Origin of the sequence: Curtobacterium sp. MMLR14_002 (assembly GCF_001864975.1) — a bacterium.
Taxonomy (GTDB): domain Bacteria; phylum Actinomycetota; class Actinomycetes; order Actinomycetales; family Microbacteriaceae; genus Curtobacterium; species Curtobacterium flaccumfaciens.
Map to the genome: position 1 here is coordinate 1 of NZ_MJGT01000127.1, position 57671 is coordinate 57671.

The 57671-nt window shown below is 71.4% G+C and carries 47 protein-coding genes, 2 tRNA genes and 1 pseudogene (1 of these 50 running past the window's edge); 23 read left to right on the top strand and 27 right to left on the bottom strand.

The window, feature by feature from the left end; genetic code table 11:
- Nucleotides 1–30 precede the first annotated feature (30 nt).
- Nucleotides 31–1512 carry a mannitol dehydrogenase family protein gene (locus tag BIU91_RS17420; RefSeq protein WP_071406462.1) on the bottom strand — a complete coding sequence of 494 codons (1482 nt, stop codon included), beginning with the start codon at nucleotides 1510–1512 and terminating at the stop codon, nucleotides 31–33.
- Between the two features lie 161 nt (nucleotides 1513–1673).
- Between BIU91_RS17420 and BIU91_RS17425 the strand changes: the two genes are divergently transcribed.
- The 5 genes from BIU91_RS17425 (at nucleotide 1674) to BIU91_RS17445 (ending at nucleotide 7051) form a co-directional block, all read left to right on the top strand.
- Complete coding sequence (locus BIU91_RS17425) at nucleotides 1674–2312, top strand: TetR/AcrR family transcriptional regulator (RefSeq protein WP_027466131.1); 639 nt, start codon at nucleotides 1674–1676, stop codon at nucleotides 2310–2312.
- An 86-nt stretch (nucleotides 2313–2398) separates the two neighbouring features.
- Entirely contained in the window at nucleotides 2399–5050 is a 2652-nt protein-coding gene (locus tag BIU91_RS17430) for an MMPL family transporter (RefSeq protein ID WP_071406463.1), read from the top strand.
- A gap of 134 nt (nucleotides 5051–5184) precedes the next feature.
- Nucleotides 5185–5628, top strand: a complete 444-nt coding sequence (locus tag BIU91_RS17435; protein ID WP_071406464.1) for a MarR family transcriptional regulator — start codon at nucleotides 5185–5187, stop codon at nucleotides 5626–5628.
- Nucleotides 5629–5679: 51 nt separating this feature from the next.
- Nucleotides 5680–5892, top strand: coding sequence for a hypothetical protein (locus tag BIU91_RS17440; RefSeq protein WP_027466129.1), 213 nt, complete (start codon nucleotides 5680–5682; stop codon nucleotides 5890–5892).
- Between the two features lie 37 nt (nucleotides 5893–5929).
- Entirely contained in the window at nucleotides 5930–7051 is a 1122-nt protein-coding gene (locus tag BIU91_RS17445) for an alkene reductase (RefSeq protein ID WP_084741445.1), read from the top strand.
- A gap of 94 nt (nucleotides 7052–7145) precedes the next feature.
- On the opposite strand, the gene BIU91_RS17450 is transcribed toward BIU91_RS17445, so the two are convergent.
- Nucleotides 7146–8228, bottom strand: a complete 1083-nt coding sequence (locus tag BIU91_RS17450) for a hypothetical protein (RefSeq protein WP_071406467.1) — start codon at nucleotides 8226–8228, stop codon at nucleotides 7146–7148.
- An 81-nt stretch (nucleotides 8229–8309) separates the two neighbouring features.
- Between BIU91_RS17450 and BIU91_RS17455 the strand changes: the two genes are divergently transcribed.
- The 5 genes from BIU91_RS17455 to BIU91_RS17475 all read left to right on the top strand — a co-directional run bounded on the left by BIU91_RS17455 (nucleotide 8310) and on the right by BIU91_RS17475 (nucleotide 13926).
- Complete coding sequence (locus BIU91_RS17455; RefSeq protein ID WP_071406468.1) at nucleotides 8310–10424, top strand: acyltransferase family protein; 2115 nt, start codon at nucleotides 8310–8312, stop codon at nucleotides 10422–10424.
- A gap of 172 nt (nucleotides 10425–10596) precedes the next feature.
- Nucleotides 10597–12276 carry a glycoside hydrolase domain-containing protein gene (locus BIU91_RS17460; RefSeq protein ID WP_071406469.1) on the top strand — a complete coding sequence of 560 codons (1680 nt, stop codon included), beginning with the start codon at nucleotides 10597–10599 and terminating at the stop codon, nucleotides 12274–12276.
- 29 nt (nucleotides 12277–12305) lie between these two features.
- Complete coding sequence (locus tag BIU91_RS17465; protein WP_071406470.1) at nucleotides 12306–12527, top strand: hypothetical protein; 222 nt, start codon at nucleotides 12306–12308, stop codon at nucleotides 12525–12527.
- Nucleotides 12524–13204, top strand: coding sequence for a gamma subclass chorismate mutase AroQ (aroQ, locus tag BIU91_RS17470; RefSeq protein ID WP_071406471.1), 681 nt, complete (start codon nucleotides 12524–12526; stop codon nucleotides 13202–13204). The genes BIU91_RS17465 and aroQ overlap by 4 nt, the downstream gene beginning before the upstream one ends.
- A gap of 92 nt (nucleotides 13205–13296) precedes the next feature.
- Nucleotides 13297–13926 (top strand): TetR/AcrR family transcriptional regulator, encoded by a 630-nt coding sequence (locus BIU91_RS17475; RefSeq protein ID WP_071406472.1) that lies wholly within the window; start codon nucleotides 13297–13299, stop codon nucleotides 13924–13926.
- A gap of 168 nt (nucleotides 13927–14094) precedes the next feature.
- On the opposite strand, the pseudogene BIU91_RS19555 reads toward BIU91_RS17475, so the two are convergent.
- From BIU91_RS19555 to BIU91_RS17495, 4 genes and pseudogenes are all read right to left on the bottom strand, one after another.
- Nucleotides 14095–14916, bottom strand: a pseudogene (locus BIU91_RS19555) (AraC family transcriptional regulator); the annotation flags it as partial.
- 103 nt (nucleotides 14917–15019) lie between these two features.
- A tRNA-Arg gene (locus BIU91_RS17485) sits at nucleotides 15020–15092 on the bottom strand.
- 110 nt (nucleotides 15093–15202) lie between these two features.
- Nucleotides 15203–15988, bottom strand: coding sequence for a dienelactone hydrolase family protein (locus BIU91_RS17490; RefSeq protein ID WP_071406474.1), 786 nt, complete (start codon nucleotides 15986–15988; stop codon nucleotides 15203–15205).
- A gap of 29 nt (nucleotides 15989–16017) precedes the next feature.
- A complete protein-coding gene (locus BIU91_RS17495) occupies nucleotides 16018–17439 on the bottom strand; it encodes a glucose-6-phosphate dehydrogenase (protein WP_071406475.1) in 1422 nt (473 codons plus the stop codon).
- A 76-nt stretch (nucleotides 17440–17515) separates the two neighbouring features.
- Between BIU91_RS17495 and BIU91_RS17500 the strand changes: the two genes are divergently transcribed.
- The 4 genes from BIU91_RS17500 to BIU91_RS17515 all read left to right on the top strand — a co-directional run bounded on the left by BIU91_RS17500 (nucleotide 17516) and on the right by BIU91_RS17515 (nucleotide 24012).
- Nucleotides 17516–18673, top strand: coding sequence for a Gfo/Idh/MocA family oxidoreductase (locus BIU91_RS17500; protein ID WP_071406476.1), 1158 nt, complete (start codon nucleotides 17516–17518; stop codon nucleotides 18671–18673).
- A complete protein-coding gene (locus BIU91_RS17505; protein ID WP_071406477.1) occupies nucleotides 18670–19596 on the top strand; it encodes a sugar phosphate isomerase/epimerase in 927 nt (308 codons plus the stop codon). The genes BIU91_RS17500 and BIU91_RS17505 overlap by 4 nt, the downstream gene beginning before the upstream one ends.
- Before the next feature lie 121 nt (nucleotides 19597–19717).
- A complete protein-coding gene (locus BIU91_RS17510; protein ID WP_071406478.1) occupies nucleotides 19718–21532 on the top strand; it encodes a thiamine pyrophosphate-requiring protein in 1815 nt (604 codons plus the stop codon).
- A 101-nt stretch (nucleotides 21533–21633) separates the two neighbouring features.
- Nucleotides 21634–24012: a bifunctional UDP-sugar hydrolase/5'-nucleotidase gene (locus BIU91_RS17515; RefSeq protein ID WP_071406479.1), complete on the top strand. Its 2379-nt coding sequence runs from the start codon at nucleotides 21634–21636 to the stop codon at nucleotides 24010–24012.
- Between the two features lie 334 nt (nucleotides 24013–24346).
- On the opposite strand, the gene efeB is transcribed toward BIU91_RS17515, so the two are convergent.
- From efeB to efeU, 3 genes are read right to left on the bottom strand one after another with little or no spacing between them, the layout of a single operon-like run.
- On the bottom strand, nucleotides 24347–25651 hold the full coding sequence (gene efeB / locus BIU91_RS17520; protein WP_071406480.1) for an iron uptake transporter deferrochelatase/peroxidase subunit: 1305 nt from the start codon (nucleotides 25649–25651) through the stop codon (nucleotides 24347–24349).
- A complete protein-coding gene (gene efeO / locus BIU91_RS17525; RefSeq protein ID WP_071406481.1) occupies nucleotides 25648–26871 on the bottom strand; it encodes an iron uptake system protein EfeO in 1224 nt (407 codons plus the stop codon). Before efeO ends, efeB begins: the two co-directional genes overlap by 4 nt.
- On the bottom strand, nucleotides 26858–28462 hold the full coding sequence (gene efeU, locus BIU91_RS17530) for an iron uptake transporter permease EfeU (RefSeq protein ID WP_071406482.1): 1605 nt from the start codon (nucleotides 28460–28462) through the stop codon (nucleotides 26858–26860). The genes efeO and efeU overlap by 14 nt, the downstream gene beginning before the upstream one ends.
- A 69-nt stretch (nucleotides 28463–28531) precedes the next feature.
- Here efeU and BIU91_RS17535 point away from each other — a divergent pair, with 69 nt between their 5' ends.
- Nucleotides 28532–29293, top strand: a complete 762-nt coding sequence (locus BIU91_RS17535) for a trimeric intracellular cation channel family protein (protein WP_071406483.1) — start codon at nucleotides 28532–28534, stop codon at nucleotides 29291–29293.
- 247 nt (nucleotides 29294–29540) lie between these two features.
- A complete protein-coding gene (locus BIU91_RS17540; RefSeq protein ID WP_071406484.1) occupies nucleotides 29541–30143 on the top strand; it encodes a TetR/AcrR family transcriptional regulator in 603 nt (200 codons plus the stop codon).
- 138 nt (nucleotides 30144–30281) lie between these two features.
- Here BIU91_RS17540 and BIU91_RS17545 read toward each other — a convergent pair whose 3' ends face one another.
- From BIU91_RS17545 to BIU91_RS17565, 5 genes are all read right to left on the bottom strand, one after another.
- The gene (locus BIU91_RS17545) at nucleotides 30282–32633 is read right to left on the bottom strand and encodes a DUF3488 and transglutaminase-like domain-containing protein (RefSeq protein WP_139196563.1); all 2352 of its coding nucleotides are present in this window, start codon (nucleotides 32631–32633) and stop codon (nucleotides 30282–30284) included.
- Between the two features lie 5 nt (nucleotides 32634–32638).
- Complete coding sequence (locus BIU91_RS17550; RefSeq protein ID WP_146237770.1) at nucleotides 32639–33880, bottom strand: DUF58 domain-containing protein; 1242 nt, start codon at nucleotides 33878–33880, stop codon at nucleotides 32639–32641.
- 89 nt (nucleotides 33881–33969) lie between these two features.
- A complete protein-coding gene (locus BIU91_RS17555; RefSeq protein ID WP_071406487.1) occupies nucleotides 33970–34974 on the bottom strand; it encodes an AAA family ATPase in 1005 nt (334 codons plus the stop codon).
- A gap of 202 nt (nucleotides 34975–35176) precedes the next feature.
- Complete coding sequence (locus BIU91_RS17560) at nucleotides 35177–36181, bottom strand: sugar phosphate isomerase/epimerase (protein ID WP_071406488.1); 1005 nt, start codon at nucleotides 36179–36181, stop codon at nucleotides 35177–35179.
- Entirely contained in the window at nucleotides 36178–37395 is a 1218-nt protein-coding gene (locus BIU91_RS17565) for a Gfo/Idh/MocA family oxidoreductase (RefSeq protein ID WP_071406489.1), read from the bottom strand. Before BIU91_RS17565 ends, BIU91_RS17560 begins: the two co-directional genes overlap by 4 nt.
- 116 nt (nucleotides 37396–37511) lie before the next feature.
- Here BIU91_RS17565 and BIU91_RS17570 point away from each other — a divergent pair, with 116 nt between their 5' ends.
- Nucleotides 37512–38516 carry a LacI family DNA-binding transcriptional regulator gene (locus tag BIU91_RS17570; protein ID WP_084741451.1) on the top strand — a complete coding sequence of 335 codons (1005 nt, stop codon included), beginning with the start codon at nucleotides 37512–37514 and terminating at the stop codon, nucleotides 38514–38516.
- A gap of 78 nt (nucleotides 38517–38594) precedes the next feature.
- Here the strand turns inward: BIU91_RS17570 and BIU91_RS17575 are convergent, their stop codons facing one another.
- Nucleotides 38595–39044, bottom strand: coding sequence for a MarR family transcriptional regulator (locus tag BIU91_RS17575; RefSeq protein ID WP_071406491.1), 450 nt, complete (start codon nucleotides 39042–39044; stop codon nucleotides 38595–38597).
- Between the two features lie 127 nt (nucleotides 39045–39171).
- On the opposite strand from BIU91_RS17575, the gene BIU91_RS17580 reads away from it, so the two are divergent.
- The gene (locus BIU91_RS17580) at nucleotides 39172–40362 is read left to right on the top strand and encodes an MFS transporter (RefSeq protein WP_071406492.1); all 1191 of its coding nucleotides are present in this window, start codon (nucleotides 39172–39174) and stop codon (nucleotides 40360–40362) included.
- A gap of 65 nt (nucleotides 40363–40427) precedes the next feature.
- Here the strand turns inward: BIU91_RS17580 and BIU91_RS17585 are convergent.
- The 4 genes from BIU91_RS17585 to BIU91_RS17600 all read right to left on the bottom strand — a co-directional run bounded on the left by BIU91_RS17585 (nucleotide 40428) and on the right by BIU91_RS17600 (nucleotide 44843).
- Nucleotides 40428–40517, bottom strand: a tRNA-Ser gene (locus BIU91_RS17585).
- 517 nt (nucleotides 40518–41034) lie between these two features.
- Complete coding sequence (locus BIU91_RS17590) at nucleotides 41035–42366, bottom strand: LCP family protein (RefSeq protein ID WP_071406552.1); 1332 nt, start codon at nucleotides 42364–42366, stop codon at nucleotides 41035–41037.
- Between the two features lie 172 nt (nucleotides 42367–42538).
- Nucleotides 42539–43219 carry a GntR family transcriptional regulator gene (locus BIU91_RS17595; protein ID WP_071406493.1) on the bottom strand — a complete coding sequence of 227 codons (681 nt, stop codon included), beginning with the start codon at nucleotides 43217–43219 and terminating at the stop codon, nucleotides 42539–42541.
- A 169-nt stretch (nucleotides 43220–43388) separates the two neighbouring features.
- A complete protein-coding gene (locus BIU91_RS17600) occupies nucleotides 43389–44843 on the bottom strand; it encodes an MFS transporter (RefSeq protein ID WP_366556906.1) in 1455 nt (484 codons plus the stop codon).
- Between the two features lie 224 nt (nucleotides 44844–45067).
- Between BIU91_RS17600 and BIU91_RS17605 the strand changes: the two genes are divergently transcribed.
- Together BIU91_RS17605 and BIU91_RS17610 are read left to right on the top strand one after the other, a co-directional pair.
- A complete protein-coding gene (locus BIU91_RS17605; RefSeq protein ID WP_027466108.1) occupies nucleotides 45068–46453 on the top strand; it encodes an AAA family ATPase in 1386 nt (461 codons plus the stop codon).
- Nucleotides 46446–48464, top strand: coding sequence for a VWA domain-containing protein (locus BIU91_RS17610; protein ID WP_071406495.1), 2019 nt, complete (start codon nucleotides 46446–46448; stop codon nucleotides 48462–48464). Before BIU91_RS17605 ends, BIU91_RS17610 begins: the two co-directional genes overlap by 8 nt.
- 70 nt (nucleotides 48465–48534) lie before the next feature.
- Here BIU91_RS17610 and BIU91_RS17615 read toward each other — a convergent pair whose 3' ends face one another.
- Genes BIU91_RS17615 through BIU91_RS17625 form a run of 3 tightly spaced genes read right to left on the bottom strand, consistent with a single transcriptional unit; the run spans nucleotide 48535 to nucleotide 50630 of the window.
- The gene (locus tag BIU91_RS17615; RefSeq protein ID WP_071406496.1) at nucleotides 48535–49293 is read right to left on the bottom strand and encodes an SCO1664 family protein; all 759 of its coding nucleotides are present in this window, start codon (nucleotides 49291–49293) and stop codon (nucleotides 48535–48537) included.
- Nucleotides 49290–49817, bottom strand: a complete 528-nt coding sequence (locus BIU91_RS17620) for a DUF3090 domain-containing protein (RefSeq protein ID WP_071406497.1) — start codon at nucleotides 49815–49817, stop codon at nucleotides 49290–49292. The genes BIU91_RS17615 and BIU91_RS17620 overlap by 4 nt, the downstream gene beginning before the upstream one ends.
- 33 nt (nucleotides 49818–49850) lie before the next feature.
- Nucleotides 49851–50630, bottom strand: coding sequence for an MSMEG_4193 family putative phosphomutase (locus tag BIU91_RS17625; RefSeq protein ID WP_071406498.1), 780 nt, complete (start codon nucleotides 50628–50630; stop codon nucleotides 49851–49853).
- Between the two features lie 68 nt (nucleotides 50631–50698).
- Between BIU91_RS17625 and BIU91_RS17630 the strand changes: the two genes are divergently transcribed.
- The 3 genes from BIU91_RS17630 to BIU91_RS17640 all read left to right on the top strand — a co-directional run bounded on the left by BIU91_RS17630 (nucleotide 50699) and on the right by BIU91_RS17640 (nucleotide 53586).
- The gene (locus BIU91_RS17630) at nucleotides 50699–51916 is read left to right on the top strand and encodes an MFS transporter (RefSeq protein ID WP_071406499.1); all 1218 of its coding nucleotides are present in this window, start codon (nucleotides 50699–50701) and stop codon (nucleotides 51914–51916) included.
- Nucleotides 51917–51926: 10 nt separating this feature from the next.
- Entirely contained in the window at nucleotides 51927–53081 is a 1155-nt protein-coding gene (locus tag BIU91_RS17635) for an AI-2E family transporter (protein ID WP_071406500.1), read from the top strand.
- A 76-nt stretch (nucleotides 53082–53157) separates the two neighbouring features.
- Nucleotides 53158–53586 (top strand): BLUF domain-containing protein, encoded by a 429-nt coding sequence (locus BIU91_RS17640; RefSeq protein ID WP_017888306.1) that lies wholly within the window; start codon nucleotides 53158–53160, stop codon nucleotides 53584–53586.
- A 25-nt stretch (nucleotides 53587–53611) separates the two neighbouring features.
- On the opposite strand, the gene BIU91_RS17645 is transcribed toward BIU91_RS17640, so the two are convergent.
- The 5 genes from BIU91_RS17645 to BIU91_RS17665 all read right to left on the bottom strand — a co-directional run.
- Nucleotides 53612–54220, bottom strand: coding sequence for a ScbR family autoregulator-binding transcription factor (locus BIU91_RS17645; protein WP_071406501.1), 609 nt, complete (start codon nucleotides 54218–54220; stop codon nucleotides 53612–53614).
- A gap of 108 nt (nucleotides 54221–54328) precedes the next feature.
- Complete coding sequence (locus BIU91_RS17650) at nucleotides 54329–54799, bottom strand: BLUF domain-containing protein (RefSeq protein WP_084741456.1); 471 nt, start codon at nucleotides 54797–54799, stop codon at nucleotides 54329–54331.
- A gap of 131 nt (nucleotides 54800–54930) precedes the next feature.
- Entirely contained in the window at nucleotides 54931–56304 is a 1374-nt protein-coding gene (locus BIU91_RS17655; RefSeq protein WP_071406555.1) for a sugar ABC transporter substrate-binding protein, read from the bottom strand.
- Between the two features lie 26 nt (nucleotides 56305–56330).
- Nucleotides 56331–57224, bottom strand: a complete 894-nt coding sequence (locus BIU91_RS17660; protein ID WP_071406554.1) for a carbohydrate ABC transporter permease — start codon at nucleotides 57222–57224, stop codon at nucleotides 56331–56333.
- Between the two features lie 59 nt (nucleotides 57225–57283).
- Nucleotides 57284–57671, bottom strand: partial view of a sugar ABC transporter permease gene (locus BIU91_RS17665; protein WP_253183798.1) — the end only. It continues 587 nt past the right edge of the window; only the last 388 of its 975 coding nucleotides appear in the window; the start codon falls outside the window, past its right edge; the stop codon is at nucleotides 57284–57286.

Here is a 57671-nt window from a genome sequence, read left to right on the forward strand (position 1 = left end):
CGGGCCTCCCGTCCGTCGGTCGGTCGCGTCTCAGGACCGTGACAGGCGCTCCACGGTGGCGTGCGCGCCGTCCGCGATGAGCCCGTCCAGGGCGTCGCGGTACGCGGCGACGAACCGTTCGTCGTCGACCAGGTCGCCGAAGACCTGGCGGTTCGCGATGAAGGCGAGGCGGTCGTCGCGCTGGGTCAGGGCGATGCGGTGCAGGGGCTCGGCGAGCCGGTCGACGATCTCGATGGGTTCACCGGACTCGTCGGTGCCCTCGTCGTAGCGGGCCCACGACGCGACGATGCCGGCGGACAGCGTGACGGGCCGACCGGCCGCCAGGTTCTCGCGTACGACGGGGAGCAGCCACTTCGGGATCCGGTCGCTCGACTCGGCGCAGAGCCGGGCGAGGGTGTCGCGCACCTCGGGGTTCTGGAAGCGCTCGATCAGGGTCGACTTGTAGTCCTCCAGGTCGATGCCGGGCACCGGGTGCAGCGTCGGCGTGCCCTCGTCGTCCATGTAGCGGCGCAGGAAGGTCGCGATCGCCGGGTCCTGCGTGGCCTCGTGCGCGTAGCGGTACCCGGACAGGTAGCCGAAGTAGCAGAGCCCCTGGTGGCTGGCGTTGAGGAGCCGGAGCTTCATGAGTTCGTACGGCTCGACGTCGTCGACGAGCTGGACGTCGGCGTCCTCGTAGGGCGGACGGCCGGCGGGGTGGTCGTCCTCGAGCACCCACTGGAAGAACGGTTCGGCGACGACGGGCCAGGCGTCGTCGATGCCGAGCTCGTCGCGGACCCAGGCGCGGTCCTCGTCGGCGGTGACCGGGGTGATGCGGTCGACCATCGAGTTCGGGAAGGCCACGTGCTCGTCCATCCAGTCGGCGAAGGCCGGGTCCTGCAGCCGGGCGTAGGCGGTGAACATCGACCGGGCGACGTGCCCGTTGCCCTGGATGTTGTCGCAGGACATCACGGTGAACGGTTCGAGGCCGCGGTCCCGTCGGCGCCGCAGTGCCTCGACCACCAGGCCGAACACCGTGCGGGGCGGGCCGTCGCCGCGCAGGTCGGCCGCGACGCCGGGCTCGTCGGCGACGAACTCGCCGGTGACGTGGTCGAAGTTGTAGCCGCCCTCGGTGATGGTCAGGCTGACGATCCTGGTGTCCGGGTGCGCCATCTTCTCGACGACCGCGTCCGGATCGTCGACGGCGAGCAGGTACTCGACGATGCTGCCGACGACGCGTGACTCACGGGTGCCGTCCGGGTGCTTGAGGACGAGCGTGTACAGGCCGCCCTGCTCGGCCATCGCGGTCGCCATCCGACGGTCCTGCTCGAGCACGCCGACGCCGCAGATGCCGTACTCGCGGGCTTCGCCGCGCTGCAGGAGCCGGTCGATCACCATCGCCTGGTGCGCGCGGTGGAACCCGCCGACGCCGAAGTGGACGATGCCGGCGGTGATGCCGTCGCGGTCGTAGGTGGGCACGGCGACACCGCTCGCGGCGATCTCGTCGAGGGTCTCCGGGGACAGGCGGACGGGCATCGGTACTCCTTCGTACGGCAGCGGTTCGTCCGGCCAGTCTGGCACCCGGCACCTCCGACTGAACAGCGGTGCAGCACAGACGTTCTGCACCGGGGGACGAACCTGGGGATGCACTCAACCTCGTTGCACCGAGTGCATCGATGCACCTAGTGTTCCATCTCGTGACCATCGCGACCGACCGCCGTGCTGCCCTCAAGGCGAAGCACCGTGCGGCGATCCTGCAGGCCGCTCGCGACCTGATCGACGAGCGTGGCGGCCGCGACTTCAGCGTGGACGACCTCGCCGCCCGGGCCGACATCGCCCGGCGCACCGTGTTCAACCACTTCGCCTCGCTCGACGAGGTCCTGCTGGCCGTGTGCGAGCAGGAGTTGTCCGTCATCATCGACCGGTTCCTCGCCGACATGGCGCGGACCCCGGTGGGCGACGGCAGCCGGGCGTCGATGTTCGACGAGCTCGAGTCCGCCGCCCGCGGTGCCGACCTGGCTCCGGCGATCGCCAGCATGTACCGAATCCTCGGCGACCCCGGCAAGGACGACCCGAAGGCCGCGGTGCTGACGCAGACGGCGTTCTCGCGGGTGACCGAACGGCTCCGCCACGAGGTCGCCCGACGCTACCCGGCCGCCGACCCCCTGGACGCCGCACTGCTCGTCGAGTCGCTCATGAGCGGCATCGTCGTCATCGCGGAGCACTGGCTGGCGACGTCCGGCCCCGAGCTCGACCAGCCGGCGCTCGACGCGTGGGACGACCTGCTCGCACGACTCGTGCACAGCGTCCGCAGCGGCTACATGGCCGACGACTGACACCGCTCCACCTCCTCATCCCCCAGGGGTCCACCGGCGCACCCCGCACCACCAGCACCTGACACGAAAGGACCGCAGGCAACCGCATGGCCGGTCTCCTCTACCGTCTCGGACGGTTCTCCGCACGACGCCACTGGCTCGTGATCATCACCTGGGTCGTGATCATGGCCGTCGCGGGCGTCACGTACACGCTCTTCGCCGGGACGATCTCGTCGTCGATCACGATCCCGAACACCAAGACCAGTCAGGTGCAGGACCAGCTCGCCGACAAGTTCCCGTCGGCGAACGGCGGCAACGGCACGATCGTCTTCGAGACGAAGGACGGCAAGGCGTTCTCGTCGTCGCAGCAGTCCGAGATCGACGACTTCCTGACCAGCCTCGAGAAGCTCGACGGCGTCAAGGGCACGACGAGCGGCTTCGACACCCAGCAGCAGCTCGACGACCAGCGGCAGAAGATCGTCGACGGCCGTGACCAGATCGAGTCCGGTCGCGCGAAGATCGAGACCGGCCAGGACCAGCTCGACGCCCAGAAGGCGCAGCTCGAGTCCGGCAAGCAGAAGATCGAGGACGCCCAGGCGCAGCTCGACGCGCAGAAGGCCCAGGCACAGGCGGCCGGTGGCGCAGCCGTCCCCGCCGCACAGGCGCAGGCAGCGGCCGCCCAGCTCCAGCAGGCGCAGGCGCAGATCGACGCCCAGCAGGCCCAGATCGACGCCGGTGAGCAGCAGATCGCCGACGCCCAGAAGACGATCGACACGAACAAGCAGAAGCTCGACGACAACGAGCAGGAGCTCGAACAGGGCTCGGACCTGCTCGACCTGTCGAAGGACATCCGCTTCGTGTCGGACAACGGCAGCGCCGCGATCGGCACCGTGCAGTTCACGACGTCGACCTACGAGGTCCCCGCCGACACGAAGACCGCCATCGCGGACGACGCCGAGTCGGCCGACATCCAGGGCGTCAACGTGTACGTCTCGAACGACATCGCACAGGGTGTGCCGTCGATCCTCGGCCCGGGTGAGATCGGCGGTGTCATCATCGCCGCGATCGTGCTGCTCCTGATGCTCCGCACGGTCATCGGTGCCGCGGTCCCGCTCGTCAGCGCCGTGCTCGGCGTCGGCGTCGCCTCGCTCACCGCCCTGTCGTTCTCGAGCGTCGTCGAGTTCATCTCGGTCACGCCGGTCCTGGGGGTGATGCTGGGCCTGGCGGTCGGCATCGACTACTCGCTGTTCATCCTGAACCGGCACCGGACCCAGCTGAAGCAGGGCATGCAGGTGCACGAGTCGATCGGGCTCGCGAACGGCACCTCGGGCAACGCCGTGGTGTTCGCCGGTGCGACGGTCATCGTCGCGCTGCTCGCGCTGAACATCACCGGCATCCCGTTCCTCGGCCTGATGGGCACGGTCGGCGCGGTCGCGGTGCTCTTCGCGATCCTCATCGCGACGTCGTTCACCCCGGCCCTGCTGTCGCTCATCGGCATGCGGATCCTGCGGAAGAAGGAGCGCGCGAAGATCGGCAACACCGACTCCACGCGGATCCCGAACAAGCCGATGTCGAGCTGGCGCGCGGTCATCACGCTCGTCCTCGGCGTCGCGGTGCTCGGCACCATCGCCCTGCCCGCGACCCAGATGCGCCTCGGCCTGCCGAGCGGTTCGTCCGAGGCCGTCGAGTCGAGCCAGTACAAGGCCTACAAGACGCTCGAGAAGGAGTTCGGCGCCGGGCAGAACGGCCCGCTGCTCGTCGTGGCGACCCTGCCGGAGTCGATCAGCAAGAGCGACGTCACCGCGACCGAGGTCACCATCGGCCAGGCGATCGCGAAGAACGACGATGTGCAGGCCGTGCTGCCCATCGGCGCCTCGAAGGACCGTGACATCGTCGCGTTCCAGGTGAAGCCCGCCGGCGGCCCGGACAGCGTCTCCACCGAGAACGTCGTGAAGGACCTGCGCGAGCAGACCGTCTCCACCGACGACGGCAAGGTCACCCTCGGCGTCGCGGGCAACGCGTCGGCGAACATCGACGTGTCCGAGAAGCTGTCGAACGTGCTGCCGCTCTACCTCGTGGTGGTCGTCGGGCTGTCGCTGATCATCCTGATCATCGTGTTCCGGTCGTTCCTCGTGCCGATCACCGCCACTGCCGGGTTCATCCTGTCCGTGCTGGCGTCGTTCGGTGGCCTGACCGCGATCTACCAGTTCGGCTGGCTCGGCTCGGTCTTCGGTGTGCACGACCCGGCACCGATCCTGAGCTTCCTGCCCATCATCGAGATCGGCATCCTGTTCGGTCTGGCGATGGACTACCAGCTGTTCCTGGTGTCCGGCATGCGTGAGGCCTACGCCCACGGCGCGAGCGCGAAGGTGGCCGTCCAGCGCGGTCTGCACGCGGGTCGCGCGGTGGTCACGGCGGCGGCGATCATCATGATCTCCGTGTTCGCGGGCTTCATCTTCTCGGACTCGTCCACCATCAAGCCGATCGGCTTCGGGCTGGCGTTCGGTGTGCTGATCGACGCCTTCGTCGTCCGCATGCTGCTCATCCCGTCGGCGATGCACCTGCTCGGCAAGAGCGCCTGGTGGTTCCCGAAGTGGCTCGACCGCATCGTGCCGGACGTCGACGTGGAGGGCGCGAAGCTCGAGCGCACCCACCCGGTCGCCGGCCACGAGGACACGCACACCGGCACTCACGCGCTCCCCGTGGAGCCGGACGCGAACGCGCACGACTCGGGCCACCCGCCCGCGCACCGCGCGTAGTCGACGCGCCAGCGCCACCACCCTGGAGGCCCGGTGCCGGTCCACGAGACCGGCACCGGGCCTCCAGGCCGTCGCGCCCACCGCCCCGGGTCGCAACCACGCCACTTCGTGCACGAACGAAGTACCCTGAGGGCATGACCCAGACCGCACCGGACCCGCTCGCGCTCGACCGGCAGCTCTGCTTCGCACTCGCGGCGACGAGCCGCAGCGTCATCGGGCTGTACCGCGACCTGCTCGAGCCGATGGGCCTGACCCACCCGCAGTACCTCGTGATGCTCGCCCTGTGGGAGCGGGACCCTCGGTCGGTGCGGGAGATCGCCGGCGAGCTGCGACTCGACTCCGCGACGCTGAGCCCGCTGCTCAAGCGGCTGGAGGCCTCCGGCTACGTCCGCCGCACCCGCAGCGCCGCCGACGAACGACAGCTCGAGGTGTCCCTGACGACCGCCGGGCACGCCCTGCGCGACCGAGCCGAGGCGGTCCCGCTCGCCGTCGCCGACCGGCTCGGGTGGCCACTCGCCCGACTCGAGTCCCTGAAGGACGAGCTGACGGAGCTGCTGGAGCGCGTCGACCAGGTGTGATCCGCGGCCATCAGTGCCATAATGATTCGTGCACGAACGAAAGGATGCACCGTGGGACGCTTCGGCCAGTGGTACGAACGGTGGAACACGACGCTCATCAACAAGATGGGCCCCTCGCAGATCGGCGCCGGTCGCCCCGAGGGCATCGACGACCGGACGATCGACCGGGGCTGCCCCCTCTGCGGCAAGCCCCTCTCGCAGCACCAGGTGATCCGGCCCGAGGGCCAGGTGCGCTCGTCGACGCTGGTGTGCCCGCGCGACTGACCGCACTGCCTGAAGAAGTCCTCCGAGGCGGAATTGCATGGGACAACTCGTCGTTCGCCCTGACGTGAAGCTCTTCGAACCCGCCTCCATCGGCGCCCTGTCCCTGTCGAACCGCGTCGTCATGGCCCCGCTCACGCGCACCCGCGCCGGCGAGCACGGCGTCCCGAACGACCTGCTCGTCGAGCACTACCGGCAGCGCGCCGGCCTCGGCATGATCATCACCGAGGGCACCTGGCCCGTGCAGGAGGGCCGCTCCTACCCCGGGCAGCCCGGCATCGAGACCGAGGACCAGATCGCCGGCTGGCGCCGCGTGACCGACGCCGTGCACGCCGCCGGCGGCACGATCGTCATGCAGCTCATGCACGGTGGCCGCGTCTCGCACACCGACATCTCGCAGACCCCGCGCATCGTCGCCCCGTCCGCCATCGCCGCCCCCGGGCAGACGCACCTGGCCGACGGCTCGAAGGCCGACATGCCCGTCCCGCACGAGCTGACCACCGCCGAGGTGCAGGAGGCCGTGCAGGGCTTCGTGCAGGCCGCCCGCAACGCGATCGCCGCCGGACTCGACGGGGTCGAGGTCCACGGCGCCAACGGCTACCTGGTGCACGAGTTCATGTCGCCGGTGTCGAACACCCGCACCGACCAGTACGGCGGCTCCCCCGAGAACCGCGCACGCTTCGCGATCGAGGTCACCACCGCCATCGCCGAGGCCATCGGCGCCGACCGCACCGGTATCCGCCTGTCGCCCGAGCACGGGATCCAGGGCGTCATCGAGGACGACGCCGACGACGTGCGCGCCACCTACACCGCCGTCGCCGAGGGCCTCGCGCCGCTGGGCCTCGCCTTCGTCGACGTCCTGCACGCCGAGCCGACCGGTGACCTGGTGCAGCACGTCCGCCGTACCGCGGGCGCGCCGTTCATCGTGAACTCGGGCTTCTCGTCGCTCACCACCCGCGATGAGGCCATCGCGATCGTCGACGGCGACCACGCCGACGCCGTCGCCGTGGGCCGCGCCGCGATCGCCAACCCGGACCTCGCGCACCGCTGGGAGCACGACGCCGAGCTCAACGAGCCGCGTCCGGAGCTCTTCTACGGCGCGACCGCCGAGGGCTACACCGACTACCCGTCGCTGGCCGAGGCGCGCGCGACCGTCGCGTAGTCGACGCACCGACAGGTCAAACGGGAGGCCCGTGGCGACACCGCCACGGGCCTCCCGTCCGTACCGGGGCCACGTCGCAGGCGTGCGCCGACGGTCAGTGGTCGAGGACCGAGAGCGAACCGACCACCGCGACGGCCAACGGTCCGCTGTAGGACACGCAGACGACGCCCATCCACACGGCCCCCGCCCACGTCGCTCGCAGACGGCTCTTCCGCCGGTCGCGGAGCACCAGGCGACGCCCCGCGGCGGCGATCGCGTCGGCGTGCCCGTCCTCGAGCAGCGAGCGGTCGTCCTGGTACCGGGAGGCGGCGCGCACGACACGGGGCACGACCTCGCCCAGGACTGCCTCGACCTGCATCCACGGCGCAGGGCGCGACCAGTCCGCGGTCCCCGGCGCCGAGAAGATCAGCCGGTCGTCGACCATCTCGACGTTCCAGCCGGCCGCGTGGTCGACGAGCGCCGCCATCACGTCAGGGGTGAGGACGTACAGCGCGTCCTGGCCGTAGTCCTCCGGCGCCCACACCCGGAAGTGCCGGTCGAAGTCGCCCTCCAGGGACATCCGCTGCCGGTGACGGAGGACCACCGGCAGGTCGCTGCGACGACCGTCGTTCGCCGTGGCGTCGAGGAGCAGGTGCGGCAACGTGCCGGGCAGCCGGACGGTCAGGTACGTCCAGTCCCGCGAGACCATCCAGCGCCGCAGGACGCAGCCGAACTCGACGTCCGGGACGCCGTCGACGTGCACGGGGGCGGCGCCGAACCGGGGGTGGACGCGGATGCCGGAGGAGCGCGGGGTGATCATCGAGTCGAGCGGCTTCGGACGGACCGGACGCGCCGGGTACCCACTGGCCTCCCCCGTCAGCACCGCCCGAACCTCGTCCGGACGCAGGGTCCGAGGTCGTTCGCCCCGGACCAGGAGCACGACGAGCCCGACCACACCGGCGACGAGCACCACGAACCAGGCCACCCAGTGGACGACGTCGCCGACACCCGCACCGTTGTGGACGAGCCCGGTGCCCCAGACCACGAGCGCGGACGCGAGCCACGCGAGCGGGACCTCGATCGCCAGGAGCAGCGCGTTCCACCACCGCGGAGCCTGTCGCGGGCGGCGCATCCGCGGTCGTCGCGCCGTCTCCGCCGCGAACTCGTCGTCGGACGCGGTCAACCAGCGCAGATCCATCGGCCCCCCTCTGGAGAAGGATCGTAGCGTCCGCGCCGAGAACGCCCGGCGGAGCCGTCCACGTCTCCTAGGATCGACGCAGTGAGTACAGCAACGCCGGGCGAGCGGGGCCCCGCGCACCGAGCGCGCGACACCACGCGGTGGGACATCCAGGGCCTCCGCGCGTTCGCCGTCCTCGCGGTCGTCGTCTACCACCTGTGGCCGGGCGCCCTGCACGGCGGGTTCGTCGGCGTCGACGTCTTCTTCGTGATCTCCGGCTTCCTGATCACCGGGCTGCTGCTGCGGGAACAGCTCGCGACGGGCACGATCCGGCTCGGACGGTTCTGGTCGCGCCGGGCCAAACGCCTGCTGCCGGCCGCGTTCCTCACCATCGTCGTCACGGGCATCGCGGTGCTCGTCGCCGTGCCGAGCGCGCTGTGGGGGCAGTACGGGCGTGAGCTGATCGCCTCGACGGTGTACCTGCAGAACTGGGAGCTCGCGGCGAACGCCGTCGACTACCTGGCGTCGGCCGACGCCCCCTCGCCGTTCCAGCACTTCTGGTCGTTGTCGGTCGAGGAGCAGTTCTACATCCTCCTACCGCTCCTGCTGCTCGGCGTCGGGGCACTCGCACGCCGTCGGTTCACGCCGCTGGCGACCGCGCGGCTGCTGCTCGGCAGCGTCGTCGTGCTGTCCCTCGTGTGGAGCATCGTGCAGACCGCCACCGACCCCGGCGTCGCCTACTTCTCCACCGGCACCCGCGCGTGGGAGTTCGCACTCGGCGGTCTCGTCGCCACCGTGCACCTGCCCGAGGTCCGCACCGAGGTCGCCCGACGGGTCCGCCTGGTCGCCACCGGCATCGGCGTCGTGGCCCTCGCACTGTCCCTCGTCGTGATCACCCCGGAGACGGCGTTCCCCGGGATCGCGGCGTTGCTGCCGGTCGCCGGTGCGGCACTCGTGCTGTTCTTCGGCGCGGGGACCGAGTTCGAGGACGTCGGGGCACTGCGGCCCGTCGCCTTCTTCGGTCGGATCTCGTACGCGCTCTACCTCTGGCACTGGCCCCTCGTCGTCATCCTGCCGATCATGCTCGGCCGTCCGCTCGACTGGGCGACGAGCTCGGCGGTGCTGCTCGTCGCGATCGGTCTGGCCACCGCGACGACGATCTGGTTCGAGGAACCGGTCCGGTTCTCAACGTGGCTGCGGGACCTGCATCCCCGCGGCGTCGTCTCGCTCGCCGTCATCTGCAGCTTCACCGTCGTGACGCTCGGGGCAGCCACCCTGACCGCCGTCTACGTGCAGGAGGTCAACGCGACCACGGTCACGAAGCAGGTCACCGCGGAGCAGGAGGACGACGACGAGTCCTGCTTCGGTGCCGCCGCGCGCATCGGGTTCGCCGACCCCTGCGTCGACCCCGAGCTCGCCGACGTCCGTGTGCCCGCTCCGGCCGTGGCCAAGGACGACGACGACAACCGCGCCGAGTGCTGGAGCGGCACGTTCCGGCCCTGCGTCCTCGGCAAGACCACCGGCTGGTCGAAGCACCTCATCGTCATCGGCGACTCGCACAGCAACGCACTGCTCGGTGCGTACGAGAAGATCGCCGACGACAACGGCTGGCGGATCGACCTGGCCGGCGCCGGCGGGTGTTACCTCACCACCGCGCAGCAGGACTCGCTGAGCCCCTCGTCGATGCGGGGATGCAACTCGTGGAAGCACGCCGCCATCGACTACGTCCGCGAGCACCGCGACGCCGACGCCCTGGTCGTCACCCACTCCACCACGCAGATGCCGGTCAGCCTGCCGCCCGGAACGGCCCGCGACAAAGCCACCCGCAACGGCCTGGTCGACGCGTGGGAGCAGGCCGCCGGTGACGAGCTGCCCGTCATCGCGGTCCGTGACAACCCGGTGCCCCGCCCCGACGTCGTCGCCTGCCTGAGCACGATGTCCGGGCCGACGACGGACGCCTGCGACCGGTCGCGCGCCGAAGCACTCGGCACGACGGACTCGTCGGTCGAGGCCGTCGCCGCGTTCCGGGCGGCCGGGGGCAGGGCAGCCTCGATCGACCTGAGCCGCTACTACTGCACCGACACCACGTGCCCCGCGGTCGTCGGAGGCGTCCTGGTCTACCGGGACAGCACGCACATCACGGCGACGTGGGCGTCGTCGCTCGAGCCGTACCTGGAGCGCGCGCTGCAGGACCGGTTGGCCGCCTTCGCGCGCTGAGCCGGACGCCCCGGAACGGGCGGACTGAGCGCTTCATCAGACGATCGTCTGCCGAATTGCAGGACCGTCCCAAGTTGAGGGACGAAGTTGCTCGGACCATGCCGCGGCCATCAGCATCGCACAGCGCGATCGACGGCCAGCGGACGCTCGAGGCAACTGAAGGGGCACCCCCGTGCACATCTCGCGCCGAACTGCGCTCATCGGCATCACCGCCACCGTCCCGCTCGTCACGACCGCACTCGCGGCCCCGGCCGACGCCGCCACCCAGTCCGGCGCGGCCGGCTCCACCGCGTCGACCGGTTCCTCCGGCTCGACCGCTTCGTCCGGCTCCGCCGACTCGGGCGTGCTCGCTGTGCAGCGCTGGCTCAACACGACCTTCGGGCACCTGCACGGGTGGGTGCACGTGGACGAGGACGGGCTGACCGGCAGCGGCACCGTACTCGGGATCGTGCAAGCGACCCAGTCGCTGCTCGGCATCTCCCCCGTCGTCGCGACGTTCGGGCCGACGACCCGTCGGAAGCTCGAGCAGCACGGCGACGTCGGGGCCGAGACGGGCGACGACGCCGCGACCTGGCGCCGGCTCGTCCAGGCCGGACTGGTCTGCAAGGGCGCCTCGACCGTCACGCTCAGCGGCGAGTACGACGCAGCAACCGTCGCGGCCGTGCAGGCGCTCCGGTCCGACCTGGGTGCCGAGCCCGGCGCACTCCCGCTGTCGGCCCACCTGTTCGGCGCGCTCCTGACCGTCGACCCCGTGCGACTCGCCTCCGGCGGGTCCCGAGCGGTGCGCGCGGTGCAGCAGTACCTCAACCGCACCTACGCCGAGGCGACCGGCGGCGCGTACGGCAGCACGAGCGGACTCGTCGACACGAGCACGTACTCGGCGGCGATCCGCGCGGTGCAGGTCGCGGTCGGCGTCACGGTCGACGGCGCCTGGGGACCGGGGACGGCTGCCGCGCTCCGTGCCGCGGGACCGAGCGTCGTCGGGGTCGGGGCCACCGGCGCCTGGGTGCTGCTCGTCAAGGCGCTCCTGGTGCTGAACGGCGAGCGCGTCGTGTTCAGCAGTGCCTACTCGGCGGCGGACGCCGCGGTGGTCCGTGCGTTCCAGCAGTTCCAGGCGTTCCCGCCCGCCGAGCAGACCGGGACGTGCGACGCCGGCACGTGGGCAGCCCTGGCGGCGAGCACGGGCGACCCGGACCGCGCCACGACCGGTGCCGACACCGCGGTGCGCCTCGACGACGCCCGCGCGGCCGCCGTCCGGGCGTCCGGTGCCACCAGCGTCGGTCGGTACCTCACGAACCACCAGCGTTCCGGAGCGCTCGACAAGGCCCTGACCCCCGACGAACTCCGTGTGATGGCGAGCGCCGGGCTCGGGCTGTGGCCGATCTTCGAGGAGGGCGGGTTCGCTGCCTCGTGGTTCACGGAGGAACAGGGCGTCCGCGACGCGCACCGCGCCCACGACGCGGCCCGGGGGCTCGGGATCCCGAAGCAGACCACCGTCTACTTCGCCGCCGACTTCGACGCGACCGCGGCGCAGGACGAGTCGCTCGTGGTCCCGTACTTCCGTGGCGTCGCCGCCGGCCTGCGGGACCGCGGGAACCTGTACAAGGCGGGCGTCTACGGCTCCCGCGCCACGTGCACCGCCGTGAGCAGCGCCGGACTCGCGCACTTCTCGTTCGTCGCCGGCATGTCGCCGGCCTGGTCGGGCAACCAGCTCGAGCCACTGCCGGGCAACTGGTCGCTCAACCAGATCCAGAACCGCACGGTCGGTTCGGGAAACGGGTCCACCGAGATCGACGCCGTGGTGGACTCCGGGCGCGACCCCGGCGTCCCCGCGGCTCGGCTGGCCGGCTGACGGACTGCCGACCGGGATCGAGCACCGCCGTGACCACCACGACCCCGCGTGACGACGAGCCGCACGCCGTGTTCCCGCACCGCGCCACCTACGTCTTCTCGAACTTCGAGGAGGCGATCTCGATGGACTGCTACTGCGACGAGGGCGCCGACCACTTCGGCGTCTACCCGTTCTACGACGAGGTCATCAAACCGATCATCGACGATCTGACCCGACGCGTCCGGCGCCGGTTCGGGAAGGAAACCCCGTGAACACCGCACACCACACCACCCCGACCACCGTCCGGCACCGCACCCGCCGGACCGCCGCGACGGCCCTGGCCTTCGGGCTGCTCGCGGCGGGCATCGCCCTGCCGACCTCGGCGGCGAACGCCGATCCACTGCCCACGTCCGCCGAACCGACGGGTTCCACGATGACCATCTCCCACGACGGTTCCCGTCCCACGGCGTCGACGGCGGAGCTCGACACCATCGGCGCACTCATCATCCGACGGCTCGAGCTCGCCGACCCGGTGGCCGAGTCGAAGTGGCTCAGCGGCAAGCCGGTCGCCGACCCGGTGCGCGAACAGGCCGTCGTCGACGAAGCGGTGACCCTGGCGGAGCAGCAGGGCGTCGACCCCGTCCTGGTGACCCGGGTGATCCGCGCACAGATCGCCGCGAGCAAGGTCGTCCAGCGCGGCCTCATCAACCACTGGACGCACAACCCGTGGACCGCACCCACGACAGCCCCGGACCTGACGACCATCCGCCCCCAGCTCGACGCCATCGACACGGACCTGGTGACCGCGCTCGGCCAGGCCCAGACCGTCGCCCAGGACCACCGGTGCGCACACCTGGTGGACGCCGAGCGGAAGCACCTCGACGTCGGACTCGACTCGCTGCACCGGAAGGGGATCGACGTGGCCTGGCACACGTTCTGCGCCGCCTGACGCGGGCAGGGGACGGGCCGTCATCGTGAGCGGCCCTAGGATGTGGTGTTCACTGATCGCTCAGCTCCGGGCGAGGAAGGACACCGCGCCAGATGAACCAGCGGCAGCTCGCCATGGAGGCCTCTCGACGAGCCATCATCGATGCCGCAGGGCAGCAGTTCGCCGCCTTCGGCTACGAGGCGACCACGTTCTCCCGCGTCGCCGAGGCGATGGGGAAGCCGAAGTCGGCGATCGGGTACCACCTGTTCCCGTCGAAGAAGGACCTGGCGACGGCGGTCATCGAGCTGCAGCAGCAGCGCTGGCGTGCACTCTTCGACGCACTCCCCGCGCAGCCGGGCATCGAGCGGCTGACGGTGTTCCTCCTGACCACCGGGATGGACGTCCGCCGGGGCTCGGTCGCGGGCGGCGCGGTCCGGCTCCTGCACGAACTCGGCAAGGCCGGCGTGCCGGTGCCGCGCGGTTTCGACTGGTTCGAGATGACGCGGGGCGAGCTCGTCAGCGCCGGGGTCGCGGCGGCGGACGTCGACGCGGCCGCGGTCCAGCCGTCCGTCCTGCTGCTCCTCAACACGACGCTGGGCATGGTGGACGGTTCGACGCAGCTGACCGACGACGAGCTCGTGGCGCAGCTCAAGGCGCTGTGGGCACCGCTCTTCACGTCGTTCGGCATCGCCGGTGCGTCCGAGGTCATCGCGGCGGCCCAGCCGTACTCCCCCGGGTCCTGACCCGGGTCGTTCAGTCGCCCTGCCGCGGGTCCTCGTCGCGGAGCGTCCGGCTCGGCGACCGCCCGTAGGCCTCGCGGTAGGCGGCGGAGAACCGCGTCGCGTTGCTGAACCCCACCGCAACCCGATGGACGCGACCGTCGCTCCGGCGTCCGGATCCGCCACCAGCAACTCGAGGTGCGCCTCGGCCAGCCGCACCCGCCGGACGTAGGCTGCCGGGCTCACCCCGAGCTCGCGCTGGAACGCGGACTGCAGCCCGCGGGACGACACCCGGGCGGCCGTGGCGATGTCGGGGACCGAGATCGGTTCGGTGAGGTGGTCGTCGATGTACTGCACGGCGCGGCGCACGACCCCGCCAGCGGCCGCCGAGGTCGGGACGATCGCGTCCGGCTCGATGTGCACCGGGAACACCTGGAAGGCCGCTGCGGCGACGTGGCGGAACACCTCGGCGCGCACCAGGTCGTTCCCGAAGGCCCGCTCATCGCTCGTGACCGCGTGCGCGTGCCCGATGACACTCGCCCAGTAGTCCGCCAGTTCCGGACGAGGCGCCCGGCCGTCGACGACGAGCCGCCCTCGCTCGGCGCCCTGCTGCTGCAACCCGACCCCCAGCAGGACCGACACCGGCAGGCTGACGACGCTGAAGTCCACGTCGAGGGTGTCGTTGTGGACCATGCCGAGGCCGTGCAACGACCCGTTCGGCACCCCACCCGTCCCGCGCGGGGCGAAGTCGCCGCTGTGCACCTGGACCGACACCAGCGTGTCCGCGATCTCGGCGGTCGTCTCCATCGAGCCGCCGAAGTGGTGCCGTTCGACGGTCATCACGCCGTCGCCGCGCACGTGCTGCTCGTACCGGAAGCGCGGGCCGACGTCACGGATCTCCGGGCGGTCGTACAGCGCCCCCAGGGCCGTGGCGGCGACCTCGGCGTCACGGGTCGCGAAGTCGATGGACAGCACAGGCACCTCGTTCTCCGATCGCGCGGACCGAATCACCATCGTCGCCCCGTCGACCGGGGAACGCCTGCGAAGACGCGCCGCCGGGGAACCACGAAGGGCCCCGGTGGAATCCACCGGGGCCCTTCGTCGTTCTGCTTGCCTGTGCGCTCGAAGGGACTCGAACCCCCAACCTTCTGATCCGTAGTCAGATGCTCTATCCATTGAGCTACGAGCGCGTGGCCTTGCGGCCGTGGAAGACTCTACAACAGGTGCGGCCCGGGCGCCAATCGAGGCGCTCCGGCCCCCGTGCTCGGCGTGTCGCGAGTGGTCTCCGACGGCCGCACCGTCACAGCGCCGCGGGCTCCTCGTCGAACACCTCGGCCAGGAACACCCGGAGCGCCTGCCACGATCGGCGGTCGGCGCGCTCCTGGTACTGCGCGCCGTGGTCCGGAGCGTCGGTGCCGGGTACCGCGAACGCGTGCATCGCACCCGAGTACGTCACGACCTGCCAGTCGACGTCCGGCGCCGCCCGCATCTCGTCCTGCCACGCGTGCGCGGCGTCGTCCGGCACGACGGGGTCGGCACCCCCGGTGAGGACGAGCAGCTTCGCCCGGATGTCCGCGGCGTCCGAGGGGTCGTGCGCGATGAGGCCACCGTGGAACGCCACGGCGCCGACCAGGTCGGCCCCGGTCCGTGCGAGTTCGAGTGCGGTCGAGCCACCGAAGCAGTACCCCATCACGACGACGCGGGCAGGGTCGACGTCCGGGTCGGCGAGCAGTCGCTCGAGCCCGGCGGTGGCGCGGGCCCGCAGCAGGGGCAGGTCCTGGTAGAAACCGCCGGCGACCTGGGCCGCCGTGTCGTCACCGGGGCGGACGCCGGCTCCGTAGATGTCCGCGCCGAACGCGACGTAGCCGAGCCGGGCGAGCATCGTCACCCGGGCCTCGACGTGCTCGTTCACGCCGTGCCAGTCGTGCACGACGAGGACGGCAGGACGACGGCCCGCGATCGCGGCGTCCTTCGCGAGCACACCGAGCAGTTCGGTGCCCTCGTGGTCGTAGGGGACGTCGTCGACACGGATGTCGGCGCCGGCGGGTTCGGGAACGGTCTGCAGGACGTCGTCGGTGGTGTTCACGTCGCCCGACGCTACGCCGCCACTCGGGCTCAGGCCTCGATGTTGTCCCAGCCGTCCGGGCCGACGGACCCGGCGGCGTACTCGTCGAGGGGAGCCTTGCCGGCCTTCCACGCGTCGAGGAACGGCCCGACGACCTTCCAGCCCTGCACGGCGCTGTCGCCGCGCACCGACAGCGTGGCGTCGCCCTCGAGCACGCCGGCCAGCACCTCGCCGTAGGCACTCAGACGCCCGGGGTTGAACGTCACCTCGAGGCTCGTGTGGTCGATCGTGTACGGGTCACCGGCACCGTTGACGTTGAGCTCGAGCTGCATCTCGTCCGGGGCGATCCAGATGCGCAGCCGGTCGGGCAGCTCGGTGCCGGTGAGCCCCTCGGGCACGTGCGGGGAGTCCTTGAACGTGATGACGATCTCGCGGCGCTGTGCGGCGAGCGCCTTGCCGGACCGCAGGGTGAACGGGACGCCGGCCCAGCGCCAGTTCGCGATCTCCAGGGTGAGCTGGGCGAGGGTCTCGGTACCGAGCGACGGGTCCACGCCGTCCTCGTCGACGTACGACGGCAACTGGCGGTCCCCGACCGTGCCGGCGGTGTACCGGGCGCGCTTGCCCGCGGTGACGACGTCGCCGCCCCACGGTCGGACGGCCCGCAGCACGAGCTCCTTCTGGGTGCGCAGGTCGTCGGCCTTGATCGAGGCGGGGGCCTCCATCGCGACGACGGCCATCACCTGCAGCAGGTGGCTCTGGATCATGTCGGTGAGCGCCCCGGCCTTGTCGTAGTAGCGCGCCCGGCCCTCGAGACCGAGGGTCTCGTCGTAGACGATGTCGACGCGCTCGACGTGCTGCGACGACAGCAGGGGTTCGATGATGCGGTTGGCGAAGCGCAGCCCGAGCAGGTTCAGCACGGTGGAGCGGCCGAGGAAGTGGTCGACGCGGTGGATGCGCTCCTCGGGGATGAACGAGTGGAGCAGGTCGTTCAGGTTCGAGGCGCTCTCGGCGTCGGTGCCGAACGGCTTCTCGAGCGCCAGGCGGGTGCCGGCGGGCAGGTCGAGGTGGGCGAGCTGCTCGCAGCTCTTCTCGGTGACCGCGGGCGGCAGCGCGAAGTAGATCGCGGGGTCGTGCTCGCACGCGGCGAGCAGTGCGCGCAGGTCGTCCGGGTCGGTGACGTCGGCCTTCCGGTAGGTGGAGGCGTCGACCACGGCCTGCAGTCGCTCCGGCAGCGACGTCGCACCCGAGGCGCCCTCGTCCTCCTCGTTCTTCGACGCCTGCGCGTTCTCGAAGGACTCGCGCACCTGCGCCTTCCAGTCGGCGTCGGACAGGTCCTCGACACCGGCCCCGACGAGCTGGACGTCCCAGTCGTCCTTCACCTGGAGCAGGGTGGCGAGGCCGGGCAGGAGCAGGCGCTTGGACAGGTCGCCGCTGGCTCCGAGGATGAGCAGGCTGGTCTGGAGGCTCGACATGCTGCAGACGGTACTCATCGGCCCCGGTGGATGACCGGGCCGCTACGGTGGTGTCAGTCCGGCGCGAGGGAGCACCATGAGCAGTGGGTACGAAGGGCGACGCCTCCGTGTCGCCGTGGTCGGGACGGGCATGATCGCCGGCGTCCACGCCCGGGCGGCCCGGGCCTCCGGCGCCGAGGTCCTCGGCGTGCTCGGCCGGAACGCCGCCCGGTCCGAGCAGGTGGCGGCGCAGCTCGACCTGCCCCGTGGCTACGCCTCCCTCGAGGAGGTCATCGCCGACGCCCCCGACGTCGTGCACATCTGCACCCCGAACGACCAGCACCACCCGCAGGCGCTCGCGGTGATCGCGGCCGGCATCAACGTGGTGTGCGAGAAGCCCCTGGCGATCGACCCCGCGCAGGCCGCCGAGCTCGTCGCCGCCGCTGCCGAGGCCGGTGTCGTGGCCACCGTGCCGTTCGTGTACCGGTACCACCCGATGGTCCGCGAGATCCGGGCGCGCATCGCCGACGGGGAGCTCGGCCGGCTGCTCGCGGTGCACGGCCACTACCTGCAGGACTGGATGCTCGACGAGGACGCCTCGAGCTGGCGGGTGGACCCGACCTCGAGCGGGCTGTCCCGCGCGTTCGCCGACATCGGCTCGCACTGGTGCGACCTGGTCGAGTTCGTGACGGGTGAGCGCTTCGCCTCGGTGTCCGCCGCGACCGACATCGTCTACCCGACGCGGCCGGCGGCGTCCGGCCCGTCGTTCTCCGGCTCCCCCGACCCGGACCCGGTGGCCGACGCGGCCGAACGCGCCGAGGTCACCACCGAGGACACCGCCGTCGCCACCTTCCGCACCGCCACGGGCCGCATCGGGAACGTCGTGATCTCGCAGGTCGCGTCGGGCCGGAAGAACCGCCTGTGGTTCGAGGTCGACGGCACCCGCGGCAGCGCGGCGTTCGACCAGGAGCAGCCCGAGTCGGCCTGGTTCGGCAACGAGCGCGGCGCCCAGATCGTGGTCCGCGACCCGTCGCAGGGGTACCCGGACCAGCGCCGGCTGGCGATCGTGCCGGCCGGGCACCCCCAGGGGTACCTCGACGCCTTCGCGGCCTTCGTCGCCGACACCTACACCGCGGTCCGCACCGGAGTGGCCCCCGACGGACTGCCGACGTTCGCGGACGGCGCCCGCTCCGCCGACATCATCGAGGCCGTGATCGGCAGCGCGGCCGAGACGACCTGGCGGGAGATCCGGTGAAGCTCGGCATGCTGACGGCCTGCCTGCCCGGCTGGTCGCTCGACCGGATCGCCGGGTTCGCCCAGCAGCAGGGCTACGAGCGGCTCGAGGTCGCCGTCTGGCCGGGCACCGGCGGTCGCGACTTCGAGGCGGCGCACCTGCCGGTCGCCACGTTCACCGACGAGGACGCCCTGGCCACCCGCGCCCTGCTCGACCGCACGGGCCTCGAGATCTCGGCGCTCGCGTACTACGAGAACAACCTGCACCGGGACCCGGAGCACCGTGCCGCGGTGCGGACCCACCTCAAGCACGCGATCGACACCGCGCAGACGCTCGGCATCCCGTACGTCGGCACGTTCATCGGCCGCGACACCACGAAGTCCGTCCGCGAGAACATGGCCGAGGGGAACCGGGTCCTGCCCGAGCTCGTCGACTACGCCGGCGAGCGGGGCGTGCGGCTCATCATCGAGAACTGCGTGATGGAGGGCTGGCACCCCGACGGGTACCCCGGCAACATCGCGTACTCCCCCGAGCTCTGGGGTTGGGTGACCGGTCTGGGCTTCGGCCTGAACTGGGACCCGTCGCACCTGACGTGGATCGGCATCGACCCGGTCGAGACGATCCTGCCGTTCGCCGAGCACATCGTGCACGCCCAGGCGAAGGACCTCGAGCTGTTCCCCGAGCGGCGCAACGAGTACGGGTTCTTCGGCAAGGTCGACAAGGGCGACGACCCGTGGGACATGGGCTGGTGGCGGTTCCGGGTGCCGGGCCGCGGTGTCGTGGACTGGCCGCGCGTCGTCGACCGCCTCTACGAGGCGGGCTTCGACGGCACGCTGAGCGTCGAGCACGAGGACCCGCTCTGGGGCGGCACCGACGACCGGGTGCTCGAGGGGCTGCGCATCGCGCACCGCACGCTGCGTCCGCTGATCGCGCAGGAGCACTAGCCGACACACACCGGGCACTGGCCTGGAGGCGCGGATCACGCGACCGACGTCGGTCACGTGATCCGCGCCTCCAGTCCGGTGCCTGTGAACGGACCCGTGCGCGCCCGCGCACGCTGGTGCCATGAGCACGACCGTGAGCGACTTCGTCATCGACCGCATCAAGGCGTGGGGGGTCTCCCGCGTGTTCGGGTACCCCGGCGACGGGATCGGCGCCTTCGACGGCGCGCTCGGCAAGGCGGCGTCGAAGGGCGACGGCCTGGAGTACGTCCGCCCGACGCACGAGGAGATCGCGGCGCTGATGGCGACCGCGCACGCGAAGTTCACCGGCGAGGTCGGGGTCTGCGTCGCGACGTCGAGTCCCGGCGCCTTCCACCTGCTGAACGGGCTGTACGACGCGCAGATGGACAACCAGCCGGTGGTGGCGATCGTCGGCCAGCAGGGGCTCGCGGCGATGGGGTCGTTCACGCAGCAGGAGTCGAACCTGGAGCGCGTGTTCGCCGACGTCGCCTGCTACGTGCAGACGGTGGCCACGCCCGAAGCCGTCGGTGTGGTGCTCGACACCGCGTTCCGCACCGCGTCGCTGCGCAAGCAGCCGGCCGTCGTCGTGCTGCCCCACGACGTGCAGGCGATGGCGTACGACGCGCCGCCGCTCGAGCACTGGGCCTCGCGGTCGAGCGACGTCCCCGCGTCGACCCGGATCACGCCGCCCGCCGACGAGGTCCGGAAGATGGCGGAGATCATCAACGCCGGGTCGAAGGTGACGTTCCTGGTCGGTGCGGGCGCGCGCGGTGCGACGGCCCAGGTGCTCGCCGCGGCCGAGAAGGCGGGTGCGGGGATCATCACGGCGCTCCGCGGCAAGGACGTGATCCCGTCCGACGTGCCCTACCACTCGCAGCAGCTCGGGCTGCTCGGGTCGCTGCCGTCGCTGCACCAGATCCGCGACTGCGACACCCTCGTGCTGCTCGGCACGAACTATCCGTACGGCGAGTACATGCCGAAGACGGGGCAGGCCCGGGGCATCCAGGTCGACATCAAGCCGGAGCAGCTCGGCCTGCGGTACCCGACCGAGCTGAACCTGTGGGGCGACGTCGGCTCGACGCTCGACGCGGTGCTCCCGCTGCTCGAGCAGAAGACCGACAGGTCCTTCCAGCAGACCGTCGCCGACGAGATGCGCGAGTGGGAGTCGGAGATGCGTGCGCAGTCCGAGGTCGCCTACGACGACGGGGTGAACCCGCGCCGGGTGATCCAGGCCGTGAACGACCGGCTGCCCGACGGCGTCACGGTCACCGCGGACGCCGGCACGACCGCCGACTGGTACGGCCACCACATCCGGCTGCGCGAGGGCATGCGCGGCGACATGTCCGGCCGGCTCGCGACGATGCTCGCAGCCATGCCGTACGCGGTGACGGCGAAGTTCGCGTTCCCGGACCGTCCGGCGGTGTGCACGATCGGCGACGGGGCCTTCCAGATGCTCGGCATGAACGAGCTGATCACCGTGAAGAAGTACCTGGCGGCCTGGCCGAACCAGCAGCTCGTCATCGTGGTCATGCACAACGACGACCTCGGCCAGGTGTCGTGGGAGATGCGCACCGAGGACGGCAACCCGATGTGGCGCGGTTCGCAGGACGTCGAGTCGATCGACTACGCCGGGTACGCGACGCTGCTGGGGTTCCAGGGCATCGCGGTGCACGAGGACTCCGAGGTCGAGGCGGCGGTCGAGCGGGCCTTCGCCCACCAGGGGGTGACCCTCATCGACGCGTACGTCAGCCGGAGCGTCCCGCCGCTGCCCCCGCACATCACGAAGGAGTACGCGATCAACACGGCGAAGAGCCTGCTGAAGGGCGACCCGGTCGAGTTCGACGTCGTGAAGGACTCCGCGAAGGCGATGGCGACCGAGGTCACCGAGCGGGTGAAGGGCGCCCTCGGCCGCGACTGAACCAGGTCTGCCGAGCGGAGGGGACGGCCGTGTGAACGTCGTGTGACGACTTGCGCAGGGGTCTGGCGAGTCGCCTGTGCGTCTTCGTAGGTTCGACGGCGATGAACACTTCCCACACCACCGGAACCGCCGGTGCGACGACCCGACGACGCCTCGGCGCCGGCGCGGCCCTCGCCACCGCCGGGGTCCTGGTCGCACTGTCCGTCCCGTCCGCAGCCGTCGCCGCCGAGGGCGACACGACGATCGACATCATCGACGTCAACGACTTCCACGGTCGCATCGAGTCCGAGGGCACCGCCGCCGACAAGGCCGCCGGCGCCGCGAAGCTCGCCGGCGTCGTGCAGTCGTACCGCGAGGCCAACCCGAACACGATCTTCGCCAGCGTCGGCGACAACGTGGGCGCCTCGACCTTCACCTCGCTCATCCAGCAGGACTCCCCCACGATCGACGCTCTGAACGCCATGGACCTCGACGTCAGCGCGATCGGCAACCACGAGCTCGACAAGGGCCAGGACGACCTGACCGGCCGCATCGAGGACCGCGCCGACTGGCCGTACGTCTCGGCGAACATCGTCAAGGCCGGCACCACCGACCCCGCGTTCACGCCGTACTCCATCGTGGAAAAGGGCGGCGTCAAGGTCGGCTTCATCGGTGCCACCACCGAGGACCTCATCCCCGGGCTCGTCAGCCCCGGCGGGGTCGAGGGCCTCGCGATGGCCCCGATCGTCAGCCAGGTCAACCGGTACGCCGAGCAGCTCACCGACGGCAAGGACGACAACGGCGAGGCCGACGTGCTCGTCCTGCTCGTGCACGAGGGCGCCACCACGAGCGCGCTCACCGACGCCACGGGCACCGGTGCCTTCGGCAAGATCACCTCGGGCGTCTCGTCGAAGGTCTCGGCCATCGTGTCGGCGCACACCCACGCGACGTACAACCACTCCATCGCGGGCCCCGACGGCACGAAGCGTCCGGTGATCCAGGCCGGGTCCTACGGGGTGAACCTCGGACACCTGCAGCTCACGGTGGACGCGGACAAGCAGCTCACCGGCATCACGTCCTCGGTCACCCCCGTCAACGAGGACAAGCGTGTCCCCGCCGACACCACCTCGGTGACCGAGGTGAGCGACATCGTGACCGCCGCGAAGGCCGTCGCCGACGTCAAGGGCGGCGAGAAGCTCGGCGAGATCACGGGTGACCTGCGTCGCGCCGTGCAGTCCGACCGCAAGGCCGAGAACCGCGGCGGCGAGTCCGTCCTGGGCAATTACATCGCCGAGGTCCAGCGCAGCGCCACCGAGCGGAACGGCTCGAAGATCGCCTTCATGAACCCGGGCGGGCTCCGCACCGACATGGTCTACGCGTCCAGCGGAGCCGGCGACCCGGACGGCACCGTCACCTACAAGGAAGCCGCGCTCGTCCAGCCGTTCGCCAACACCCTGGTGACCAAGGACATGACCGGCCAGCAGATCAAGAACGCCCTCGAGCAGCAGTGGCAGCCGGACGGCCTCGAGCGTCCGTTCCTGAAGCTCGGCGTCTCGGACGGTTTCGCGTACACCTACGACCCGTCGAAGGGCCGCGGCGAGCGCATCACCGGCATGACCCTCGACGGCAAGGCGATCGCGCTGACCGACACCCTCAAGGTGACCGTCAACTCGTTCCTGTCGACCGGTGGCGACAACTTCGCCGCCTTCGCGACCGGCACGAACGTCGCCGACTCCGGCCAGGTCGACCTGCAGGCCCAGGTGGACTACTTCGTGGCGAACAAGAAGGTCACACCCCAGGTCGACCAGCGCGCCGTCGGCGTCACGGTCACGCCGACCCCGGCCGGTGGGTTCCAGCCCGGTGACGCAATCGAACTCGACCTGTCGTCGCTCGTGTTCAGCAGCGAGGACCCCGCGAAGGCCGGCACCGTCTCGGTCAGCGCGGACGGCAAGGAGCTGGCGTCGTCGGCGATCGACCCGACGATCACCGACAAGAACGACGAGCAGGGTCGCGCGACCCTGACCGTCACGGTCCCCGAGATCGAGGCCCCGGCGGCACGCGCCGCCGCCCGCACCGCCGGCTCCGTCTCGCTCGCCGCGGTGGCCGAGCCGGTCGCCACGACGGACGCACCGCTCGTGGTCACCCTGCCCGGCCAGACCATCACCCTCGCCGTGACGATCCCGGTCGCCGCAGCGGTCGACCCGACGGACCCGACCGACCCCACGGACCCGACGGACCCGACGGACCCGGTCGACCCGACCCCGGGCACGGGCGGCGGGGTCACCCCCGGCCCCGGCGCGGGTGGCGGTGACGACGCCGGCATCGGTGGCGTCGGCGGGACCGACGACGACCCGCGCGCCGGTGGCGACCTCGCCTACACGGGTGCGGACCTGACCGCTCCGGCGATCGCGGCGGGCCTGCTCCTGCTCGCCGGGATCACGGCGCTCGTGGTCCTCCGCCGCAACCGCGCACGACGTGCCGCGACGGTCCTGACGGACTGACCCCGAGCCTGCGGGCACACACGCGAACGGGCCGTCTCACCCTGGTGAGGCGGCCCGTTCGCGTCGGCCAGGAGGCCCGGCACAGCTCCGGCGCACACCTCGCGCGACCCGGCGGTCACGGTTGCTGTCCCATCCCGGTCGATCACTGCGGATCCGCGGATCCGCGGGGTACTCTCGGGGTTGTCGCACCGCGACGCGTCGCGCCGGGTCGCTTTCAGCAAGTCGACGGTGGTTCCGTTCGGCGAGACTCCGCGACGCGGGCGTCCTCCGCCTCCAGGGAAACGGCGGAGGGCGCCCACCCCTTCGGGTCAGCGCCTCAGGTCAGCGACGCAGCTCATCGGAAGAGCTGCTCGCCGATGTACGACCCCTTGCGCGGTGCCGGCGGCACGGCGAACACCGCGGAGCCGATGTGCGAGACGTACTCGTTCAGCCGGTCCGAGGCGCCGAGCTTCCGCTGCAGCCGCGTGAAGTGGTCCGGGTCGTTCACGTAGGCGATGAAGAGCAGCCCGGCGTCGAGCTGGCCGTACTCGTTGAGCCCGTCGGTGTAGTTGTACGGCCGGCGCAGGATCTTCACGCCGCCGTTCGCCTCGTGCGCGGCGAGGGCGATGTGCGACGTCGCGTCGATCTTCGTCGCACCGTCGTCGTCCTTGGCGTGGAAGTCCGGAGTGGTGTGCTCCTGCCCGCCGGAGAGCGGTGCGCCCTGGATCTTCGTCCGCCCGAACACCCGCTGCTGGTCGCTGACGACGTCCGCGTCCCAGGTCTCGATGTTCATGCGGATCTTCCGCACCACCTGGTAGCTGCCGCCGGCCATCCACCCGGCGTCGCGGTCGAGCCAGACGAAGCGGTCGTAGTCGGCGTCGGTCGTGATGTTCCGGGTGCCGTCCTTGAACCCCATCAGGTTGCGGGGCGTGCTCTGGTGCGGCCCGGCCGATGCCCGGCCGAAGCCGAGCACGGTCCAGCGGACGGTCGCGGTGCCGCGGGCCATCCGTGCCAGGTCGCGCACGGCGTGGTACGCCACCTGGGGGTCGTCGGCGCAGGCCTGCAGGGACAGGTCCCCGCCGGTCAGGCTCTCCTGCAGGTTGTCGCTCGGCAGCGTCGGGATGTCGGCGAGCGAGGCCGGACGGCGGTCGGCCAGCCCGAAGCGCTCGTCGAAGACGCCGGGCCCCAGGCCCACCGTGACGGTCAGCGACGCCGGGCCGAGGTCGAGCGCCTCGCCGGTGTCGGCACCGACCCCGTTGCCGTGCGCCGGCTCGACGCTGCCGACGGTCTTGCCGGCCTGCAGCTGGGCGATCGCGGCCGACCAGCGCGCGAGGAGCACCTGCAGCTCGGTCGTGACGGTCGTCGACAGGTCGAACGTCATGTAGACGCAGTACCGCTGCGGGGTGGTGCGGATCCCGCCCTGCGGCTGCCGGGCCGCGGTGGCGTAGAACGGCTGGCTCTGCGACAGGTCGATCGACTCGTCGCCGTTCGTCGCCGCCGTGAACGGGTTCACGCCGGTCGCCGCGGTGGCGCCGCCGATGCCCGCAGCCGCGCCGACCCCGGCACCGGCCACGGCCAGGCCGGCGCCGAACAGACCACGGCGGGAGACGTTCGCCCGGGGTGCGTCGTCCGCCCGCGGTGCCTCGTCCGGCTCGGTCACGCGGTCGCGACCTTCTCGGCCAGGCGGGACAGCGGGTCCTGCAGCGCCTGGATCTGCTGCGAGATCGTGTTCGCGTCGGACTTCTTGGTGGCGGCGTCCCACGTGGCGAAACCGCCCAGGTCGTCGGCGTCGCGGTAGCCGTCCATCAGCGTGTTCGTGGCGTCGAACTGCTTCGCGATCTGCTTCGTCAGGGTCGGGTCGAGCTTGGTCAGCCCCGGCTTGAGGTACGCGAAGGCCTGACGGGCACCCTCGACGTTGGCGGCGAGGTCGACGAGGTCGATGTGGCTGTACGCCTCTTCCTCGCCGGTGATCTTGTTCGACTGCACCTCTTCGAGCAGGCCGGCGGCACCGTTCGCCAGGTCCTCCGGCTTGTAGTCGAGCGTCGGCACGAGCTTCGCGAGCAGCTGCACGTCCTCGGTCAGGTCCGCGGCGGTCTGCTTGGTCGACGCGGTGATCTTCCCGGCCTGGAACAGGTCCTTCTCGACGGCGTGGAACCCGCTCCAGCCGACGGCGGGGTCGAGGTTCGAGGCACGCATGTCGATCAGGTAGTCGAGGTTGCCGGCGTTGTCGGTGGCCTTGAACCCCTTCTTGACGAAGCCGTCGACGTCGCTCTCGACGTGCTCGTAGAACGGACGGGCGTTCGCGTAGTCGGTCTTCGCCGCGTCGAGGTCGCCGGCGTCGATGTGCTCCTGCATCTGCTCGACCGCGGCGACCATGTCGGTGACCTGGCCGTCGACGTAGGTCGCGTAGCCCTTCGTCCCGTCGCGGAGCAGGGTCGAGGCACTGCTGTTCGCGGTCGACGCGGCCTTGCCGGTGACGGTGAAGGCCGTCAGCTCGGTCTCGGCGCCGGGGCAGTACACCTGGTACTTCCCGCCGGTCAGCGTGGCGGTGAAGCGGACGGCGTCGAGGCCGGGTGCCAGGTTCTCCTTCTCGCCGAGGATCCGCTGGTCCTGCAGCAGCTCGACCTCGGTGATCGCGGTCGACGACTCGTTCTTGACCGTGAAGGTGACGGGGCCCGCGGGGACCTTCGTCGAGGACACCGCGCAGGCGTCCTGCCCGTCGTTGGTGAGCGTGATGGTGACGCGGGAGACCTTCGCGTCGCCGGAGCCGGAGCCGTCGGCTCCGGTGGACCCGCCGGCGCACCCGGTGAGTGCGAGGGCGGTGACGGCGCCGAGGGCGCCCAGGGTGATCAGGGGTCGGACGGGCTTACCGAAGGACATGGTCGGTGCTCCTTGCAAGGTCCGCGGCCGGAGGGCCACGAGCGGGGACGGGTTCGGGGGTGGGGATGGTGGGGAGTCGCCGGCGACGGCGGTCACGGAGGGCCAGCAGCGCCTGCGCGGCGGCCGCGATGCCGAGGGCGATCGGCAGCCAGGCCTTCCAGAGCAGCAGGTCGGCTGATCGCGAGTCCGCTGCGGCCACCGAGGCGGCCGACCGCTCGACGCGGGCATCGGGGACGGACCAGACGGTGCGGTCCAGGGTCGTGGTGCGTGCGGACGGGAGGCCCCCACCGCTCAGCGTCAGCACCTCGCGTTCGTCGCGGGTCGCGTCCAGGACCCCACCACGGACGGTCCACAGGGTCACCGTGTCGCGCACGGCCCAGCGCGCCACGAAGGGGCCGGGGTTCGTCGACGGGGAGACCCCGACGGGCAGGCGACCGAACAGGGTGACGAGGTCGTCGAGCGTCAGCGTCGACGGACGGTCGGCACCGCTCCCCTGCTCACTGGTTCCGTCCTGCACGACGCGCCACCGGTCGGCGGCCACGCCCGCGCGGGTGACGCGGCGGTGGGCCGACGTCGGCAGGGTGATCCGGGCCTCCCGGCCGGTGCCCGACACGCGGAGGACGCCGGACGCACCGTCGACGCTGGCGGAGACGGAGCTGGCGTCGCCGCTGACCGCGGTGGTGCGGGGCAGGTCGACCCCGCCCGTCGGCACGGCGATCGCGAGTGCCGCTGCCGCCACGGCGAGTGCGCCGGCGACGACGGCGCGCACCCGGGGCACGCGGCCCGGCGACGGACGCCAGGCGCGCGGCCAGAGCGTCAGGGCCAGCACCGGGACGACGTAGAGGACCCAGCCGAGCACCTCGATGACCCGCGGGTCCGGCGGGATGCCGAGCACGCCGGTGACCAGGGCGCCCTGCACCGAACCGTTCGGGGCGAGCCACGACAGGTCGACGGTGCGCTGCTGGCCGATGACGATCCAGCCGGCCTCGTGCGCGCGGCGGAGGACGGTCAGCACCAAACCGCCCGCGACGAAGACCAGGAAGACCCCGGTGCCGGTGAAGAACCGCGACAGGTTGAGGCGGACGCCACCGGTGTAGATGCCGAAGCCGACGACGACCGCGGCCGCGATGCCGATCACGGCACCGAGGGCGGCGAGGCCGGTGTCCGACGATGCCTGGAACGTGGCGAGGAGGAACACCGAGGTCTCGAAGCCCTCCTTCAGGACGGCGAGGAACGCCATGCCGGCGAGGGCCCAGGCGGTGCCGCGGCCGAGGGCAGCGGTCGCACTGGCCTCGAGGTCGGCGGTCAGGGTGCGCGCGTGCGTGCGCATCCAGATGATCATGCCCGTGACGAAGACGACGGCGACGATGCCGATGACCGCCTCCATGCCCTCCTGCTGAGCCTGCGGCAGCGCCTGCTCGACGGCCTGCAGCCCGAAGCCGACGGCGATGCTGAGCAGCACCGCGAGCCCGACGCCCGACCACATCGGGGTGAGCGGGACGCGGTTGCGACGCAGGAACGCGGCGATGATGCCGACGATGAGCGTGGCTTCGAGGCCTTCACGGAGACCGATGACGAGAGTGGCGAGCATGACGAAGGTGAGGCTAACCTAACCGCCGAACGGCCCGCCAGTCGTGCGACGTGATGTTTGATGGTTCTCATGAACCTGCTGTCCGTCGACGGCCTGGCGTCGGTCACGAACGTGCTCGACCTCGCCGGGGTCTTCGCGTCCGCCCTGCTCGGCGGCTCCATCGCCCGCGCGATGGACTTCGACCTGTTCGGGTTCCTGGTCGTCGGGTTCGTCTCCGGACTCGGCGGCGGGATGCTCCGCGACACCCTGCTGCAGAACGGACCACCCGTCGCGCTCGTCGACCCGCTGTACGTGCCGGTCGCCGTCGCCGGGGCGCTCATCGCGTTCCTCGTGTCGTTCTCCGAGCTCACCTGGGACCGGCTGTTCACCGTGCTCGACGCCGCCGTCATCGGGTTCTGGGCCGTGGTCGGCGTGCAGCGGACCTACGACGCCGGGCTCGACTGGCCCGCCGCGATCATCATGGGGACCATCACCGCGGTCGGCGGCGGGGCCATGCGTGACCTGCTGCTACGGCGGGTGCCGGCGGTGTTCGGCGGGAACGCGCTGTACGCCACCGTGGCCGTCGCCGCGTCGGCCGTGATGGTGATCGCCTCGGCGCTCGGGTCGCCGTCGCTCGGCATCCTGCTCGCGATCACCCTGTCGCTCGGGCTCCGCTGGGGAGCGGTCCGGCGGGGCTGGGGGCTGCCGAACGGCCGTGACTGGCAGCCGAAGTCGACCCTCGGTTCGCTGCTGCGGCGGGGTCGGAGCCTGCGGCCGGACGCGCTCCGGTTGCTCCGGCGCCCGGGCCGTCGGACCGGTGCCGGCAGTGTCCGAGAAGAGCACGAGGACTGAGGGGCTGTCCTCCGCGGCCCCGCGACGCTACGATCAGTACCGCCGGGTATCGTCCTGGCAGTTCTGCCGGGGATGGTCCCGGTGAACGCTGTCCGCACAGCACCGACGCGACCCGAACGCGCCGGTTCCGAGCAGACGTGGGGATGGGGGCTTCGCTGATGCCGCGCGGGATCAGACGCGCGGCGCGGCAGGTCTCCACCACGATGCTCTCCCCGACGACCACCACCACAGGTCGGAGCAGCAACCGATGAGCGACGACGCTTCCCCCACCCAGCGCATCCCGCGCGCCGAGGTCCGGGAACGCCTGCTCGCCGCCGGAGCCGCGGTCTTCGCCGAACAGGGTGTGTACGGCGCGCGGCTCGACGACGTCGCAGCACGCGCGGGGTTCAGCAAGGGTGCGGTCTACTCGAACTTCTCGTCCAAGGAAGACCTGCTCGCCCAGGTCATGCAGCGGTCCACGAACGTCGTGCTCGCCTCACTGCAGGAACTCGTGCACGCGGACATCGCCGCGGTCGACGTCGGGGACGTCCTGCGCGCCGCGTTCGGGCAGAACGACCAGAGCGAGCAGTTCGCGCTGCTCTCGGCGTTCCGCGGGTACGCGGTGCGGCACCCGGAGCTGCTGCCCGAGTTCATCCGACAGCGCCGGATCCTGCAGGACGGGGTGCTCGAGCTGGTGCGGCTGTGGCTCGGTGCCCACCCCGAGGTCGAGGTGGGCATGACTCCGGAGGAGTTCGCGACCGTGCTCATCGGGGCGAACGTCGGCCTGGTGTTCGACGCGCCGGCGCTGCCCGGGGTCGATCCGGGCGAGCTCATCGCGACCCTGGTCGAGGCGGTCATCCGCCGGCGCTGACGCGCGGTGCCCCGCTCGAACGGTGCGAGGTTCCGTAGTCCGTGCGAGGCCGCGCCGGTCGCACGGAGTACGGAACCTCGCACCACTCGGCGCGCGCCCCGCACCGTGCGAGGCTCGCACGGTGCGCACGCGCCCGCGTCAGGCCGCGCGACGATCCCGACGGCGGGGCTTCGGCCCGTCGTGGGACCAGGCGGACGACGGCAGCAGGCTCGGCGGCAACAAGCGCGACCGCACGACGCGCACCGTGGGGACCGAGGCGTCGAGCGCCTCCCGAGCGTCACGGACGTGACGCTCCAACGCCGCCGTGTCCACCGATGCGGCCCCATCGGCGGCGAAGCGCTCGCGATCGACCGCGTCGACCGCGGCCTCCAGGTGCGGCACGACCGACTCCGGCAGCCCGGGACGCAGGCGTCCGAGCACGGCACGGGCGGTCCGGGCCACGGCGGCGGCGTCACCCGGCGGCGCGAGGCCCGGCGCGTACCCGTGGTCGGCGACGTCGTCGAGCAACTCGCGCCACGCCTGCACGGCGGGTGACCGACCGGCAGCGATCGCCGACAGCCTCGACCGGCGGCGGACAGCACGCACGAGGCCCGGGGCGACGAGGACCGCGAGCACGAGCAGCAGGCCCACGAGCAGCCCGACCGGTCCTCCGCCGCCGCCGGTGCCGGACGCACCCGTGGCACCCGGAACGGGGGACGCCGACGGGGTCGGTGACGCGGATTCGTCCGCCGGGGTGGTCTGCTCGGGTGCCGGCAGGGGGGTCTCCGGTGCCGCCGCGGTCGGCGAGGCCGAGGGCTCCTCGGACGGCGCAGCTTCGTCGGAGTCGGGCGTCGGCTCGAAGGCGACCCACCCTGCGCCCTGGATGTACAGCTCGGGCCAGGAGTGCAGCTGCCGGTTCGACACCGCGTACTCGCCGTCGGGCTGCGGCGACCCGGCCCGGTACCCGACCGCGATGCGCGAGGGGATGCCGAGCGTGCGGGCCATCACGGCCATCGCGGACGAGAAGTGCACGCAGTACCCGTCGCGGACCTTCAGGAACGTCGAGACGACGTCCATGCTGTCGCCGTCGTAGCCCTGCTCGACGGGGGCGGTCTCGGAGTACGTGAACAGGTCGCTGCGGAACCACTGCTCGAGTGCCCGCGCTCGCCCGTAGTCGTCGGTCGCGGCGGCGGCGACGCGGGTCGCGGTGGTCGAGATGTTGGCGGGCAGGTCGTCGGGCAGGGCGAGGTCGGTGCGGAGCTGCTGGCGGCTGGGCTCCCGGAAGCCACGGCCGTCGGATCGGGCGAGCACCCCCGAAGCGGCGACCGCGTCGAGGTAGTCGTTGGCGAACGTCGAGGCCCCGTAGACCTCGTACATCGCACCGCGGGCGGTCGCGGCACCCGTCGACCGGACGGTGCTCGAGTTCCCCATCCACCGCCACTGCGACAGGTCGAGGTTGGTGGACTGCGACTCGATCGACACCGCACCCGACGGCACCGGCAGGTAGGTGCTGGACAGCCCGGTGATCCGGACCGTCACGTCGCCGCGGCTCGCCAGGCGCGGGTTGACGCCCTCGGCCCACTGCTGCTCGTCGGCGGTGTCAGCCTCGGCCGCGTTCGTCACGGTCGGCACCCAGTCCCCCGTGCCGAACTCGTCGAGGTCGGCGAGCTTGAGGTACTCGGGCTGCCCGTCGGACGAGCGGTACCGGAACACCTCGAGCTCGCTCGGACGGCGCAGGTCGTTGCCGAGTTCGAGCAGGGTGCCGGGCCGTCCGGGCTGGATCGGCGACTGGATCGCACCGGTCACGCCGGACAACCAGCTGGCGTTGAGCGGCACGATCGTCGGCAGCCCGATGGCCACGACGAGCCCGATCGCCCCGACGACCGCGGCCGGCAGTGCGCGCTGCACCGGACGCACGGACAGCCAGAGCAGGGCGAGGAACGCCACCGCCGTGGTGATGACGAGCGGGGTGCCGGCGGGCTGCCCGGTGATGACACCAGGCACGATCAGGATGACGAGGGCCGGAGCCGCGGCGAGCGACGGGATCCGCGCGATGGCGGCGAGGAACAGCGAGACCGCCGCCACCCAGCCGATCGACGCGGTGACGACGAGCCGGATCGCGTCGGTCTGCGGTAGTGGTGCGGGGTTCAGGCGGATCGCGGCGAGCGTCTCCCCGAGGGCCCCGTCGGCGTCGAGCCACCCGAGCGGTTGGATGTCGTTGACCAGGGCGGCGGCGCACGAGCAGGCGATGACCGTGCCGACCAGGACGACGAAGCGGATGCCGGGCGTCTGGCGGCGCACCGCGAGCATCACGGCGACGAGCACGGCGACGACGACGACACCCGATGCCCACCAGGCGATCCCCTGCACGAGCGGCCGGATGGCGAGGGCGGCGAGGAGCACGGGCACCGGCGCGAGGGCCACGACCCAGGCGCTCGGGACGTCACGCAGGTCGTCGTCGCGGTCGAGGATCTCGCGCACGTCGGCACGGCCACGCGCCGGTGCGCTCACCCCGGTCACCGTGCGGCCCCGGACGGCGTCGCGCCGACGACCGGCACCACGAGGGTCCGCCAGCCGCCGCGGTCGAGGATGCCCCGTACGGCCGGGTCCGGCGGCACGATCGTCGCCAGGATGCCGCGGCTCGACCCGCTGGTCGCACTGACGAGCTCGGCGGCTTCCTCCGCGGTGCAGGTGCCCGTCACGACGGCGGTCATGCCGTGCACGTCGCGGCCACGGACCTCGGGCAGGACGTCGGTGACTTCGCGGGCGTCGGAGCGGAGCCGGACGTCGGCGAGTCCGACCAGCACGTCGGTGAGCCCGCCGACGTCGCCCGCGTGCCGGGTCGCGCCTTCGGGCCCGTCGAACACGAGCACGACACGGGAGGTCCGGGCGGCGAGCGCGCGGGCGACACTGGCGGCCACCACGACGGCGTGCTCGAAGGCCTGGTCGCCGCCCAGGTCGGAGAGCTCGGCGAGGTCCTCTCGGCCGAGCCGCTGGTAGGACTCACGCCGGACGTCGAGGGCGATCACGGCCTCGGGGGGCTGGGCCTGGGTGGTCTGGCGGACGTGGAGTTCCCCGCGTCGAGCACTCTGGGCCCAGTGCACCCGGCGGATCGGGTCACCCGGTCGGTACGGGCGGAGTTCGCTGTCGTCGGCGGAACCGCCCTGTCCGACCCGGCCCTCGTCGGCCGAGACCGCACCGGCGAGCGCCCCGGCGTCGATCGCCCCGAGGGGTGCCGAGGCCGGGACGACGACGACCTCCTCAGCAGGGACGACGGGTCGGTCGATGCGGAGCAGGCCGAACGGGTCCTCGACCCGGATCGTCACGGGGCCGACCAGCGAGCGGCCGCGGTGCATCGCGAGCGCCTCGACGTCGAGCACGGCCGGCGGCAGGTTCGGCCCGACCTCGGCGTAGGTCTCCGCCTCGGCCAGGCTGGCGAAGGCGTCCTCGAGTTGTTCGCGCACGAGCAGCGTCGCCCGCGGGCCGATCCGCAGGCTGGTGCTGCCGAGGGTGATGCGTTCCCGGTAGACCTCGCCCACCTGCACGATCGCCCGTGCGGTGCTGCGGCTGCCGCGGAGCGGGGTGGCGACGACGAACGCCATCACGATGCCGAGCACGACCAGGACGAGCAGCAGCAGGCCGGCCGTGACGGCCACGCTCGTGGTGCCGACCAGACCGCCGCCGACCAGGCCGATGCCGACGGCGATGACCGTCCAGCCCCGGATCGTCGGGCGCGGGAACGGGGTGCGTCGGGCCAACGACAGCCCCCGACGGCCGAACCGTGCCGCCGTGGACCGCGCGGCACCGACACGTCGCAGCAGCGACGGCGGTGCCGATGGACCGGCCATCAGGAGCGGACGGGGGTGGCCGTGAACGGGATGGCGGTGTCGGAGACGATGCGGACGACGATCTCGCGCACGGTGTCCTCGCCGGTGCCGCCGAGCCCACGGGCGACCGGCACGAGCCGGTGCGCGAGCACGATCGGGGCGAGCGTCGCGACGTCGTCGGGGGTGACGAACGGGCGGCCGAGCAGGGCTGCGTGCGCACGGGCTGCCTGCGCCAGGTGCAGCGTCGCGCGGGGGCTCGCACCGAGCACGAGGTCGGGGTGGGTGCGTGTCGACCGGACGATCGCGATGATGTACGCCTCGACGTCGGGGGCGATGTGCACCCCGGCGACGGTCTCGATGATCGCCCGCAGCGTGGTGACGTCGACGATCGGCCGCAGGCGCGACAGCGGGTCGCTGCCGCCGCGGTTCGCGAGCATCTGCCGTTCGGCGTCGACGCTCGGGTAGCCCATCGCGATGCGCGCCATGAAGCGGTCCCGCTGCGCCTCGGGCAGCGGGTACGTGCCCTCCATGTCGATCGGGTTCTGCGTCGCGACGATCATGAACGGCCGGTCGAGCGGACGCGTCACACCGTCGACGGTGACCTGCGACTCCGCCATCGCCTCGAGCAGGGCGGACTGGGTCTTCGGGCTGGTGCGGTTGATCTCGTCGCCGATGACCACGTTCGCGAACACCGGGCCGGGCGAGAACCGGAAGGTGCCGGACGACTGGTCGAAGATGTTCACGCCCGTGACGTCGGACGGCAGCATGTCCGAGGTGAACTGTATGCGGTTCACGGACCCGCCGACCGAGGCGCCGAGCGCCTTGGCGAGCACGGTCTTGCCGACGCCGGGGACGTCCTCGACGAGCAGGTGTCCCTCGGCGAGCATAACCGTCAGTGCCGTGCGGATGGCTTCCGCCTTGCCGTCGATCACCGTGGCGACGGAGGCCACGATGTCGTCGCCCACCGCCCGCACGTGTTCGAGCGGGAAGGCGGGGTGGGTCGGCTCCGGCACGCAGGGCTCCATCGTCGGGGACAGGTGTCGTGCATGCTACATCGGGCCGGTGACAGCACCCGGTACGGGTGCACGGACTGGTCGTTCCGCGCACCGGTGGCCGATCCGCGTGTGGTGGGGCCGGGAGGCACGGCCCACCACACGCCGATCCGTCACCCGGTGCGCGGAACGGTTCACGGGCCTCCAGGCAGTGACCGGGTCGGCTGACGGACCGTCAGGACCGGGGCGCCAGCGCCGCATCCGCGGCGCGCAGCACGCGCGCGGCGACCGCGACTCCTTCTTCACGCCCGAGTTCGGTGTCCTCGTGCTCGATGTTCACCCACATCTCCGGGTCGATCGCACGCAGGGCCTCGAGGAACGTCGTCCAGTACGCCTCGTCGTGGCCCTTGCCGAGCGCGACGAAGTCCCACGCCGACGGCTTCGGCCACTCGTTCGCCCACTCGTCGCCGCCGAGGTTTGTGCGTGACTCGTCCGGCGACAACCGGCGGAACGAGTTGTCGAGCACCCCGTTGATCGCGGCGTGCGGGTTGATCCGGACGTCCTTCGCGGCGGCGTGGAACACGAGCGGACCGAGGTCGCGGGCAACCGCCACCGGGTCCATCTGCTGCCAGAACAGGTGCGAGGCGTCGAGCTCCACCCCGACATTGGTCAGCCCGCCGCGCTCGACGAGCTCCCGGATCGACGCCGGGTTGAACACGAGGTTCTGCGGGTGCAGCTCGAGCGCGACCTTGACGCCGTGCTCCCGTGCCAGGGCGTCGATCTCCTGCCAGAACGGCACCGCGACGCTCCACTGGTGCTCGAGGACGTCGAGCGCCGCCGAGTTCCAGGCGTTCACGATCCAGTTCGGCCTCGTGCCACCCGGCTCCCCCGCCGGCAGTCCGGACATTGTGACGACGCGGTCCTGCCCGAGGCGGGCCGCGAGGCGGATGCTCCGCCGGACGTCCTCGGCGTGCGCGGGACCGATCGCCGGGTCGGGGTGCAGCGGGTTGCCGTTGCAGTTGAGGCCGGCGATCTCGACGCCGGTGCCCGCGAACTGCGCGAGGAACGCGTCCCGCGCCCCGTCGTCCTGCAGGATCGCGTCGATGTCGGGCACGTGCACCGGGGGCAGGAACCCGCCGGTGTTCAGCTCGATGCCGGTGAGGCCGTTGGCCGCGATGACCCGGAGTGCGTCGGCGAGGGGCCGGTCGTGCAGGATCGCGTTGTAGAGGCCGAGCTTCATGCCGTCACTGCTTCCTTGATCGTCTCGGTGGTGCCCCCGGCCGCGGCGGACCGTGCCACCGCGTCGAGGACCTCCATGTTGTGCACGCCGTCGTCGAACGTGGCGTTCGCGGGCAGGGCGTCGGGCACGTCGCCGGTCAGCCCCGCGATCTCGTCGAGGAACGCCCGGGCCTGGTACTCGAACATCTGGTTCTGCCCCCATCCGACCCCCGGGGCGTCCATTGCCATGCCACCCGCGACGTAGGGGTGTTCGGGGCCGAGCACGACCTGGCGGTACCCACCCGTGCGCGAGCCGTCGGACTGCAGCGCGAGGCCGATCTCGGAGGCGCGCTCCTGGTCCCAGCGGGCGGCGCCGCGCTCGCAGAACACCTCGATCACGAGGCCGTTCGGATGCCCGGCCGCGACGCGGGAGGCCTCGAGCGACCCGACGACCGTGCCGTCACCGAACCGTGCGCTGAACGTGGCGTAGTCGTCGTTGCCGACGGCCTCGGTCTCACCGGTGAGCGGGACGGCCTGCCCCCGCAGGGCGTGTCCGGCGGCCACGGGGCGCTCGGTGATCGACGTGGTGAACGTCCCACCGCTGACGCTCCGGACCGGGCCGGCCAGGAACTCGGCGACGTAGGACAGGTGCGAGCCGACGTCGGCGAGCGCACCGGACCCAGGCTCCCCGGCGAAGCGCCACGAGAACGGGACGTCGGGCGAGGCGCCGTAGTCGGTCCAGTACCGGCCGGAGACGTGCAGGACCCGGCCGAGCGTGCCGTCCTCGACGAGCTCCTCGATGGCCGCGAGGCCGGGAGCTCGGCGGTAGGTGAACCCGATGCGACCGAGCACCCCGCGCTGCTCGGCCTCGGCAGCGGCGGACGCCATCGCGCGTGCGTCGTCGAGCGAGTCGGACAGCGGCTTCTCGCACAGAACGTGCTTGCCGGCGGCGAGCAGGCCCTCGACGATCTCGCGGTGCAGGGTGTTCGCGACGACGACGCTCACCACGTCGATGTCGTCCGCTGCCGCGATGGCCCGCCAGTCGGTGTCGTGCCGCTCGTAGCCGAAGCGCCGTGCGGCCTCGGCGGCGAGGGGCTCGTAGACGTCGCCGACCGAGACGAGCCGGACCGGCGGCAGCGTCGAGGTGAAGAGGGAGGGTGCGTTCCGCCACGCAGCCATGTGGGCCTTGCCCGCCATGCCCGCGCCGATGACGGCGACGCCGATGCTGTCGCTCATGTTCTCTCCTTCGAGAAGGTCGCTGGATCCTGATTCTGGAACGTTCCAGAATGTGTCAGTAGACTGTAGCTGCACCAGCCCATGTCCTGTCAAGCACCGTGCCGGAAAGGCTCAGCGTGACCCCTCGCCCGCCGACGATCATCGACGTCGCCGCACGCGCAGGCGTCTCGAAGTCCCTGGTGTCGATGGTGCTGCGCGACGATCCCGGGGTCTCCCCCGCCCGCCGCTCCGCGGTGCTCGCCGCCGTCGCGGAGCTCGGCTACCGCCCGAACCGCGCCGCCGCCATCCTCGCCGGCACCCGGACCCGCACCATCGGGGTCATCGTCGACGACTTCCGGAACCCCTGGTACGTCCCGATGCTCGACGGCATCCGCGAGGCCCTCGCCCCGCACGGACTCCGCCTCACCCTCGCCGACACCCGCGCCAACGCCCACCTCGACTCATCCCCGTTCGACGACCTGGTCTCCCTGCGGGTCGACGGCGTGGTGCTCGCCGCCGAGGGCTTCCCCGACGTCGTCGTCCCCGCCGACACCCCGGTCGTGGTCGCCGGCGCGCGCGAGGACGTCCCCGGCGGACTCGACGTGGTCGCCTCCGACGAAGCCGCCGGCGGACGGTTGGCAGCGGATCACCTGATCGGCCTGGGTCACCGCCGCATCGCCCACGTCACCGGTTCGGGAGGCCCGGCTGCGCTCCGCCGCGACGCCACCGTCGCGCAGCTGGTCGCGTCCGGCATCGAGCCGCTGGTCTACGGCTCCGGCCCGACCTCGGAGACGACCGGCTACGAGGGCATGCGGCTCGCACTCCGGGAGCACCCCGACCTGACCGCGGTGTTCGCCGCGAACGACGTCATGGCGATGGGCGCGATCGCCGCCGTGCAGGAAGCCGGACTCCGCGTGCCGCAGGACGTCTCGGTGATCGGCAACGACGAGACCCCGCTCGCCGCGTCACCCCTGCTGCGCCTGACGACGGTCGACCCGCACAACGACGAGGTCGGGCGCCTGGCGGCTGCGCGCTTGGTCGAGCGGATCGGCGCGATTTCGGGAACGCCGGCGGATCCCATCCGGACACTCGTGCCGCCGACGCTCGTCCTGCGGTCGACGACGGGGCCGCCGCGCGCCTGAGTGGTGACCGCCCCGGGGCCGACGCCGGCGGGGCGGAGGTGCGCCGGGCCTCCAGGCCGGGTGCGAGGTGACCCGAGGTCAGACGCGCGCGCCCTCGAGCCGGTCGACGGACTCGGCCAGGTCGGCGAGCTCGGGGACCTCGTGTGCCTCGGCGAGGGCGCCCTCGAGCGCCTCGGCGTGGATCGGTGTCGCACGCTCGAGCAGGACCTGCCCGGCGTGCGTGAGCTCCGTGTAGAGCCCGCGACGGTCGTCGGCGCACAGGACACGGGTCAGCAGGGCACGCTCCTCGAGCCGGTTCACCAGTCGGGTGGTCGCACTCGGGCTGAGGGCGGCCGCGCGGGCGAGCTGCTGCATGCGCATGTGGAAGCCGTCCTGGCGGCGCAGGGCATCGAGCACCGTGAACTCCACGACGGACAGGTCGACCTGTCGGAGGGCCCGCTCCAGGCGCGTCTCGATCAGGCCGTGCAGCGCCGCCAGGGTGCGCCAGCCGTGGGCACGGACGGCAGTGGAGGTGTCGTCGACGGACATCGGGGCTCCTTCGGTCGGTGCAGACGGCGACAGTTGCTTGCGCGGATACCCCGCGTGTGCAACTATCGATATCCCGCGTCTGCAACAACCAGCGTACGCGGCACCGCTGCACAACGGAAGGACATCCATGCCCGCGGGACTCATCGCCCTCGCACTCGGCGGATTCGGCATCGGCCTGACCGAGTTCGTCATCACCGGCCTGCTGCCCGAGGTGGCGGCCGACTACGGCGTCACCGAGACCACCGCCGGCTGGCTCGTCACCGGGTACGCCCTGGCGGTCATCGTCGGGGCCCTCGGGCTCACCGCCGCGACCACCCGCCTCCCCCGCAAGCCCGTCCTGCTCGGGCTGCTCGTGCTGTTCATCGTCGGCAACACCCTGTCCGCGATCGCCCCGACCTACGGCGCGATGATGACCGGCCGCGTCATCGCCGCCCTGTGCCACGGAGCGTTCTTCGGCATCGGCTCGGTCGTCGCCGCGAACATGGTCGAGCGGTCCAAGCGCGCGTCGGCCGTCGCCCTGATGTTCACCGGGCTCACCGCGTCGAACGTGCTCGGCGTACCGTTCGGCACCTTCCTCGGCCAGGCCGCCGGCTGGCGTGCGACGTTCTGGGCGATCGCGGCCATCGGCGTCGTCGCCCTGATCGGCGTGCTCGTCCTCGTCCCCGCGGTCCGTTCCACCGAGGTCCCGTCGCTCGCCCGCGAGCTCAGCGCCTTCCGGTCCGGGCAGGTCTGGCTCTCGCTCGGCATGACCGTGCTCGGCTACGGCGGGATGTTCGGCGCCTTCACCTACATCGCGTACACGCTGACCTCGGTGTCCGGCTTCCCGTCGTCGGCGGTGCCGTGGCTGCTCATCGTGTTCGGCATCGGGCTGTTCGTCGGCAACTTCGCCGGCGGCAAGCTCGCGGCCCGCTCGATCGACCGCACGCTGCTCGTGGTGCTCGTCGTGCTGACCGTGGTGCTCGCGGTGTTCGCCCTCGTCGCGACCTCGCCGGTGCTCACCGTGATCGCCCTCGTGCTGATGGGGGCGTTCGGGTTCGCGACCGTCCCGGCCCTGCAGACGCGGGTGATGCAGTACGCCGACCATGCGCCGACCCTGGCGAGCGGGGCGAACATCGCCGCGTTCAACCTCGGCAACGCACTCGGGGCCTGGATCGGTGGTCTGACGATCGCCGCCGGGCTCGGGTACACGTCGCCGATCTGGGCGGGGTCGGGGATCACCCTGGCGGCCGTGGTGCTGACGCTCGTGGCGATGGCCGCGGTGCGCCGGGGGCGCTCGGGCGTACGGACCACGACGACGGGGAGCATCGTGACCGTCTGACGCGGGCGCTTCGGGCCTGAGAACGACGAAACCCCGGTCCGATCGGACCGGGGTTCATCGTCGTGCGGAGACGGAGGGATTTGAACCCTCGGTCCCCTCAAAGGGGACTCCACCTTAGCAGGGTGGTGCACTCGGCCGGACTATGCGACGTCTCCAAGCACTCTCGCGAGCGCTGCGACCACCATACAGGAGGACCGCGCCACTCTCGACCCGACGCACACCCGCGCGTGGCACGACCCGTCACACTCGGTCCCCCGAAGTGGGGACACGTGGGGGTTGTCGGGGCGTACCCCACTGCATACCATCATCGGGACGCGGCAATCACGTTCCGGGGCTCGTCCCCGTCGTCGCGACACAGCACCCGACGTCGTTCCCCGTGCGGGCCCGGCGCGCCCGATCGCGTGGCGCCCGGCGGGGAGCGACTTCCCCTGGGGGCGCGGCCCACCACCGCGCCCCCGTTTCTGCGTTCGGGGCGGGTGCACTGCTGACGTCCCGGTGCACGCACGCACGCACGGCCACGGTCCGGCCCACGAAAGCGACACTGCGCCGCCGAGCTCGGCCGTCACTGGCGCCAGGGCGACAGAGTGCCGCGGATGTTCGGCGGCAGTCTGTCGCTTTCGCGGAAGGGGACAGGGGCGGGAGGCGCCAAGCAAGCAACCGCCCGCCCGCGCCTCAGTACCCGAACGCCTTGGAGCAGGTCTGCTGGTCGGCGGACTGGCCCTCGAGCCCGTCGATGGTCTCGGGCGTCGCCGAGGGGGTGCGCGGCGCGGCGGACGACGGCGCTGCCGGTGTCGCGGGGGTCGCGGGCTCCGGCGCAGCGGCCGGCGACGACGGTGCAGCGGTCGGCTGCGTCGGACTCGGCTGCGTCGGACTCGTCTGCGTCGGGTTCGTCTCCGACCCGATGCCCGTGCTGTCCGCCCCGAGGGAGAACGACTGGTCGGCCTTGATCTTCGCGAACAGCCGGTCGGCCAGGTACGTGGTCGGTTCGACCTTGCCCTCGTAGACACCGGTGCCGCCCGTGGTGCCCGGGTACTGCACGAAGTTCACCTGCGCCAACGGCAGGTCGCGCAGCGCCAGGCCCATCTGCACCATCGTCCCGATGTCGTTCAGGCTCTGGGACAGCTGCATGTTCGACGCCGCCGCCCGGGCCAGCTTGTACAGGCGGGCCGGCGAACCGAGGGTGTCGTTCGACTTCACGGTGCGGAGCAGCGACGACAGGAACACCTGCTGGCTCGAGATCCGGCCGAGGTCCGATCCGTCGCCGACCCCGTGCCGGGTGCGCAGGAATGCCAGGGCCTCGTCGCCCTGCAGGGTCGAGGTGCCGGCGGGCAGGTTCAGCCCCGTGTACGAGTCGGTGATCGGCTGGGCGACGCAGACCGGCACGCCGCCGATCGCGTTCGACATCTCGATGACGCCCTTGAAGGACACCGCGGCCGAGTACTGGATGTCGAGCCCGGTCAACCCGGCGACGGTCTGGGTGACGCAGTTCAGGCCGCCCTCGCCGAACGAGGTGTTGATCGGCTGCGCCGCCATCGCCGGGGCCGTGCCCGTGCCGTCGGTCTTCTTGCAGGCCGGGATCGGCGTGACGAGGTCGCGCGGGATGCTCACCGCGGTCGCGTTGGTGTGGTCGGCCGAGACGTGCAGCAGGATGTTGACGTCGTTGAGGGTCGCATCACGCTCCCCGAAGGCAGCACTCTGCTCGGGGTCGTTGTCGGTGCCGACCACGAGCATGTTGAACCCGCCCTTGAAGGCGCTGATCGGCTTCGCGCCGCCCTTCGCCTGCGGTGCGGGCTGGCCCTGGATCTCGACGCCGTCACCGAGGTCGTCCGTGACCTGCTTCGCCGCGATCGCCGTGACCGAGACCGAACTCACCAGGGCCACTGCGACGACGGCGGAGACCGTCTTGGCAGCGGTCGCGAAGGGGCTCGAGCGCCGCAGACGTCCGTGCCGTGCGATCCCGGACGCTCGGTTCAAGCGGTGGGATCGATCGCGGACGTCGTTCACGGGCACTCCTGTCGTCGGTGGACACGCCGGGGACGGCAACCGGTCAAGGCTGCCACGACGTTGCCTGACGATCCAGTGCGAGGGACACCGGTGACGCTCACTCTGCGGTGCCGCGACCTGCGGATCCTCGGCGGTCAGCGCGGACCTGAGCGGATCCGCAGCCGAGGTCGGTTCAGGCGGACACGACCACCCGGAAGCGGTCCGGCAGGGCGATCAGGGCGGACGACAGGTCGAGGAGCGCCGCGGCACAGTCGTCGAGGGCGTCTCGCTCCGCAGCGGCCACGGCCCGCTCGACGAACTCGACCCGTCGTCGCCGGTCGACCACGGCATCGATCCCGTTCGCCAGGGCGACGTCGTCGGTGAAGAACATGTCGAGCACGATGCGCTGCGACAGCAACCAGTCGCCGCTGACCGACGACCCGCGGCGCCGCAGGTACCAGGCGCCGAGCTCGACGAAGGCACCGGCTTCGGTCCAGCACTCCCGCAGCCACACCTTGTCGAACCGGTCGTGGTACCCGACGGAGTTCGACGGCGGATCGACGAGCAGGGCCTGGGCGATCCGCATCCGCTCGATCATCTGGTCGACCGACCACTGCGAGATCACGACACCGACGTACCGCTGCACGCTGGCCAGCTGCAGGGACTCGAGGGTCACGAGGGCTTCGCGCACCGGTGTGCGCGACACCCGCATGTCCGATGCCAGGGTGTCGAGCCGCAGCCGCTGCCCGCGGCGGTACTCCCCCCGCAGGACGTTGTCGAGCAGTCGCAGGAACACCGCGTCGCGCAGCAGGCTGCGGCGCAGGCCGTGGGGATCGAGTCCGCCGGCGCCGGCTCGGATTGGGGTGTGCTCCATCAGCCCAGGCTCACGCACGGACGGCACCCCCGAGGCGAGGGCGGTCGCTGCCGTGGATCGTGGTCGCCGGTGTCGCGCTGTGGAGGAGTGCCATGCAGGCACAGTGACAGCGCTGCGACGGCGGCGCTAAACACTCTGAATACAGAATGTCAGGCCGCCGCCACAGGGCTCACCTCCGGTCTGACTTCGCGTCCCCGGTGAGCACCGAGAGCGGTTGGGTGACGTCCTCGAGCCCCTTCCGCGCGGCGTCGACCCCGAACACCAGCGCCACGACCCCACCGGCGATCATCACCGCGGATCCGAGCAGGTACCCCCAGAACAGCGGCTCCCGCGACGAGCCGTCACCGATGAGTGCACCGTAGATCAGCGGGGCGACGGCACCGAAGATCTGCGCCAGCGCGAAGAAGTACGAGATGGCCTGCGACCGCAGCTCGAGCGGGAAGATCTCCGACACGGTCAGGTAGGCGCTCGATGCCCCCGCCGAGGCGAAGAAGAACGACACGCACCAGAAGGCGACCTGCACCGTCGCCGAGATCGCGTCGGCCTGGAAGAGGAACGCCGAGGTGGCGAGGACGAGACCCGAGACCAGGTACGTCGAGAAGATCATCTGCCGACGACCCCAGGTGTCGAAGAAGCGTCCCAGGATGATCGGGCCGAGCAGGTTGCCGATCGCGAACGGGAAGAAGTACACCGATGTCTCGGCCGTCTTCAGGCCGAAGAAGTTCGTGAGCACCAGGGCGTACGTGAAGAAGATCGCGTTGTAGAGGAATGCCTGGGTGATCATCATCGTCGCGCCGACGAGGGTCCGGGTCGGGTACTGCCGGAACAGCACCTTCACGATCGTCCGGAACTTGACGTTGTCGGTCGGGGTGACGGTCATCGCCTTGGACTGGTCGACGTCCGGCAGGCGGTGCCCGGTGGACTTCTCCACCGACTCCTCGATCCGTGTGACCGTCGCCTCGGCCTCCTCCTCGCGTCCGTGCGTCATGAGCCACCGCGGGCTCTCCGGGATGTGCCGACGCAGGAAGATGATCGCGATGCCGAGCACCGGGCCGAGGAAGAAGCCGATGCGCCAGCCGATGTTCTCGGCGAAGTTGGTCGTGTCGAGCAGGTAGATGTTGGCGAACGCGCCGAGCGCGGCACCACCCCAGTACGTGCCGTTGATGGCGATGTCGACGTGCCCGCGGTACTTCGCCGGGATGAGCTCGTCGATCGCCGAGTTGATCGCCGCGTACTCGCCGCCGATGCCGAGCCCCGCGACGAACCGGAACGCCGCGAGGAACCAGAAGTCCTGGGCGAGCCCAGCGATGCCGGAGCCGATCAGGTAGATCGCCAGCGTGAGGATGAAGAGCTTCCGTCGCCCCAACCGGTCGGACATCCGACCGAACACGACTGCGCCGACGACCTGCCCGATGAGGTAGATCGTCCCGAGTGAGGTGACCTGCTGCGTCGACAGGTTCAGGTCCGCCTGGAAACCCGCGTTCGAGACGATCTGGATCTCGAGACCGTCGAGGATCCAGGACACGCCGAGTCCGACGACGACGCTCCAGTGGAACCGGGTCCACGGCAAGCGGTCCATCCTGGCGGGCACCAGGCTCTTGATGGTTGCGTTCGCGCTGCTCACGAGATGGGACCGTACGCCGAGATCGCCGATGTGGTTCAGATGCGGAACGAGGAACCGGGGGCGGAGCCGGATCCCCCTACTTCGAATCCGGCTCCGTCGCCGGGATCTCAATGATCGCAAGTGCGATGGAAACCCACAAGCGGACGGGAGGCGCGGTGCGGGCCCGCCACGCGCCTCCAGTCCGACCCTGGTCGCCGTCGCGAACGCGGCGTAGCGTCGGAGAGGTGACCCGACCTGACATCCGCACGGTCGGCGAGCTCCGCACCTCTGGTCACGTCCAGAAGACGGTCCGCGCCGAGATCCGCGACAACCTGCTCACCGCCCTGCGCCAGGGCACCGATCCGTGGCCCGGCCTGCACGGCTTCGAGACCACCGTCATCCCTCAGCTCGAACGCGCCCTGATCGCCGGCCACGACGTCGTCCTGCTCGGCGAGCGCGGCCAGGGCAAGACCCGCCTGCTCCGCACCCTGCAGGGCCTGCTCGACGAGTGGACGCCGGTCATCACCGGCTCCGAGCTCGGCGAGCACCCGTACGAACCGATCACCACCGCGAGCATCCGGCGCGCCGACGACCTCGGCGACGCCCTGCCGATCAGCTGGCGGCACCGCGACGACCGCTACGTCGAGAAGCTCGCGACGCCGGACACGAGCGTCGCCGACCTGATCGGCGACGTCGACCCGATGAAGGTCGCCGAGGGCCGCAGCCTGGGCGACCCGGAGACCATCCACTTCGGGCTCGTCCCCCGTGGGCACCGTGGCATCGTCGCGATCAACGAGCTGCCCGACCTGGCCGAACGCATCCAGGTCGCGATGCTCAACGTGATGGAGGAGCGCGACGTCCAGATCCGCGGCTACGTGCTGCGGCTGCCGCTCGACGTGCTCGTCGTGGCGAGCGCGAACCCCGAGGACTACACGAACCGCGGCCGGATCATCACGCCGCTGAAGGACCGCTTCGGCGCCGAGATCCGCACGCACTACCCGATCGAGCTCGACGACGAGATCGCCGTCATCCGGCAGGAGGCCCAGCTGACGGCCGAGGTCCCCGACGCCCTGATCGAGATCCTCGCCCGGTTCACCCGCGCACTGCGTGGTTCGAGCGCCGTCGACCAGCGCAGCGGTGTGAGCGCCCGGTTCGCGATCGCCGGTGCCGAGACGGTGTCCGCCGCCGCGGTGCACCGCGCAGCTCGCCAGGGCGAGGACGAGGCGGTCGCCCGGCCGATCGACCTGGAGACCGCGGTGGACGTCCTCGGCGGCAAGATCGAGTTCGAGAACGGCGAAGAGGACCGGGCCGACGAGGTCCTCGAGCACCTGCTCCGCACCGCGACCGCCGAGACCGTGCGCTCCCGCTTCAAGGGCCTCGACTTCGCGGTGCTCGTGGACGCGCTCGACGGCGGCACGATGGTGACCACGGGCGAGCAGGTCAGCGCCCGGGCGTTCCTCGAAGGGCTCCCGTCGATCGGCGAATCCGACCTGTACGACCAGGTGTGCGACCGGATGGGTGCCACGAACGACGGCGAACGCGCCGGCGCGATCGAGCTCGCCCTCGAGGGCCTGTTCCTGGCCCGGCGCATCAGCAAGGAGTCCGGCGGGGGCGAAGCCGTCTATGGCTAGGCAGAACCGGCGCCTGACGCGCGACACCCGGTACGGCCGGTACACCGACGGCCCCGACCCGCTCGCCGCCCCGGTCGACCTGGCCGAGGCGCTCGACGCCATCGGGCAGGACGTGATGGGCGGCACGTCGCCCGAGCGCGCGATGCGGGAGTTCCTGCGGCGCGGCGGCCGGACGCAGCGCGGTCTCGACGACCTGGCCCGCCGGGTGGCCGAGCGCCGCCGTGAGCTGACGAGCAAGAACAACCTCGACGGCACCCTGCAGCAGGTGCGCGAGCTCCTCGACCAGGCGCTGCTCGCCGAGCGCGGGGAGCTCGCCCGCAACGTCGACCTCGACGACGGCGACCGGGCCCTGGCCGAACTGCAGCTCGACAGCCTGTCGCCCTCCCCCGCTGCCGCCGTGCAGGAACTCGGCGACTACGACTGGACGAGCCCGGCCGCGCGCCAGAAGTACGACGAGATCAAGGACCTGCTCGGCCGCGAGGTGCTCGATCAGCGCTTCGCCGGCATGAAGCAGGCGCTCGAGGGTGCCACCGACCAGGACCGGGCCGCGGTCAGCGCGATGATGCAGGACCTCAACGCCCTGCTGGAGGCGCACGCCCGCGGCGAGGACACCCAGCAGCAGTTCGACGACTTCATGGACCAGCACGGCGAGTACTTCCCGTCGGACCCGGCGAACGTCGACGAGCTGCTCGACGACCTGGCAGCCCGCGCGGCCGCGGCGCAGCGCATGCGCAACTCGATGACCCAGGAGCAGCGGGACGAACTCGATGCCCTCGCCCAGCAGGCCTTCGGCTCCCCCGACCTGATGGGGCAGCTGTCCCACCTCGACCGCACCCTGCGCGCACTGCGTCCCGGCGAGGACTGGGGCGGATCCGAGCGCATGGACGGCGAACAGGGGCTCGGGCTGGGCGACGGCACCGGGGTGTTCCAGGACATCGCGGACCTCGACGCCCTCGCCGACCAGCTCGCCCAGTCCGGGCCGGGCTCGGAGCTCGACGACCTGGACCTCGACGCGCTGTCCCGGCAGCTCGGCGACGAGGCTGCGGTCGACGCGAAGACCCTGCAGCGCCTCGAGCAGGCGCTCCGGAACTCCGGGGCGATGCGCCGCGGTGCCGACGGGCAGCTCCGGCTCACCCCGAAGGCGATGCGGCAGCTCGGCAAGAGCCTGCTGAAGGACGTCGCCCAGCGGATGTCCGGTCGCCAGGGCGCACGGGACCTCCGTCGCTCGGGCGCCGCGGGCGAGCCCTCGGGGGCGTCGCGGCAGTGGGCGTTCGGCGACACCGAGCCGTGGGACATCCCCCGCACGATCACGAACGCCGTGGTGCGGACGGCGGCCAGCGGTCGACAGGGAGCCGGCGTGCGCCTGAGCATCGAGGACGTCGAGGTGCAGGAGACCGAGGCCCGCACCCAGGCCTGCGTCGCGCTGCTCGTCGACACGTCGTTCTCGATGGCGATGGAGGACCGCTGGGTGCCGATGAAGCGCACCGCCCTGGCGCTGCACACCCTGGTGTCGACCCGGTTCCGCGGCGACGACCTGCAGCTCATCGCCTTCGGTCGCGAGGCCGAGGTGATGGACGTCGAACAGCTCGTCGGCCTGGACGCGATGTGGGACAAGGGCACGAACCTGCACCACGCCCTGCTGCTCGCCAACCGGCACTTCCGGAAGCACCCCACGGCCCAACCCGTGCTCCTCATCGTCACCGACGGTGAGCCCACGTCGCACCTCGAGCCGAACGGGCAGGTCTGGTTCGACTACCCGCCCGACCCGGTGACGATCGCGCTCACCGTGCGGGAGCTCGAGAACGCCGGACGCCTCGGTGCCCAGACGACGTTCTTCCGGCTCGGCGAGGACCCGGGGCTCGCCCGGTTCATCGACGCGATGGCGAAACGGGTGGACGGCAGCGTCGTGGCGCCGGAGAACGACGACCTCGGGGTCGCCGTGGTCGGTTCGTACCTCGGCTCGCGTCGCGGGGCCGGCGGCGCGCTCTTCCGCGACGACTGGGGGCTCTGAAGCCCATACGAGACGGACTGGAGGCCCGTGGCGACACCGCCACGGGCCTCCAGTCCGTCCCTGGGTGCGTCTAGAACAGCGGCCAGGGCACGGCGGGGCCGTGACCGGGCGGCGGCGGGAAGATCCCGACGGCGCGCAGGGCCGCGCAGCGCGCCCGGAGCGTGTTGATCTCCTCGTCCGTCAGGTGCTCGGCGAGCTCGTCGCCGAGCCCGCCGCGCAGGGCTTCGGACACCCGGTCGAGGCCCTCGAGCTCGTCCGGCCCGAGCGGCTCCCCGATCCAGCCCCACAGGACCGTCCGGAGCTTGTGCTCGACGTGGAAGGTGAGCCCGTGGTCGACGCCGAAGCGGTGGCCGTCGGGCATCGCGAGCACGTGCCCGCCCTTGCGGTCGGCGTTGTTCACGACGACGTCGAAGACGGCCATCCGGCGCAGGGCCTCGGAGTCCTCGTGCACGAGCGTCACGGGCTGGTCGTGTTCGTCGATGGCCTCGAGCACGGGGAGCCAGGGCGAACCGTCCGCCTCGGCGAGCTCCGGTGCCACCAGGTCGACGGCGTCCTGCTCGGGGTCGACGTCCTGCCAGCGCTGCACCATACCGGGCCCGAACGGACCGTCACCCATCCACGTGGGTGGGACGACACCCCAGCCGAACGCCTCGGAGACCAGGTGGGCGGCGATCTCGCGGCCGGCGAGCGTGCCGTCCGGGAAGTCCCACAGCGGCCGCTCGCCCTCGATGGGCTTGTAGACGACGGTCGCGCCGTCGAGTTCGGCGAGGAAGGTGGCGTTGGACGCCTCACGGATGCGCGCCCGGACGGACAGCGAGCCGTCGCTCATGCGTCGCCGGGCGGGCGACCGGCGGCGACGACCTCGCGCGTGCGCTCGACGAAGGCCCGGGCGGTGCCGACCGGGATCTTCACCTGGAACAGCTCAGCGGGCTCGGGGATCTCGACGACGGCCTCGATCTCGATGCCGTCCTCGCTCTCCTCGGACACGATCTCGACCTCGTCGTCGATCGGGTACGCCTCGATGACGACCTGCGCGGTGGACGGGTCGAAGCCCAGGCTCAGTGCCCCGGCGCGGAACTCGGCCTCGACGGGCTGGTCGAGCGGCTCCGGGTCGCGGAGTTCGACGGGCACCGACGGCGGCACGCTGAAGCGGTTGTCGTCGACGGTCGCCACCTCGTCGAGGAGCTCGTCGATCTTGTCGGCGAGCACGGCGGTCTGCTCCTTCTCGAGCGCGACGCTGGTGACGCGCCGACCGGAGCGGGCCTGGATGTAGAAGGCGCGCTCACCCGGACGGCCGATGGTGCCGACGACGAGGCGGTCCGGCCAGTCGAAGCCGTGGACGATGGTGGGCATACCCGCATTGTAGGAGCGCTCGGCTCCGGCCGTTCAGGGTCCGGCAGGACCCGCGGGCGCGTCGGGCTCCGGACGCCCGGTGCCGGTGTGCGCATCGGGTTCCGGATGGCCCGCGCCGCCGCCGACCGCGGCGTCCCCGCTGGGTGCCGGGGCGGTGCGCAGCCAGGACAGGTCACCGGACTCGGTGTTCGTCGCGACGACCTCGGGGCGGTGCTCGCCGTAGCGCACGACGGACACCGAGGCCGGGCCGACGCCGATGCGCTGGAACAGGTCCAGGTGCATGCCGAACGCGTCGGCGAGGACGCTCTTGATGATGTCGCCGTGGCTCACCGCGACCCAGACGGCGCCGGGTCCGTGCTCCGCCTCGACCTCGGCGTCGATGCGCCGGACGGCCGCGACGGCCCGGGACTGCATCGTCTGCATGGACTCACCGCCGGGGAACACGACGGCGCTCGGGTTCGCCTGCACCGTGCGCCAGAGGGGCTCCTTCGCCAGGTCGGCGAGCTTCCGGCCCTGCCACTGCCCGTAGTCGGCCTCGGTGATGGCCCGCTCGATCAGCGAGGCGGGTGCACCGGTCTGCCGGTCGGTCTGCCGGTCCGTCTGCCGGTCCAGGATCGCGCGGGCGGTCTGCCGGCAGCGCTCGAGCGGACTCGACACCACGGCGACGACGGGCACCGCCGCGATGCGCTCCGCGGTCCGCTCGGCCTGGGTGCGGCCGACGGCGTCGAGTCGCACGCCGGCGGTGCGTCCGGCCAGGACGCCGGTGGCGTTCGCGGTGGTGCGTCCGTGACGGACGAGGAGGACGGTCGCCATGCGCCCGATCCTAAGCGCGGGACGCGGTCGCCCTTGACGGGCCGCCCGGGGACCGATCAGATGGGGGCATGGCCGGGCGGCATCGACTCGCACTCTTCGCCACGTCGACGGTGACCGGGTTCGGGATCGCGACGTGGATCACCCGGACGCCCGCGATCCGCGACGAGCTCGGCGCCTCGATCGAGGCGATGGGCCTCGTCCTGCTCGGGCTGTCGATCGGGTCGATGATCGGGATCCTCGGCGCCGGGGCCCTGGTGCGACGGACCGGCAACCGCCCGCTCATCCTGCTCGGGGGCGCGCTGCCCGTCGTCGGCATGGTGCTCGTCGCGCTGCTCGCCCCGGCGCAGGTCGCCGCCGGGGTCTGGGCCGGGCTGTTCCTGATCGGCTTCGGGGCGGGCGTCGCCGAGATCGGGCTGAACGTCGAGGCCGCCGCGGTCGAGCGGCAGATCGGACGACCGGTCGTGCCGGTGCTGCACGCCTGCTTCAGCCTCGGCAGCGTGGTCGGTGGCGTCGTCGGCATCGCCATGACGGCGGCGGGGACCCCGGTCCGGGTGCACCTGCTCGTCGGCGCCGCGGTGATGGCCGCGCTGGCGGTGTTCGCGGCGCTGAACCTGCGGCCGGTGCCCCGTGACGCACCGGCAGATGTGCCTGCCGTTGCCCGCGGCACCCGTCGGGGAGCCCGCCGCTCCGTCCTCACCGTGCAGCTCGCCATGATCGCCGTCATCACGCTGGCGATGGCCTTCGCCGAGGGTGCTGCGAGCGACTGGCTCCCGCTGCTGATGACCACCGACCACGACGCCCCCGAGTCCGTCGGGTCCCTCGTGTTCACCGGGTTCGCCCTCGCCATGCTCATCGGTCGCGCGGCCGGCACCCCGCTCGTCGCCCGGTTCGGACGCGCCCCGGTCGTCCGGGTCTGCGCAGCCGTCGGTGCGGCGGGGGTCCTGCTCGTCGTGCTGTCACCGAGTCCGATCGTCACCGCGGCGGCCGCCGGCGTCTGGGGTCTGGGCATCGCGCTCGGGTTCCCGCTGTCGATCTCCGCCGCCGGCGACCACCCCACCGACGGCGACCGCCGGGTGTCGGTGGTGGCCACCGCCGGGTACATCGCGTTCCTGGTGGGGCCGCCGCTGCTCGGGTTCGTCGGGGAGCACCTCGGTCTGCAGACGGCGATGCTCGTGCCGCTCGTCCTGCTGGTCGCGGCGTTCCTGGTCGCCCCGGCGACGCGGGGACGGGACACCGGGCGGACGATCGAGCCGTCGGAACCGGCGCGGCGGCCGTCCGGTCGGTAGCGTCTCGGGCATGCCGTTCTTCCGCGACGCTCCGCGCCCGACCACCCCAGCCGCTCCGTCCAGGGTCCAGGCCGCGTGGTCCGACTCCGCCGGGCACTTCGCGACCCGGTGCCTGCAGCTCATCATCGTCGTGGTGGTCGTCGCCGGCGTCGTCTGGGCGAGCAACATCCTGAGCGTCGTCACGATCCCGGTGCTCCTCGCGCTCATCATCGCGTCGGCCATGCACCCCGTGGTGTCGTGGCTCCGCAAGCACCGGGTGCCATCGGTGGTGGCCACCCTCGCGGTGCTCATCGGCGTCCTCGCGATCCTGGGGTTGATCGGCTGGCTCATCGTCGTCGCGGTCGAGAACCAGTGGGCACAGCTGCAGAAGTCGGCAGTCGACGGATTCGAGCAGCTGCAGACCTTCGCGAAGACCCTGCCGTTCTCGATCTCCGACAAGCAGATCGACGACGCCGTCGCCGGAGCCTCCGACTTCGTCACGAGCGCGCAGTTCGGCTCCGGTGCCCTCGCCGGCGCCTCGGCCACCGCGAACTTCCTGACCGGGCTCGTGCTGATGATCGTCGTGCTGTTCTTCTTCCTGAAGGACGGCCCGAGCATCTGGGAGTTCCTGCTCCGCCCCTTCACCGGTGAGCGCTACGCCCGAGCACGTCGCGTCGGCGACCGGGTCGTCTCGACCCTCGGCGGGTACGTCCGCGGTACGGCCACCGTCGCTGCTGTGGACGCGATCGGCATCGGTGTCAGCATCGCGATCCTGGGCGTCCCACTCGCCCTGCCGCTGGCCGTCGTCGTCTTCATCACGGCGTTCATCCCGATCGTCGGTGCCACCGCCGCCGGCATCCTCGCCGCCCTGGTCGCGCTCGTGGCCCTCGGCCCGGTCAAGGCGCTCATCGTGATCGGCATCGTGATCGTCGTGAACCAGCTCGAGGGCAACTTCCTGCAGCCGGTCCTGATGGGTCGCACCCTCAAGCTGCACGGCCTCGTCATCCTGATCGGGCTGACCGCCGGCACCGTCCTCGCCGGCATCACCGGCGCGATCATCTCGGTGCCGCTGATCGCCGCGGCCTGGGGCGCGATCCTGGTGTGGGACGGCCCGAACACCCCGGCACGACCGTGGCGGAAGAAGCGCAACGAGGACGTCACCGCGCACGAGCTGCCGCAGGGCTGATCCGCAGGGCCGATCCGGCAGGCGCGTTGCGGACATCCACTTCGCGCAACGGGCCTGCACCCAGCAGGATGGAGGAGTGCTCGTCTCCATCGTCTACATGAGTCGCGCCGTCGTCCCCTTCGACGACCAGGCCATGGCGGTGCTGCTCGCGGAGTCCCGGCTGCGCAACGAAGCGCTCGGGGTCTCCGGGCTCCTGCTCGCCAAGGGCGGCCGGTTCATGCAGCTGCTCGAGGGGCCCGCGTGGAGCGTGCAGGACCGGTACGACGTCATCGCGAAGGACCGACGTCACGGTGAGGTGAAGTCGCTGGTGCGCGAGGACATCGAGCGCCGACGGTTCGACGGCTGGTCGATGGCCTACCGCGCGCTCGACGACTCGGACATCCGCTCCGAAGCGGGCTTCAGTCCCTTCCTGTCGGGCACGATGGACTTCCCGCGCTCGTTCGACCGGACCAGTGCGGCATGGCTGCTGAAGTGGTTCCGCGACCGCGAGCTGCACGACCTCTGATCCGACCCCGCACGCCGTCGCCGGATCAGCCTTCGCTGAACGCGTCCTCGACAACGGCGAGCAGCCGGTCGCGGTGCTTCGGATCTGCCGTCGCCGCGATCACCACGCGCCACATCGTCGCCACGGCCGGCATCAGGTCGGTGCGCCGCGTCCGGACGTCGGACACGAGCTGCACGCCGGTGAAATAGGGCACCACCGTCGACCCGAGCTGCTCCGCGGTCAGGTCCGTCCGGAGTTCCCCGCTTGCGACCGCCAACCGGAACACGTCGACGATCCCGCCGATCCACTGCTCGTAGAAGCTCAGCGTCGCGGTCTGGAACTCGCCGCGCTCCAGCGACAGCCGGATGCCGGCCCGCACGATCGGGTCGGTCCGGAGCAGGTCGGCGATGCCGTGCGACGCCCCGATCAGCGCGGCGACCGGCGAGCTGTCGGTGTGGCTGACGACGTCGAAGGTGCGGGCGTTCTGCTCGCCGATGACGCCGAGCGCCAGGGCGAGCTTCGTCGGGAAGTGGAAGTGCAGCGTTCCCTGCGAGACGCCCGCCGCGCGGGCGATGCCCGCGATCGTCGCGCCGGCGAAGCCGACGCGGTCGAACTCCTCCGCCGCGGCCACCAGGATCTGCTCACGTCGTTCCACGGGACCAGTCTCACAGTCTGGAGGCACGGTGCCAGCTGGCACCGCGCCTCCAGTCCGAGGGGTGATGCGTCTCAGGCCGCGTGCCGGCAGTCCGAGGTGTGGTGCGACTCAGGCCGCGTGCCGGCCGAGCGTGATGCGCTCCTCGGGCAGGTCCTGCAGGTCGCGCCCACGGAACCAGCGGAGCAGCCAGTCGGCGGGCGTGCCCGCCACCCCGGTCGGCAGACCGGTGCGGTCGCTGAGGAAGGTGCTGAACCCGGGCTCGTCACGGAGCTCGTCCCCGGTCGGGCTGCCGAACGCCATCGACCAGCCGTCGAACCGACGCGTGCTGATGGACTCACGCGACAACGACTTCACGCCGGTGTGCCGCGGGTCGCGCTCGATCGCGGCGAAACGGTCCTCGACGCTCCAGACCGGACCCTCGAGCACTTGCATGAACCGGCCGCCCTTGGCGAGCAGGAGCCCGGAGACGCCGAGCGCGTGGTTGCGGAGCCGCGCCTCACGCAGCATGGCGACCAGCTGGTCGTCGGTCAGGTCGTCGACGGCGACGGACATGTAGACGAGGGAGGTGAGGGAGGTCATCCCCTGCAGTCTGGGTCGTGGTCGGCGGCACGGTCAACGCGTCGTCCGCACACCGCACCGGACGGTGCGGCATGCGGACGACGGGCGGGCTGTCGGGTGTCGGGTTTCGGGTTTCGGGTTTCGGGTTTCGATCAGGTGAGGGCGAGCAGGTTGTTGACCTGTTCGTTGACCCCGGTCAGCGTCGAGATCGGCTTGCCGTTCGCGTAGACGTCGTCGAAGGCGGGCTGCAGCAGGGCCTGCACGTCGGCGGGGTTCTTCGTGACCGGGAACAGGAACGTGGTGTCCTCCTCGACCTGCCGGGTGAACGCCGAGACGTCGAGCCCGCGCTTCCGGAACGACGCCACGGCAGCCTCGGTACCCGCGGGACGGGCGGGGAACACGATCCCGCTCTCACCGACGATCCGCTGCGCCTCGTCGCTGCCCAGGAACGCCACCCACTTCGCCGCGGCCTCGGGGTCCTTCGCCTGCTTCGTGATCGAGTCGCCGAGCCCGTTGAACATCGACGCACGATGACCCGACGGGCCGATCGGGGTCGGGGCGACCGCGACGTCGAGGTCCTCCATGCCGAGGTACGAACCGATCATCCACGAGCCGTTGAACGACAGCGCGCACTTGCCGGCACCGAGCTGGACCTCGGGCCCGGTCGTGGTGGAGAACACCCCGTACTTCGCCATGTAGCCCTTCTCGGCCAGCCGGTAGTACCAGGCGAGGGTGTCCTGCACGACCCGCTCGTCGTAGCGGAACCTGTCGCCCCACGGGTTCTCGTTCGTGTAGAACCAGTCGACCGATCCGGTGAACGGTGACCACTGGGTCTGGCCGAAGCCGTCACCGCCCGAGCCGTTCGACGAGATGCCGTAGACGGCGACGTCGTCCTTGTCGAAGCCGTCCTCGTCGCCGCGTCGGCCCTTCGAGTCGACGGTCAGCCGCGCGAGCATCCGTTCGAACGTGCCGCCGTCCTCCGGGTTCCACTCGAGCGACCCGAGTTCCTCGGCGGAGACCCCGGCCTTCGCCATCGCCTTCCGGTCGTAGAACATCGCGACGGTGTCCCAGTCCTTCGGGGAGCCGTAGCGGTGGCCGTCCTGGCCCTTCCACAGTTCGGCGAGTCCGGACTGGTAGTCGTCGTCCCGGATGCCCTTCGTGGCGTCGAGTTCGTCGAGCTTGTAGAGCACGTCGAGGTCGGCGTACTGCGGGAACTTCGTCAGGTGGTCGGTGAAGACGTCGGGCGCGGTGCCGGCGATGAAGCCCGCGGTGAGCTTGGTCCAGTAGTCGTTCCACCCGAGCTGGGTGATCTTCACGGTGATGTCGGGGTTCGCGCGGTGGAACGCGTCGGCGACGGCCTGGTACGCAGGCTGCTGGTTGGCGTCCCAGAGCCAGTAGCTCACGGTGCGCGCACCCGACCGGTTCGTCGTGCGGCGACCGGGCGACGAGCAGGCGGCGAGTGCGCCGAGGGCCAGGGCGGAGGCGCCGCCGGCGAAGAGCGTGCGGCGGGTCAGTTGGTTCGTCATGGTGTTCGTCCTGTCCGACAGCCGGGTCACTTGATCCCGGAGAAGCCGATGGAGTTGACGATCCGCTTGGCGAAGACGCCGAACAGCAGGATCATCGGGAGCGCCGCCACCAGGGTCGCGGCCATGAGCCCGGCCCAGTCGGTGCCGGACTGCGGGGTCTGCGACTTGAAGACGCCGAGCGCGACGGTCAGCACCCGCGAGCTGTCGGTGTACGACACCATGAGCGGCCAGAAGTAGTCGTTCCAGCTCGTGATGTACGTCAGCACGGCGAGGGTGGCGATCGGGGCCGCGGCCATCGGGATGACGAGCCGGAAGAACACGCGGACCTTGCCGGCGCCGTCGATGAGGGCCGCTTCTTCGACCTCCTTCGAGATGCCGAGGAAGAACTGCCGCAGGAAGAACACCGCGAACGGGGTCATGAACATCGTCGGCAGGGCGATGCCGAGCAGGTTGTCGACGAGCCCGAGCTGCTTGATGAGCGTGAAGTTCGGCAGCAGCGTGAAGATCGCGGGGACCATCAGTCCGGCCAGGAACACCCCGAACACCTTGTCGCGACCGGGCCAGCGCAGCCGGGCGAAGGCGTAGGCGGCCGCTGCCGAGAAGAACACCTGGCCGACGGTGACGAGCGTCGACACCAGGATCGAGTTGAGCAGGTACCGCCAGAAGTCCAGCGCGGCGCCGGAGCCGCCCTGCGCCAACGCCTCTTCGGTGGACTGCAGGCCGAAGACCCGCTCGAACCCGCCCAGGCTGAACCCGACGGGCAGCAGCGAGGTGGGGTCGGAGTTGATCGCGGTGTTCGACGACAGCGCGGTGCGCAGGATCCAGTAGAACGGGAACAGGGTGACGACGATGACGAGGATCATCGCGACCCAGGCGAGCACGCGGCCGAGCGACGGGCGGCGGCGGTGGCCGGCGCCCATCCGCGGCGGGCGGGACGTGGTGACGGAACGGGTGAGTGTCGTGGTCATGGCGCTTCCGTTCAGTCCAGGTCGGACTCACCCGAGCGGGTGAGGCGGTACTGGATGATCGTGATGATGCTGAGGACGATGAGGAGCGCGACCGAGACCGCGGACGCGTAGCCGAACTGGAACCGGCCGAACGCCAGGTTGTAGATGTAGTTCTGCACGACGTTCGTGGCGTTCGCCGGGCCGCCCTGCGTGGTGACGGCGACGGTGTCGAACACCTGGAACGACCCGATCACGGTGATGATCAGCACCAGGGACAGGATCGGGCGGAGCAGTGGCACCGTGATGCGCCAGAACATCTTCCACTCGCTCGCACCGTCGATGCGTCCGGCCTCGTACACGGTCTCGGGCAGCGACTGCAGGCCGGCGAAGATGAGCAGTGCCGTGTAGCCGACGTGCCGC

Excerpts from the sequence above, each read along its gene's own strand:
- BIU91_RS17555 (WP_071406487.1), bottom strand. The coding sequence starts at position 34,974 with ATGGAGCCCTGCGTGCCGGAGCCGACCCACCCCGCCTTCCCGCTCGAA.
- efeU (WP_071406482.1), bottom strand. The coding sequence starts at position 28,462 with ATGCTCGCCACTCTCGTCATCGGTCTCCGTGAAGGCCTCGAAGCCACG.
- BIU91_RS17630 (WP_071406499.1), top strand. The coding sequence starts at position 50,699 with ATGGCCGGGCGGCATCGACTCGCACTCTTCGCCACGTCGACGGTGACC.
- BIU91_RS17500 (WP_071406476.1), top strand. The coding sequence starts at position 17,516 with ATGAGCAGTGGGTACGAAGGGCGACGCCTCCGTGTCGCCGTGGTCGGG.
- BIU91_RS17420 (WP_071406462.1), bottom strand. The coding sequence starts at position 1,512 with ATGCCCGTCCGCCTGTCCCCGGAGACCCTCGACGAGATCGCCGCGAGC.
- BIU91_RS17580 (WP_071406492.1), top strand. The coding sequence starts at position 39,172 with ATGCCCGCGGGACTCATCGCCCTCGCACTCGGCGGATTCGGCATCGGC.
- BIU91_RS17650 (WP_084741456.1), bottom strand. The coding sequence starts at position 54,799 with ATGACCTCCCTCACCTCCCTCGTCTACATGTCCGTCGCCGTCGACGAC.
- efeO (WP_071406481.1), bottom strand. The coding sequence starts at position 26,871 with ATGTCCTTCGGTAAGCCCGTCCGACCCCTGATCACCCTGGGCGCCCTC.
- BIU91_RS17430 (WP_071406463.1), top strand. The coding sequence starts at position 2,399 with ATGGCCGGTCTCCTCTACCGTCTCGGACGGTTCTCCGCACGACGCCAC.
- BIU91_RS17445 (WP_084741445.1), top strand. The coding sequence starts at position 5,930 with ATGGGACAACTCGTCGTTCGCCCTGACGTGAAGCTCTTCGAACCCGCC.
- BIU91_RS17625 (WP_071406498.1), bottom strand. The coding sequence starts at position 50,630 with ATGGCGACCGTCCTCCTCGTCCGTCACGGACGCACCACCGCGAACGCC.
- BIU91_RS17615 (WP_071406496.1), bottom strand. The coding sequence starts at position 49,293 with ATGAGCGACGGCTCGCTGTCCGTCCGGGCGCGCATCCGTGAGGCGTCC.
- BIU91_RS17565 (WP_071406489.1), bottom strand. The coding sequence starts at position 37,395 with ATGAGCGACAGCATCGGCGTCGCCGTCATCGGCGCGGGCATGGCGGGC.
- BIU91_RS17620 (WP_071406497.1), bottom strand. The coding sequence starts at position 49,817 with ATGCCCACCATCGTCCACGGCTTCGACTGGCCGGACCGCCTCGTCGTC.
- BIU91_RS17660 (WP_071406554.1), bottom strand. The coding sequence starts at position 57,224 with ATGGGCGCCGGCCACCGCCGCCGCCCGTCGCTCGGCCGCGTGCTCGCC.
- BIU91_RS17450 (WP_071406467.1), bottom strand. The coding sequence starts at position 8,228 with ATGGATCTGCGCTGGTTGACCGCGTCCGACGACGAGTTCGCGGCGGAG.
- BIU91_RS17540 (WP_071406484.1), top strand. The coding sequence starts at position 29,541 with ATGAGCGACGACGCTTCCCCCACCCAGCGCATCCCGCGCGCCGAGGTC.
- BIU91_RS17575 (WP_071406491.1), bottom strand. The coding sequence starts at position 39,044 with ATGTCCGTCGACGACACCTCCACTGCCGTCCGTGCCCACGGCTGGCGC.
- BIU91_RS17495 (WP_071406475.1), bottom strand. The coding sequence starts at position 17,439 with ATGTCGAGCCTCCAGACCAGCCTGCTCATCCTCGGAGCCAGCGGCGAC.
- BIU91_RS17595 (WP_071406493.1), bottom strand. The coding sequence starts at position 43,219 with ATGGAGCACACCCCAATCCGAGCCGGCGCCGGCGGACTCGATCCCCAC.
- BIU91_RS17475 (WP_071406472.1), top strand. The coding sequence starts at position 13,297 with ATGAACCAGCGGCAGCTCGCCATGGAGGCCTCTCGACGAGCCATCATC.
- BIU91_RS17435 (WP_071406464.1), top strand. The coding sequence starts at position 5,185 with ATGACCCAGACCGCACCGGACCCGCTCGCGCTCGACCGGCAGCTCTGC.
- BIU91_RS17655 (WP_071406555.1), bottom strand. The coding sequence starts at position 56,304 with ATGACGAACCAACTGACCCGCCGCACGCTCTTCGCCGGCGGCGCCTCC.
- BIU91_RS17560 (WP_071406488.1), bottom strand. The coding sequence starts at position 36,181 with ATGAAGCTCGGCCTCTACAACGCGATCCTGCACGACCGGCCCCTCGCC.
- BIU91_RS17610 (WP_071406495.1), top strand. The coding sequence starts at position 46,446 with ATGGCTAGGCAGAACCGGCGCCTGACGCGCGACACCCGGTACGGCCGG.
- BIU91_RS17535 (WP_071406483.1), top strand. The coding sequence starts at position 28,532 with ATGAACCTGCTGTCCGTCGACGGCCTGGCGTCGGTCACGAACGTGCTC.
- BIU91_RS17510 (WP_071406478.1), top strand. The coding sequence starts at position 19,718 with ATGAGCACGACCGTGAGCGACTTCGTCATCGACCGCATCAAGGCGTGG.
- BIU91_RS17515 (WP_071406479.1), top strand. The coding sequence starts at position 21,634 with ATGAACACTTCCCACACCACCGGAACCGCCGGTGCGACGACCCGACGA.
- BIU91_RS17635 (WP_071406500.1), top strand. The coding sequence starts at position 51,927 with ATGCCGTTCTTCCGCGACGCTCCGCGCCCGACCACCCCAGCCGCTCCG.